General features: G+C 37.6%; 46 protein-coding genes, 1 pseudogene and 2 riboswitches. Of the genes and pseudogenes, 34 read left to right on the forward strand and 13 right to left on the reverse strand.

Annotation, left to right across the window (positions count from 1 at the left end; all coding sequences use genetic code 11):
• Positions 1 to 268 precede the first annotated feature (268 nt).
• Positions 269 to 1,492 carry an NAD(P)/FAD-dependent oxidoreductase gene (locus tag CHI06_RS11680; RefSeq protein ID WP_095248729.1) on the reverse strand — a complete coding sequence of 408 codons (1,224 nt, stop codon included), beginning with the start codon at positions 1,490 to 1,492 and terminating at the stop codon, positions 269 to 271.
• A gap of 294 nt (positions 1,493 to 1,786) precedes the next feature.
• Between CHI06_RS11680 and CHI06_RS11685 the strand changes: the two genes are divergently transcribed.
• Positions 1,787 to 2,371, forward strand: a complete 585-nt coding sequence (locus CHI06_RS11685; RefSeq protein WP_095248730.1) for a hypothetical protein — start codon at positions 1,787 to 1,789, stop codon at positions 2,369 to 2,371.
• Positions 2,372 to 2,550: 179 nt separating this feature from the next.
• Here the strand turns inward: CHI06_RS11685 and tatA are convergent, their stop codons facing one another.
• Both tatA and CHI06_RS11695 read right to left on the reverse strand, forming a co-directional pair.
• On the reverse strand, positions 2,551 to 2,766 hold the full coding sequence (tatA, locus tag CHI06_RS11690) for a twin-arginine translocase TatA/TatE family subunit (RefSeq protein ID WP_095248731.1): 216 nt from the start codon (positions 2,764 to 2,766) through the stop codon (positions 2,551 to 2,553).
• A 25-nt stretch (positions 2,767 to 2,791) separates the two neighbouring features.
• The gene (locus CHI06_RS11695) at positions 2,792 to 3,814 is read right to left on the reverse strand and encodes a M42 family metallopeptidase (protein WP_179292607.1); all 1,023 of its coding nucleotides are present in this window, start codon (positions 3,812 to 3,814) and stop codon (positions 2,792 to 2,794) included.
• A 237-nt stretch (positions 3,815 to 4,051) separates the two neighbouring features.
• Between CHI06_RS11695 and CHI06_RS11700 the strand changes: the two genes are divergently transcribed.
• Positions 4,052 to 4,363, forward strand: a complete 312-nt coding sequence (locus CHI06_RS11700; RefSeq protein ID WP_095248733.1) for a hypothetical protein — start codon at positions 4,052 to 4,054, stop codon at positions 4,361 to 4,363.
• A 35-nt stretch (positions 4,364 to 4,398) separates the two neighbouring features.
• Here CHI06_RS11700 and corA read toward each other — a convergent pair whose 3' ends face one another.
• Both corA and CHI06_RS11710 read right to left on the reverse strand, forming a co-directional pair.
• On the reverse strand, positions 4,399 to 5,349 hold the full coding sequence (gene corA / locus CHI06_RS11705) for a magnesium/cobalt transporter CorA (protein WP_095248734.1): 951 nt from the start codon (positions 5,347 to 5,349) through the stop codon (positions 4,399 to 4,401).
• A gap of 257 nt (positions 5,350 to 5,606) precedes the next feature.
• Complete coding sequence (locus CHI06_RS11710; protein ID WP_095248735.1) at positions 5,607 to 6,773, reverse strand: TIGR04053 family radical SAM/SPASM domain-containing protein; 1,167 nt, start codon at positions 6,771 to 6,773, stop codon at positions 5,607 to 5,609.
• Positions 6,774 to 7,145: 372 nt separating this feature from the next.
• On the opposite strand from CHI06_RS11710, the gene CHI06_RS11715 reads away from it, so the two are divergent.
• A complete protein-coding gene (locus tag CHI06_RS11715; protein WP_095248736.1) occupies positions 7,146 to 7,928 on the forward strand; it encodes a C40 family peptidase in 783 nt (260 codons plus the stop codon).
• A 131-nt stretch (positions 7,929 to 8,059) separates the two neighbouring features.
• The gene (locus CHI06_RS11720) at positions 8,060 to 8,689 is read left to right on the forward strand and encodes a TVP38/TMEM64 family protein (protein ID WP_095248737.1); all 630 of its coding nucleotides are present in this window, start codon (positions 8,060 to 8,062) and stop codon (positions 8,687 to 8,689) included.
• On the opposite strand, the gene CHI06_RS11725 is transcribed toward CHI06_RS11720, so the two are convergent.
• Complete coding sequence (locus tag CHI06_RS11725; protein ID WP_095248738.1) at positions 8,686 to 9,033, reverse strand: hypothetical protein; 348 nt, start codon at positions 9,031 to 9,033, stop codon at positions 8,686 to 8,688. The genes CHI06_RS11720 and CHI06_RS11725 overlap by 4 nt on opposite strands.
• Positions 9,034 to 9,150: 117 nt before the next feature.
• Between CHI06_RS11725 and CHI06_RS11730 the strand changes: the two genes are divergently transcribed.
• The 4 genes from CHI06_RS11730 to trhA all read left to right on the forward strand — a co-directional run bounded on the left by CHI06_RS11730 (position 9,151) and on the right by trhA (position 11,274).
• Positions 9,151 to 9,594, forward strand: coding sequence for a GNAT family N-acetyltransferase (locus tag CHI06_RS11730; protein ID WP_095248739.1), 444 nt, complete (start codon positions 9,151 to 9,153; stop codon positions 9,592 to 9,594).
• Between the two features lie 67 nt (positions 9,595 to 9,661).
• Complete coding sequence (locus CHI06_RS11735) at positions 9,662 to 10,267, forward strand: LysE/ArgO family amino acid transporter (protein ID WP_095248740.1); 606 nt, start codon at positions 9,662 to 9,664, stop codon at positions 10,265 to 10,267.
• A gap of 162 nt (positions 10,268 to 10,429) precedes the next feature.
• Positions 10,430 to 10,606: a hypothetical protein gene (locus CHI06_RS11740; protein WP_179292605.1), complete on the forward strand. Its 177-nt coding sequence runs from the start codon at positions 10,430 to 10,432 to the stop codon at positions 10,604 to 10,606.
• Positions 10,607 to 10,626: 20 nt separating this feature from the next.
• Entirely contained in the window at positions 10,627 to 11,274 is a 648-nt protein-coding gene (trhA, locus tag CHI06_RS11745; protein WP_095248742.1) for a PAQR family membrane homeostasis protein TrhA, read from the forward strand.
• A 598-nt stretch (positions 11,275 to 11,872) separates the two neighbouring features.
• Here the strand turns inward: trhA and CHI06_RS11750 are convergent.
• Positions 11,873 to 13,942, reverse strand: a complete 2,070-nt coding sequence (locus CHI06_RS11750; RefSeq protein WP_095248743.1) for a peptidoglycan D,D-transpeptidase FtsI family protein — start codon at positions 13,940 to 13,942, stop codon at positions 11,873 to 11,875.
• 466 nt (positions 13,943 to 14,408) lie between these two features.
• On the opposite strand from CHI06_RS11750, the gene CHI06_RS11755 reads away from it, so the two are divergent.
• The 3 genes from CHI06_RS11755 (at position 14,409) to CHI06_RS11765 (ending at position 17,077) form a co-directional block, all read left to right on the forward strand.
• On the forward strand, positions 14,409 to 15,197 hold the full coding sequence (locus CHI06_RS11755) for a TerC family protein (protein WP_095248744.1): 789 nt from the start codon (positions 14,409 to 14,411) through the stop codon (positions 15,195 to 15,197).
• Between the two features lie 164 nt (positions 15,198 to 15,361).
• A complete protein-coding gene (locus tag CHI06_RS11760; RefSeq protein ID WP_095248745.1) occupies positions 15,362 to 16,681 on the forward strand; it encodes a hemolysin family protein in 1,320 nt (439 codons plus the stop codon).
• Positions 16,682 to 16,813: 132 nt separating this feature from the next.
• Positions 16,814 to 17,077 carry a hypothetical protein gene (locus CHI06_RS11765; RefSeq protein ID WP_095248746.1) on the forward strand — a complete coding sequence of 88 codons (264 nt, stop codon included), beginning with the start codon at positions 16,814 to 16,816 and terminating at the stop codon, positions 17,075 to 17,077.
• A 15-nt stretch (positions 17,078 to 17,092) separates the two neighbouring features.
• Here the strand turns inward: CHI06_RS11765 and qoxD are convergent, their stop codons facing one another.
• The 4 genes from qoxD to qoxA are packed head-to-tail and all read right to left on the reverse strand — an operon-like array spanning position 17,093 to position 20,875.
• Positions 17,093 to 17,374, reverse strand: coding sequence for a cytochrome aa3 quinol oxidase subunit IV (qoxD, locus tag CHI06_RS11770; RefSeq protein WP_095248747.1), 282 nt, complete (start codon positions 17,372 to 17,374; stop codon positions 17,093 to 17,095).
• Between the two features lies 1 nt (position 17,375).
• The gene (gene qoxC / locus CHI06_RS11775; protein WP_095248748.1) at positions 17,376 to 17,972 is read right to left on the reverse strand and encodes a cytochrome aa3 quinol oxidase subunit III; all 597 of its coding nucleotides are present in this window, start codon (positions 17,970 to 17,972) and stop codon (positions 17,376 to 17,378) included.
• Positions 17,973 to 17,975: 3 nt separating this feature from the next.
• On the reverse strand, positions 17,976 to 19,919 hold the full coding sequence (gene qoxB, locus CHI06_RS11780) for a cytochrome aa3 quinol oxidase subunit I (RefSeq protein ID WP_095248749.1): 1,944 nt from the start codon (positions 19,917 to 19,919) through the stop codon (positions 17,976 to 17,978).
• Between the two features lie 38 nt (positions 19,920 to 19,957).
• Complete coding sequence (qoxA, locus tag CHI06_RS11785; protein WP_095248750.1) at positions 19,958 to 20,875, reverse strand: cytochrome aa3 quinol oxidase subunit II; 918 nt, start codon at positions 20,873 to 20,875, stop codon at positions 19,958 to 19,960.
• Between the two features lie 309 nt (positions 20,876 to 21,184).
• On the opposite strand from qoxA, the gene CHI06_RS11790 reads away from it, so the two are divergent.
• From CHI06_RS11790 to CHI06_RS11805, 4 genes are all read left to right on the forward strand, one after another.
• On the forward strand, positions 21,185 to 21,490 hold the full coding sequence (locus tag CHI06_RS11790; protein ID WP_095248751.1) for a heme biosynthesis protein HemY: 306 nt from the start codon (positions 21,185 to 21,187) through the stop codon (positions 21,488 to 21,490).
• Between the two features lie 154 nt (positions 21,491 to 21,644).
• Entirely contained in the window at positions 21,645 to 23,360 is a 1,716-nt protein-coding gene (locus tag CHI06_RS11795) for an ABC transporter ATP-binding protein (RefSeq protein ID WP_095248752.1), read from the forward strand.
• A 100-nt stretch (positions 23,361 to 23,460) separates the two neighbouring features.
• The gene (locus CHI06_RS11800; protein WP_095248753.1) at positions 23,461 to 24,210 is read left to right on the forward strand and encodes a Cof-type HAD-IIB family hydrolase; all 750 of its coding nucleotides are present in this window, start codon (positions 23,461 to 23,463) and stop codon (positions 24,208 to 24,210) included.
• A gap of 192 nt (positions 24,211 to 24,402) precedes the next feature.
• A complete protein-coding gene (locus tag CHI06_RS11805; RefSeq protein ID WP_095248754.1) occupies positions 24,403 to 24,603 on the forward strand; it encodes a cold-shock protein in 201 nt (66 codons plus the stop codon).
• A 249-nt stretch (positions 24,604 to 24,852) separates the two neighbouring features.
• On the opposite strand, the gene CHI06_RS11810 is transcribed toward CHI06_RS11805, so the two are convergent.
• Both CHI06_RS11810 and CHI06_RS11815 read right to left on the reverse strand, forming a co-directional pair.
• Entirely contained in the window at positions 24,853 to 25,059 is a 207-nt protein-coding gene (locus tag CHI06_RS11810; protein ID WP_095248755.1) for a YwbE family protein, read from the reverse strand.
• The gene (locus CHI06_RS11815; protein WP_095248756.1) at positions 25,059 to 25,262 is read right to left on the reverse strand and encodes a hypothetical protein; all 204 of its coding nucleotides are present in this window, start codon (positions 25,260 to 25,262) and stop codon (positions 25,059 to 25,061) included. The genes CHI06_RS11810 and CHI06_RS11815 overlap by 1 nt, the downstream gene beginning before the upstream one ends.
• Positions 25,263 to 25,506: 244 nt before the next feature.
• Between CHI06_RS11815 and katA the strand changes: the two are divergent.
• The 19 genes and pseudogenes from katA (at position 25,507) to CHI06_RS11910 (ending at position 42,763) form a co-directional block, all read left to right on the forward strand.
• Positions 25,507 to 26,966: pseudogene (gene katA / locus CHI06_RS11820) on the forward strand (catalase KatA).
• Between the two features lie 146 nt (positions 26,967 to 27,112).
• Positions 27,113 to 27,961 carry an oxidoreductase gene (locus tag CHI06_RS11825; RefSeq protein WP_095248757.1) on the forward strand — a complete coding sequence of 283 codons (849 nt, stop codon included), beginning with the start codon at positions 27,113 to 27,115 and terminating at the stop codon, positions 27,959 to 27,961.
• Between the two features lie 104 nt (positions 27,962 to 28,065).
• Positions 28,066 to 28,536 carry a GyrI-like domain-containing protein gene (locus CHI06_RS11830; RefSeq protein WP_179292606.1) on the forward strand — a complete coding sequence of 157 codons (471 nt, stop codon included), beginning with the start codon at positions 28,066 to 28,068 and terminating at the stop codon, positions 28,534 to 28,536.
• Positions 28,537 to 28,627: 91 nt separating this feature from the next.
• A riboswitch (FMN riboswitch) is annotated at positions 28,628 to 28,772 on the forward strand.
• A gap of 176 nt (positions 28,773 to 28,948) precedes the next feature.
• The gene (ribE, locus tag CHI06_RS11835; RefSeq protein WP_095248759.1) at positions 28,949 to 29,608 is read left to right on the forward strand and encodes a riboflavin synthase; all 660 of its coding nucleotides are present in this window, start codon (positions 28,949 to 28,951) and stop codon (positions 29,606 to 29,608) included.
• Between the two features lie 36 nt (positions 29,609 to 29,644).
• A complete protein-coding gene (ribB, locus tag CHI06_RS11840) occupies positions 29,645 to 30,772 on the forward strand; it encodes a 3,4-dihydroxy-2-butanone-4-phosphate synthase (protein ID WP_095248760.1) in 1,128 nt (375 codons plus the stop codon).
• A 29-nt stretch (positions 30,773 to 30,801) separates the two neighbouring features.
• On the forward strand, positions 30,802 to 31,269 hold the full coding sequence (gene ribH, locus CHI06_RS11845) for a 6,7-dimethyl-8-ribityllumazine synthase (protein ID WP_095248761.1): 468 nt from the start codon (positions 30,802 to 30,804) through the stop codon (positions 31,267 to 31,269).
• 72 nt (positions 31,270 to 31,341) lie between these two features.
• Positions 31,342 to 31,536: riboswitch (cobalamin riboswitch) on the forward strand.
• Positions 31,537 to 31,698: 162 nt separating this feature from the next.
• Complete coding sequence (locus CHI06_RS11850; RefSeq protein WP_095248762.1) at positions 31,699 to 32,664, forward strand: ABC transporter substrate-binding protein; 966 nt, start codon at positions 31,699 to 31,701, stop codon at positions 32,662 to 32,664.
• Positions 32,630 to 33,691: a FecCD family ABC transporter permease gene (locus CHI06_RS11855; protein ID WP_095248763.1), complete on the forward strand. Its 1,062-nt coding sequence runs from the start codon at positions 32,630 to 32,632 to the stop codon at positions 33,689 to 33,691. Before CHI06_RS11850 ends, CHI06_RS11855 begins: the two co-directional genes overlap by 35 nt.
• 3 nt (positions 33,692 to 33,694) lie before the next feature.
• Positions 33,695 to 35,161, forward strand: a complete 1,467-nt coding sequence (locus tag CHI06_RS11860; protein WP_095248764.1) for an adenosylcobinamide amidohydrolase — start codon at positions 33,695 to 33,697, stop codon at positions 35,159 to 35,161.
• Positions 35,158 to 36,141, forward strand: a complete 984-nt coding sequence (gene cbiB / locus CHI06_RS11865; RefSeq protein WP_095248765.1) for an adenosylcobinamide-phosphate synthase CbiB — start codon at positions 35,158 to 35,160, stop codon at positions 36,139 to 36,141. The genes CHI06_RS11860 and cbiB overlap by 4 nt, the downstream gene beginning before the upstream one ends.
• On the forward strand, positions 36,098 to 37,174 hold the full coding sequence (cobD, locus tag CHI06_RS11870; RefSeq protein ID WP_095248766.1) for a threonine-phosphate decarboxylase CobD: 1,077 nt from the start codon (positions 36,098 to 36,100) through the stop codon (positions 37,172 to 37,174). Before cbiB ends, cobD begins: the two co-directional genes overlap by 44 nt.
• Positions 37,156 to 37,728 carry a bifunctional adenosylcobinamide kinase/adenosylcobinamide-phosphate guanylyltransferase gene (locus tag CHI06_RS11875; RefSeq protein WP_095248767.1) on the forward strand — a complete coding sequence of 191 codons (573 nt, stop codon included), beginning with the start codon at positions 37,156 to 37,158 and terminating at the stop codon, positions 37,726 to 37,728. Before cobD ends, CHI06_RS11875 begins: the two co-directional genes overlap by 19 nt.
• Complete coding sequence (locus CHI06_RS11880; RefSeq protein ID WP_095248768.1) at positions 37,725 to 39,230, forward strand: cobyric acid synthase; 1,506 nt, start codon at positions 37,725 to 37,727, stop codon at positions 39,228 to 39,230. The genes CHI06_RS11875 and CHI06_RS11880 overlap by 4 nt, the downstream gene beginning before the upstream one ends.
• Complete coding sequence (cobS, locus tag CHI06_RS11885; protein ID WP_095248769.1) at positions 39,227 to 40,018, forward strand: adenosylcobinamide-GDP ribazoletransferase; 792 nt, start codon at positions 39,227 to 39,229, stop codon at positions 40,016 to 40,018. Before CHI06_RS11880 ends, cobS begins: the two co-directional genes overlap by 4 nt.
• Positions 39,988 to 40,587, forward strand: coding sequence for a histidine phosphatase family protein (locus CHI06_RS11890; RefSeq protein WP_257009256.1), 600 nt, complete (start codon positions 39,988 to 39,990; stop codon positions 40,585 to 40,587). Before cobS ends, CHI06_RS11890 begins: the two co-directional genes overlap by 31 nt.
• Positions 40,539 to 40,967 carry a bifunctional adenosylcobinamide kinase/adenosylcobinamide-phosphate guanylyltransferase gene (locus tag CHI06_RS11895; RefSeq protein ID WP_095248771.1) on the forward strand — a complete coding sequence of 143 codons (429 nt, stop codon included), beginning with the start codon at positions 40,539 to 40,541 and terminating at the stop codon, positions 40,965 to 40,967. The genes CHI06_RS11890 and CHI06_RS11895 overlap by 49 nt, the downstream gene beginning before the upstream one ends.
• A 17-nt stretch (positions 40,968 to 40,984) precedes the next feature.
• Positions 40,985 to 41,569, forward strand: coding sequence for a cob(I)yrinic acid a,c-diamide adenosyltransferase (locus CHI06_RS11900; RefSeq protein ID WP_095248772.1), 585 nt, complete (start codon positions 40,985 to 40,987; stop codon positions 41,567 to 41,569).
• Complete coding sequence (locus CHI06_RS11905; protein ID WP_095248773.1) at positions 41,559 to 42,053, forward strand: ECF transporter S component; 495 nt, start codon at positions 41,559 to 41,561, stop codon at positions 42,051 to 42,053. Before CHI06_RS11900 ends, CHI06_RS11905 begins: the two co-directional genes overlap by 11 nt.
• Positions 42,050 to 42,763 carry an ATP-binding protein gene (locus tag CHI06_RS11910; protein WP_095248774.1) on the forward strand — a complete coding sequence of 238 codons (714 nt, stop codon included), beginning with the start codon at positions 42,050 to 42,052 and terminating at the stop codon, positions 42,761 to 42,763. The genes CHI06_RS11905 and CHI06_RS11910 overlap by 4 nt, the downstream gene beginning before the upstream one ends.
• The last annotated feature ends 140 nt before the right edge of the window (positions 42,764 to 42,903 follow it).

Raw genomic sequence — 42,903 nt, forward strand, 5'->3', positions numbered from 1 at the left:
TTGATTTTAGAACTATGTTGATTTGTGCGGAAGGCGCGAGACTCCTGCAGGAGGCTTCCCGAACCGCCTGGAGCACAAATCAACAGCCTAATTTAACACAGCCTTTTTATTTCTTCTTTTTTTTAAATACAAATATTCTTGAATGAAAAAACCACCATTAAAAGGTGGTTTTGCTGCCTTAATTGGGGGATTAAGGCAATGATTCAACAAGGGATATTCTATTCAATGGAAAGAAGGGGAGGGATTCCTTTTCCATAGGATTAACCAATTACTGATTAGCTGTCATTTTTACTGGTTCTTTACTTACTCCAAAGTGCTGTTTAATAATAAGGGAAGGGCCGCCAAGGTTTAATAAATAGCGAGCTTCAATTACCTGTTTCATGAAAGCACCAAATAATCCAGATAATCTAAAGTTTCCAACTTTTCCTACTGCACCAAAGGTTCCGATTGATGCAACAGATCCCTTGTGATGATATTCAAAAGCTGTCAAGTTACCTCCTCTTAACGTTGCAACAATATTTTTCGCACATACATCAGCTTCTTGGAGGGCAACCTGTGCTGTTGGAGGGAGAGCATTTTTTTCATCCTTCATGAATAAAGAACAGTCACCAATACTAAAGATGTTTTTTCTATCATTAACTCGAAGGAATGAATCTACTGGGAGTTTGCCTTTTTCAATAGGTAAGCCGCAGTTTTGTACAATGGGGTTGCCCTTAACCCCACAAGACCAAATTAATGTACGAGTTGGAATCTCGATATTATTTTCAAGTACAACCTTCTCAGGTGTACATTCTAAGATTTTGGTTGATATATACATTTTAATATTAAACTTTTCTAGCACCTCAGTTGTATATTGGATGGATTCCTTAGGGAAAAACGGAATAACAGATGCCGCAGCCTCTACTGCAACAATTTTTACATCCTCAAAAGGAACATCATATTTTTTACAAAGTTTAGGAAGTCCTTCTGCTAATTCACCTAACATTTCTATTCCTGTAAATCCGCCGCCAGCTACAACAAAGGTGAGGCGAGATGGATCTTTGTCTTCTTTATAAAGAGATAATTGTCTAATGATTTGATTATAAATGGCTTTTGTACTTCTAAAGCTGCGGATGGCAAAAGTATGTTCCTTAATACCAGGAATTCCGAATGTTTCAATATCAAAACCTAAAGCAATTAATAGGTAATCATATTCTACAATATCGCCACCCTCAAGGTGTACCTCTTGTTTTGTTATATCTACTGCTGTAACATTGCCCTTTTTAAAATTTGTTTTTTCAGGATTAATCAATTCTGGAATCTCCATTGCAATTTGACGATCAGCAGCAGTACCTGCTCCAGTTTTATGGAGTTGAGTTGTGATGTAGTGGTATCCATGTTTATTGATTAAAGTAACGTCTGCTTCCCCAGACTTTAATAACTTTTCTAGCTTTTTACTAGTGATGATTCCTCCGTAACCTGCTCCTAGTATCACTATTTTTGGTTTGCTCATTTTTAATGCATCTCCCTATCAATAAATAAGTTTATCTACGATAATAATGTGAAACTTTTCACAATAACTTTTAAAAAAAATATAGAGCGATTTGCTCTTTAATATTGTGAAGCATTTCACATTTTTTCTATATTCATAGAATACGATATCTCTTATGAAGAAACAAGTAGTATTTACTATTAAAATTTGTCGAATTGGTAAATTTTTTTCGAATTACAGGGAATGATAAATTCGTGCCAATTTAAAAACTGGTTAAATATTTAACGAATATAGTAAGAAAGAAGGAGAATTGCGATGAAAAAAAGAATGTTGATTATTTTGCTAGGTTTAATACTAGCGATGCCAGGCTTTGCAATAGCGAATGTGCAAACGCCAGGTGGAAGTGAAAAACCAGCAGTACCAGGCTCTCAGGAAAAAGATGGAGAGAAGGAGACAGAAGAATGTGATTGTGAAAAACAGGAGCATAATCACAAAGACTGGCAGGCAAAAATGGCGGAGCGTGAACAAAAACTGCTAGGATGGGTGGATCAATTTACCCCTGATAAAAAAGCAGAATGGACAAAGGTATTAGCTGAGAAAAAGGAATTAAGAAACAAGTGGCTAAGTCCTGAAAATTCCAAGAAACGTGAAGAGTGGAAGCAAGAAAAAATGGCGGGGATTCAAGAATTAAAGAAACAGCTAGATGAAGGAAAAATAACCAAAGAAGAATTTGTTCAAAAAGCTCACGGCGGGAAAGCAATGGGTCATTGGAAAACCTTCCATGACCTAAAGACTGCAGTTGAGGCGAAAAATGATAAGCGGGCAGCAGTATTATTAAATCAACTTCTCGAACAGTCGAAGCAACATAACGATAAAATAAAGACCATGTTAGCAGAATAGAATTGTGGAGTTGATCACTTGGCAAGAAATAGATTTTTATTGACAACAGCTGCATTGGGAGCAGCATATCTACTGAGAAATGATAAAGCACGGAAGAAAATATTAAACCAACTTCAAAACTTTGCGGATAAATCGCGAAGGTAAAAAATGCAAGCTGCGATAATGCAGCTTGCATTTCTTTATTTCTTTAATTCAATCTTTTCCTTCTGTGCCTCTTTTAAATCATCCTTAAACTCTTCCTTAATGTCGTTCGTAATTCCATCTGTCGCACGCTTGAATTCACGAAGGGATTTACCAAATGCACGGCCAATTTCAGGCAGTTTATTCGGTCCAAAGACAATTAATGCAAGCACTAGAATTAAGATTAATCCTGGTACACCAATGTTTGAAAACATAACGAAACCTCCAAATTTAAAAATCTTAAATGACTAATTTAGATTGAACGTAATGATATAAAAGCTTAGCAGTATGTTCTATGGATGATTCGTGTGTCCGTTCAAAAGCATGGGAGGAATCAATTCCAGGACCTATTAACCCGTGTACGATGTCGTGCCCAGCGCGAATGGCTGCTGAGGCATCGGAGCCATAGAAAGGGTAGATATCGAGTTTGTATTCGATACTATTTTCTTCTGCCAGCCGTACCAAATTCTTGCGAAGTGCATAATGGTATGGTCCGCTTGCGTCCTTCACACAAATAGATACTGTGTATTCATCGGTTGATTGGCCATCCCCCATCGCGCCCATATCAACGGCTAAATACTCAACAGTTTCAGGAGGAATGTTTGAATTTCCCCCATAACCAATTTCCTCATTGTTCGAAATTAAGAAATGGGTCGTGTAAGGTAATTGAATGTTCTCATTTTTTAATTGCTTCATTAATTGAAGTAATATGGCAACACTTGCTTTATCATCTAAATGTCGAGATTTAATAAAGCCACTTGGAGTCACCTCTACCCGTGGGTCAAAGGATACGAAATCACCAACCTCAATTCCAAGCGCTCTAATTTCATCTGCATTATGTACTTTTTCATCCAGTCTAATTTCCATGTTGTCTTGGTTACGTTCCGCTTTTCCAGCGTCTTTGTAAACATGGACAGAGGTTTGGTGCATAAGGATTGTCCCCGTATATTTCTTACCGCTGCTTGTTTCTATTTGGCAGTATTCACCTTCAATTGAGTTAAATTTAAATCCGCCAATCAAGTCAATCTTTAGTCTGCCGTTTGATTTAATTTCCTTAACCATGGCGCCAAGAGTATCAACGTGAGCAGTAAGCATACGATGCTGGCTAGTATCTTTTCCAGTTATTGTTGCGATAAGGCCGCCTTTTCGGTTTCTTTTTGTTTCAATGTTTAAATCTGCAAGGTATTTTTCAACGTAGGAAATGACTTCATTGGTATTTCCTGATGGACTAGGGATTGATACTAAATCCACCAATAATTTCATTGTTTCCTCTGTGTTCTTGTTTGTCAAAGCTTCATCCCCCTTTTAGTAACACTCATACCTATTATAACATTTTATAGAAAAATCATTTAAAATCAAATTCCGTCAACTTTTTTAGTGTGCTTGCATAGTGTAGGAAGTGTGGATTTTTCATTAAGAAGGATTAAAGGTTCTATAATATGGAAATAAAAGGAAATAATTAAAATTATCAAATAATTAAAGGGCTTATGGGGGAGAAAAATGACCAGATTTGAACTATATCACCAAAAATCAAGGCAAATTTCCTGGAAGGGACCAATTTATATCTTACTCACTTTTATCATAGTAACAGCGAGCTTCTTCGTATTTCGATATTACTATCTTAGCACTATAAAAATTGAATCACCTGATGAGAATCTAGGTTCCCAAGTAGTCATCCACCTGCCAGACGGAAAAGTGGTATTTACCTATGAAAATTATATTTTTGAAAACGATGGAAGGACATACTATAAGGGTGAGCGGAACACGATCGATTTAACAGGGGGGACGGTTACCTACGAAAATTGGGAATAACAAAAAAAGACTAAGCGGACTAGTCTTTTTTTTCATTATTTGAACCATCCCTTCTTTTTAAACCAAAGTGACATTCCTAATACTACTAAAAACATTAATAATAAAGTGGAAAAATATCCATATTTCCATGTTAATTCAGGCATGTAGTGAAAGTTCATCCCATATATACCCGCGATAAAGGTAAGAGGCATAAATAGGGTAGTAATAACCGTAAGAACCTTCATCACATGATTAGTTTGATGTGAATTTAAAGAAATATAGCTGTCTCGGATGTCAGACGCTAATTCTCGATTTGCTTCAACCATTTCAGTTAGTTTTAAAAGATGGTCATGAATGTCAGAGAAATATTCAATTTTTATCTGCATCCCTGACATCCTTTGAGAGTTTATGATTCGATAAACTAAATCTCTCATTGGGGTAATAGTATGTCGCAACGATAGAAGATCATGTCTTGTATCAAACAAAACTTCTAATAATGCTTCCATGGATCTACCTTTAGAATTTTCATCTATTTCATTTAAGGTATCTTCCACTTGATAGACAAGTGGAAAGTAATTGTCCACCATTTTGTCTAAGACATGGTATAACACTTGAGACGGATTCCATTTTCTAGCTTTTGTTGAAAGAGATAGTCTGTCCCATACCTCAGCAATCTCAGGAGATGGGTGGTGATGAAAGGTAACGATATATTGTTCTGTAAGGAAAAAATTAATTTCTTCTTTTGTTAAGGTGAGTGGATTTAAAGCTTGTGTAACAAAAAAAGTATTTTCCTCATAGTAATCTAGCTTAGGTCGCTGCAGTGTATAGATACAATCCTCGATTGCCAAAGGGTGGAAATGAAGGGGATCATTTAATACCTCAATTTCGCTTTGAGTAGGCTGCTGAAAATCAATCCAATACCATAAATAATCTCCCTGGATTAACTCTGTTGGCTGAAGGTCGTGAATGAATTGATAATTTTGATTAACTGCAATGGTTCTAATCATCTTAAACACCTTATTTCATTTTCTGTTATTTAGAATTCTCCATTACATAATCATAACGATATATCGCGCTTTTTACAAAAATAAATGATATTTATTTGCGGAATAAAAATCCAAACTTTTAATCAAGATGGGAACCTAGCAGCGTTTATATACATGAATAAAAAGTATGGTAAATGTAGATGTTAAGATTTCAGACACAGGATTAATGGAATAAAAATAGGCATTCCAATTGGAATGCCTATTATTTATTAAACGGTCTATTCAGATTTTTTTCTCATTGTTTGAGGGATATAAACACAGAAAGGTTCGCTTTCCATATAGTCTCCTGTTACCGCATAGGTTCTTGAACGGGATCCGCCACAAATTTTGTTGTATTCACATACACCGCATTTGCCCTTATAGTTGTCTGGCTTTCTTAGGTCCTTAAAAACTTTAGATTCACGGTAAATTTCTGCTAGCGGGGTATCACGGATATTACCTCCAACGATAGGCAGCAATCCGCTTGGCATTACATCCCCAATGTGGTTAACGAAGGCAAAGCCATTTCCGTCATTTACACCCTTTGGTGCACGTTTTAAGCCATCGTGCATCGAAGCGAAATCAGTAGTGATTGAGTCTTCGTAGCGAATTTCACCTTTTTCAATAACGTGGTCACGTGCTTTTTCTTGTAATACAACACGACGGTAATGCTGTGCTGCAGTTGTTTTAATGTCATAAGGAGCTGTTTTACTGAGCTGGTACAACCAACGGAATACCTTTTCATGCTCGGCTGGAGAAATACATGCATCCATTTGACCGCGTCCTGTCGGAACCAGTAAGAAGATGTACCACATGACGGCGCCAAGCTCTTCAACTAGCTTAGACATTTCTTCAAGATGGTCATAATTGTAACGAGAGATAACTGTATTGATTTGCAGAGGCATTCCTAATTCGTTTAAGTACTTGATTTTTTCAATCGTCAAATCGAAGGAACCTGGCACACCACGGAATTTGTCGTGAATCTCTGCTGTCGGTGCGTCAAGACTTAAGCCCCAGCGTGAAAGACCAACCTCCTTTGCACGTTGCATTTTTTCCTTAGTAACATTCGGAGTTGCGCTAGGAGTCATTGAAACCCTCATGCCTTTCTTAACTGCATAATCTGCAAGTTCAAAAAGGTCTTCTCGCATCATACAATCTCCGCCTGAGAATACAAGCATTGGATTGTCCATTTCATAAATTTGATCAATTAAATTTATTCCTTCTTCATGCGTTAATTCACGAGGATCTGGAGTTAGCTGGGCATCAGCGCGGCAGTGAACACATTTCAGTTGGCATGCGCGTGTGACTTCCCAAATGACAATAAACGGGTTAACGTCATAATCAATTTTTTTCATTCCATGTGGATGTCCCATTGCATGTGGATGTCCTTTACTTAGTCCTTGCATACATATCACCAAAATTCATAATATTTTTAAACCAAATAAAAACCATAAAAATTGTTTCTATAGGTTTATTATAAATTTGTCCTTTCGTTGTGCATGAAATGATTGTTACAATATTTCATAAGGTTTGTTACAAATTTCCTACAATCCTTTTTCAAAAAAATACCAAACTCCTAATTTTGATTGTGTATTTAATAGATAAAGTGATCTTAAATCCTTAATGGATAAGGGTTGGAAGTATTTCTAAGGTTTGTTACTAGAGGGCTTTCATTACCACGTTAGGGAAATCCTTCCTGATTACCCAAATGTTTAGGATATAAACAAATAGGCTTTCTCCTTTATGATGTATTTACTACGTTTTGAAGGAGACTTACAATGAAAAAACATTTATTGACAGTCGCGGCAGCTGCCGGCATATTGTTTACTACTTTTGGTGGATCTGTTAGTGCGCATGAGAATGTCTATACAGTTAAATCAGGAGACACGCTTTGGAGAATCTCGCAAAATAATAATCTATCAGTTGCGAATTTAAAAGTATGGAATAAACTGACCAGCGACAGCCTCTATGTGAACCAAAAACTATCATTATTGGCACCTCACACACATGAAACTCAATCTGTTTCCACTTACACTGTACAAAAAGGGGATACATTATGGGGAATTTCCACACGTCATAAGCTAACAGTTGCACAGCTAAAATCTCTTAATAACATGACCTCCGATACCATTTATGTTGGACAAGTCCTTAAAGTTTCTGGTACGGCTGAAACTCCGGCGCCGTCTCAAATTTCTACTGTTTCAAAAGCGCAAATGGTGATAACAGAAGCCAAGAAATATATCGGAACACCTTACCTATGGGGGGGAAATACTCCAGCTGGTTTTGACTGCAGCGGCTTCTCAAAATACGTTTTTGAAAAAGTAGGAATCTCTCTTCCAAGAACAGCAGCAACACAGTTTTCTGGTCTTAAGACGGTTAGCAGCCCAAGCCCGGGTGACCTTGTTTTCTTTTCAACCTATGCACCTGGTCCTAGTCATTTAGGAATTTACATTGGTGATAACAAATTCATTCATGCCGGTACATCTACAGGTGTAACGATTACCGATATGAATAATCCATATTGGAAACCTAGATATCTAGGGGCAAGAACAGCATTTTAATAGAACGAAAACAACCTTTATCAAACGATAAAGGTCTTTTTTGTTCAAAAAATCTGATAATTTATTGTTTATGAAAGGGGAATTTACCTTTATACTTAACTATGAAGAGTAAATTAAATTAGGAGAAATTGATGTTTAAAAGAATCCTCAGCATATCATTATTATTTATAGTCATTGCCATTGGCTTTTTGCAAAAAGATGAATTACTTACATTAATAAAGTCAGGCGGAATCTATTCAATTTTCATCAGCATGCTTTTTGTTGCGATATGCGTCTTTTTTCCTGTTATTCCTTTTCCAGTCCTAGCTGGTGTTATTGGAGGTGTATTTGGAACGACTCAAGGAGTAATCGTCTCCTTGACGGGAGCGATGGCTGGAACAATGGGTTTCTTCTTTTTAAGCAGGTACGGTTTCCGGGATTATGCACAATCTAAGTTAATGAAATATCCGAAAGTCCAGGAATACGAGGATTTTCTTAATCGAAATTCATTTGTGGCAATATTAACCTGCCGACTGATTCCAATCATCCCAGCGCCTGTTATCAACATCATTTGTGGTTTAAGTAACGTGAATTGGCTGATATTTTTTACCGCTTCCACGATAGGGAAGATACCAAACATCTTGATTTTATCATTTGCGGGTGCTTCTTTTAACAGTAACAAGCTGTTTTCTTTTGGACTATATGGCGGCTATATTCTCATTCTAATCCTAATTAATTTTGTGATCATGTATCGTAAAATGGCAAAGGAATCTGTGGACTAAACAACGTATTTTACTGGAAGATCTTTTTCTTCTATTGTAATGACTTCTTTAAAGAAGCTTTTTAGAATAAACCATCGAGCTGGGTATGTCTTCATAAAATCTTCCATTACTAAAGGAGAGTATTGGATTAAACAATCAAGATAGTTTCTATGCTTTTTTAGATCATGTAATAGGGCATGTGGAATGGTGTAGTAGTCATAAATTTGATACGGATTTAATTTTACCACTTCGATTTTATGTTGTTGAATGTATGGTAATATAGATTGTTCTTGAAGTTTAAAGCTTTCTTCCTTCGAAAGCCCATTTAAACTTATCCGATCATTAATAAAGTAGATTCCTTTCATACCATGACACCTCTTTCTACTAGTGTTTTGGTATTGTTATTGACAGCTGAGGAAGGAAGTATACTTCAGTAATAACAAGATAGTAGTTTATTCCTAATTTATGGAAGGTGATGGAACATGGCTAGTTGGGAAAAGGATGGATTTCTTCTTAGTACAGATAAGCAATATCTTGATACCGATGTAATTCACCATTTTTTGAGTGTTGATTCATACTGGGCGAAAGGTATCACGATGGAAAAAGTAAAGAAATCGATAGAGAAATCCTCGATTTGCTTTGGAATGTATGAGGGAGATCCTGCAAAAGGGAAAGCGAAGCAAATTGGTTTTGTCCGAGCGGTAACAGATTTTGTAAGATTCGCTTGGATAATGGATGTATTTGTCCTCCATGAATATAGAGGAAGAGGCTTATCGAAATGGATGATGGAAACGATGGTAGAGCAATCCGAACTAAAAGATGTTCGGAAAATGATGTTATGTACCTATGACGCACATGGTTTATATGAACAATACGGTTTTGAAACACTAGATGACCCTGAAATCTTTATGCAAAGAAAAATATAGTATATCGGTAAACAGGCTGTCTGCTAATTAGTAGACAGCCAGTATTATTATGTTTGGGAGAGACAAAATGATAAGTGCTGCAATTCATGGATTTATTTTAGCCTTTGGGCTGATTTTACCTTTAGGTGTACAAAATGTTTTTGTATTTAATCAGGGGGCCACACAGCCAAAATGGACAAACGCGTTACCGGTGGTTTTAACAGCTGCACTTTGTGATACACTCTTAATTTCGTTGGCTGTTTTAGGAATTTCCGCTGTTGTGTTAGAAATCAGCTTTTTAAAATTTGCGTTGAGTGTGATTGGGATTGCTTTTTTACTATATATGGGCTATGTAACATGGAAAAGTAAACCTAGTACCGAGGGGAATAGTGTTCAATTATTTTCAAGCCGGAAACAAATTACATTTGCCGCGTCTGTTTCATTGTTAAATCCACATGCCATAATGGATACCGTTGGTGTAATCGGAACAAGTTCATTAGCGTACACAGGAATAGAAAAGGCAGTCTTTACTATTGTCTGTATTTTCGTTTCTTGGTTATGGTTTTTTGGATTATCCATCGTTGGTAGATGGGTAGGAAAATTTGATTTAACGGGCAATTTCATTAACACATTGAACAAAATATCTGCTGTAATCATGTGGGGAACCGCGTTATACCTAGTGTTTGCGTTGTAAAAAAATTACCCGGCAAATTGCCGGGTATGGGTAAAAAATCTATAAAATAAAAGGGGGGAGGATCGGTTCGGTGTTACTGAACCTAAAATAATCTTAACGGAAAAATATGAACAAACTATGAATGAATAATTAATAGATTGGTAAATCTGTGGAGGAGACATAATGAAAGATTTCCATTGCTGTGCCACCTGCAGGCATTTTAAAGCTGAAAGAAAATCAGATTCAATGATTTATTACTGCAGTCGTTTAGGATTTGAAACCAAAACGAATTATAAATTTAACTGCTGGAGTCCCAAAAAGAGCATAATAGATTTAATTGAGAAATTGAAGAAAAGATAAAAAAGGAGTTTTTGGAAGCAATGGCAAACACACATGTATTTTCACGGAAAGAGGAAGTTGCCAATTCGATTACGCACGGAATTGGTGCCATGCTTAGTATTGCTGCTTTGGTCATATTGATTGTCTTTTCCACACTGTACGGAACGACATGGCACGTTGTTAGCTTTACGATTTACGGAGCCTCCATGTTCATTTTGTATATGTCATCAACATTGGTACATAGTTTTCCTGAAGGTAAAGCGAAAGACTTATTTGAAATCTTTGATCATTCCTCTATTTACTTATTTATCGCAGGAACCTATACACCATTCTTGCTCGTTGCCATTAGAGGACCTTTAGGCTGGACTTTATTCGGAATAGTATGGGGACTGGCGATTGCTGGTATGATTTTTAAATGTTTTTTTACAAAAAAATATTTATTTACCTCGACAATTCTCTATGTGGTTATGGGCTGGATGATGGTTTTTGCATGGAAACCCTTAGCCGCAAAGCTTCCTTCTGAAGGGATGACCTATTTAATGATTGGCGGTCTCCTCTACACATTTGGGGCGATTTTTTATGTATGGCGCGGATTTCGATACCATCACGCAATCTGGCATTTATTTGTCATCGCTGGTACGGTGCTCCACTTTTTCTGCATATTGTTTTTTGTGTTACCGATAAAATAATGATTAGAAAAAGGCGACTGATATGAATGAGCTCTATAGTGACCGAACTTAATAAAAGGTAAGGGAAATGGTCACTATATGAGATATCTGTTGAGGGATGAGGTTAAACATCCGATTTGATAAATAGACGGAAAAATTCCGCTTATTTAGTAAATAGCTTCGAAATTCGCTTCAATAGACGGAGAGAATCCGCCTATTGACTCGAAAAATGTTAAAATGGGGCATATTGCTTTGAATAACCGGAAAACCTCCCCTTATATACCCCGAAACGAGCTCCATTATGGATTTAACCGGAAAATCTCCGCTTATTATACTTTCGTTGGTTACTCACCCGATTAAAGACAAGACATCTTATTTAAAATGGAGTGAGTTTTATCTCAAAAATCCAAGAAAACCTCATTTTGATGCATTACGGTGAGCCGTATCACAAGAAAGTGAGGTTATATTATTTTTGTATTCCTAATAAAGAAACTCGCCAATTAGGCGAGTTTTACATTTTTATAAATAATAACGATTCCAATACGACTGTCATTTCGGCACGTATTCTAAGAAAAGCACCTCAAAACGGAACCATTTTTAAAAAGAAGCCTTTTTCTAATTAATTGTTCTTCATGGAAAAGTAGGTATCCATCACTCTTCGCCCGATGAGAAAGTTTGCTCCATTATCTGTGGTTCCTTGGTAGGCCCAAGGGACAATCACAGCCATTGCCACTTCAGGATTGGTGCTAGGTGCATATGTAACTAAGCTTAAATTCATCACCGGAGGCGGCTCCTTACCGAAATTCGCGCGTAATGGTCCATCGTAAAATGCCTCCGCCGTACCAGTTTTCCCTGCAGGAGAGTAGGGGACGCCAGTAAAACGTTTATATGCTGTTCCTCCTGGTTCCTGGAATACTTTTTTAAAGCCTAATTGGACCCGGTCCATCCATGCAGGTTCAGCATCGATCGTATTCAGGACAGTTGGTTTAATTTCTTGGAAAACAGGACCAATTTCGTCTGTATTATTATCGATAGGCTCACGTATTTCCTTTACAATATGCGGTTTCATCCTTTTTCCTCCATTTGCAATGGTTGAAATATATTGTGCTAACTGCATAGGGGAATACGTATCATATTGTCCAATAACTAAGTCCATTATATGACCAGGGAGTCGGCTTGGCCCCTTTAGTCCACTAGATTCATTAGGCAGATCAATACCTGTTCTAGAACCAAGTCCAAAGCTTGCAAAAGAATTTCGGATGATTTCAACCGTATTTGGAGCAAGGCTTAAAGGCTGCTCAAATTGGTAATTTCCTTTACCAATTCTAATGGCAGTATGGAACATATAAACGTTTGACGATAACTTTAACGCATCGACATCATTCAGTGTACCTAAATAGGAATAGGACTTTTTCAGTGGAGTGTCCTTGATTTTAATTCCTGTGTCATTAATACGAGTTCCTGGTTTAATAACACCTGTTTTAAAACCTGTTAAAACCGTAGCACCCTTCACGGCAGAACCTACGTTATAGGTAGTCGTAATGGTACCTAATGCGTCGTCCAGCATTTCTAATTGTCCGGTCTCAGGATTCTTAACGATTCTTTTTCCTGCCATTGTTAAAACCGCTCCATTATTCGGATCCATTAACACGACATAGGCGCGATCCAAAAGTGCGGTATTTTGACTATTTTTCAATCCCCAAAGCTCTTCTTCTATAATTTTTTCCACAGCTATTTGTAAATCCATATCAACGGTAAGGACGAGGTCCTTGCCTCTTTTCCCATCAGAAACCACTTGGGTTTCAATAACATTACCCTGCTTATCTGTAATCGTTTTAACCTTTGATTTGTGTCCGTGGAGTACATCTTCGTATTGCAGTTCAAGCTGGCTTTTTCCAACTCTGTCATTACGGTTGTACCCTAGTGATAAAAAATGATCTAGTCGATCTGCAGGCAAACCTTCCTCGGTTTTCGTTACGTTCCCTAGGATTGATTTTATTGTTTGATCAAAGGCATAGGACCTATCCCAGTCAGTGGTCGTGTCAACTCCTGGGAGGGATTGTAAATTTTCACTCACAATCGCAAATTCCTCAGGTGTGACATCTTCATTTTTGACAATTTGCCGGGTAAATTTATAACCGCTCGAAAATTCAAGATAAATGGCCCAGACTTCTAGTTCTTCTGGTGTTAACGTACTTATTTCTTCCTTGGTGATTCGTTCAATCTTAAATTTATATAAATCATTATCCTTTAATTTTTTTGCTTTAAATAAATCTAATTCTTTTTTTGTGATTTTTGCATCCGCTTTTTCCTGATTTTCATGGATCCAAAGATCCTTTTTTTCCCGTTGCGTCATCTTATCGTAATTCTTAACAATTAATTTGGCCAATTTATCTGCCGTATCCAGCATCTCTTTCTGGCTGGCTCCCATATTTGTGTATGTAATCGCGCGTTTTGGAACATTGTCAACGATGACTCGGTAATTACTATCAAACATTTTTCCACGGGGGACAGGGTTGTTTATTGTAATATCTTCTTTTCTCTCCAATTCACGTTTGAAATTTTCCCCGTATACGATTTGAACAAATCCCAGGCGCAAAATTAGGATGGAAAATAACAAAAATACACTGAAAAATAGCAGATTGAGGCGGATTGGAAAATGAGATTTCTTCTTTTTCTTTTTCTCCAAATTTTTTCACATCCTTATACCTTTTGGTTAGTATGTCCTCATAAGAGAATTGGTAATTATTTATATTTTACGTTTACATTTGAAGAATTGTAAAGGATTTCCTATCAGGAATATCAGTTCTGGAGTTTATGGCAAATAGCTAACTTTTGGTATTGACGATTTGTAGGATTTATCATATAGTAAAAGTAATAAAATATTTCCTTTTAAAGGGGAGTAGCTGGACAATAAAGTCGTCATTCCGAGAAAGTAATTTCTCCGGCTTTATTGGCAACGTGATGTTGTTAGCAAGACCTTTACTGCACAAACGGTAAAGGTCTTTTTGTATTTTTATGGCCTTTACCGGGGGAAAAGCGTGTTTCGCTTTTTCCTAGGGTAAAGGCTATTGGCCTTTACCTAGGGTAATGGCTTTTTTATTGCAGCAAAGGGATATTTTAGAAAAAAACTTACTTATTAGGAGGACTTATTGATGGACTTTTCTCTTTTGCTGGAATATGGATGGGTATTGTTGGTGTTAGTGGCGCTGGAAGGATTATTAGCAGCAGACAATGCCTTAGTACTTGCAATCATGGTTAAAAATCTACCTGAAGAAGATAGAAAGAAAGCATTATTTTATGGATTAACTGGTGCGTTTGTGTTCCGATTTGTTTCATTATTTGTTATTTCTTTCCTTGTAGATGTATGGCAGGTTCAAGCTATTGGAGCCCTTTATCTGTTATTTATGGCGATTAATCATATTGTCCGAAAAGTAGCTGTAAATGGAAAATCAGAAAATAAACAGAAAGAGAAGCCAGCTAAGCAAAGTGGATTTTGGATGACTGTTTTTAAGGTGGAATTAGCGGATATTGCCTTTGCAGTCGATTCCATCTTAGCTGCAGTAGCACTTGCAGTTGTGCTGCCAGAAACTCCGCTTCCTAATATTGGGGGTCTTGATGGAGGAAAGTTCTTAGTTATTTTTGCTGGTGGGATTATTGGTCTAGTGATTATGCGTTTTGCCGCTAATCAATTTGTTAAGCTGTTAGAAAGAAGACCTGGATTAGAAATTGCAGCATTCGGTATTGTTGGCTGGGTAGGTGTAAAGCTTGCCGTTTATACACTTTCACATCCATCGCTTGCCGTATTAAGTGAAGAATTTGCCCATTCAACTGAATGGAAACTAACGTTTTACGCCGTGTTAGTGGGAATTGCTGCAGCGGGTTGGTTCTTATCAAAGGATCAAGTTGTAGAAAAGGCGAAATTAAATACAAACGCCTCATAATTTACCATCAATATAGGAAAACTTATAATACTGAGATTTGAAAGGAATCTGCATTCAATCGATTGCAGCTTTCTTTCAGTAAAAAGAGCTGATTATGGGTATGAATAAACGTATACATACATTTATTATGGAGGTGTAAGCCTTACACCATGTAAGGTCAGCGATTGACAATCATAAATCTTCTATTAATTGCATTACTAATCGCGTTAACTGGATTTTTTGTAGCGACAGAATTTGCTATCGTAAAGGTAAGAGGATCCAGAATTGAACAATTAATTGCAGAAGGCAGAAAAGGGGCAGAAGCAGCCAAGCATGTGACTACCCACTTGGATGAATATTTATCAGCCTGCCAGCTTGGTATAACCGTTACTGCTTTAGGTCTGGGCTGGCTGGGAGAACCCACGGTTGAGAGCTTATTGTTTCCATTATTTAAGAGGTTGGAGTTAAATGAGGCAGTATCCCATATTTTATCGTTTGGTTTGGCATTTGCTTCTGTAACGTTCTTACACGTGGTTATTGGAGAGTTAGCTCCTAAAACAGTAGCTATCCAAAGAGCAGAAGAAATTACTCTTGCGACATCAAAACCTTTAATTTGGTTTTATAAAATTATGTACCCATTCATTTGGGTATTAAATAATTCCGCTCGAGTACTGGTTGGCTGGTTTGGATTCAAATCGGTCTCTGAAAATGAATTGGGACTTTCAGAGGAAGAACTGCGTATACTACTTTCGGAAAGCTATGAAAGTGGAGAAATTAACAAAAGCGAACTGGAGTACGTGAACAATATTTTTGAGTTTGATGAAAGAATTGCAAAAGAGATCATGGTACCAAGGACAGAAATGGTGACCTTGAATATGAATGACAGTGTTGAAACGGTTAGGGAAGTCATAAAGAGAGAGAAATATACACGCTACCCTGTTGTAGTTGATGGGGATAAGGATAATATATTAGGACTTATAAATATAAAAGAAATTTTAACAGAAGAGATTAAAAAAGAAGAAATCCTGAAGGATACTACCTTACAACCTATGTTAAAACCAGTTATTCGCGTCATTGAATCGATTCCCATTCATGACTTGCTTGTGAAAATGCAAAAAGAACGATCCCATATGGCCATTCTGCTTGATGAATATGGCGGGACTTCTGGATTGGTAACCGTTGAGGATATTTTAGAGGAAATTGTCGGTGAAATCCGTGATGAATACGATACAGATGAAGTTGCTGAAATTAGGAAACTAGGTCCTGATCATTATTGTTTCAATGCAAAAGTATTGGTTAATGAAGTGAATGATCTTCTAGGGACCAATTTATCAGATGATGAAATGGATACGATAGGCGGCTGGTTTCTAACACGGAATTTTGATGCTAAAAAGGGTGACGAGATTGAAGAGGATGATGTCATCTTCACCGTTAAAGAAATTGAAGGACATCATATTTTATTAATAGAAGCGAAGAAGGTTTTTAAAGCAGAAGAAAAAATCTAAACAAGCAATTCCGCCAAATCGGGGAATTGCTTGTTTTGTTATGTCAAGAATAATGAGGTGATTTTTCAAAAAAAGTTTGACAATTTTGTGAACACGGTCGATAATTAATATAAAGAAGGGGGATACGTTGTTATGAAAAGTAGAGAGAAATTCCTTAATGCTGTAACGTATGTCGGCCTAACGGTTCTAACTATTGGAATTTTAGCTTTTATTGCTGGGGTATTTGTAACCGGTTACAGTATTTTGGTTCCAATTGGAATTGGAACATCAGTAGGTGCGGTATTTATTTTTCTGATTGGCGTGTTTTTAGTCGTAACAGATGAGATGTTAGAAAGATCATATATAGGGACGAAAGTAGTTCCAATTAAATCAAAAAAAGGAGCACCTATTCAATAGGTACTCCTTTTTCAATTACATATCCCAAACCATCGCAAGTAATGTTCCAAACACTGTTACTAGTGCTATAATCAAACCGTAAAATACATTTGTGTAAATTGCACCTTTATCCTTTGTCTCCCCAGCATGCATAAAAACAACTAATTGAAGTCCTGCTTGAATGAATGCTGTAACAAGAAGGATTGTCATTCCAGCCGTAAATGACATGTCTAAGAAATATACCGCAAGTGCTACGGTTGTAAGGAGTAAAGAGAATACAAAACCAAGTACTTGTTTCATCGGAAATAATTGGCTCATATTACATCATTCCTTTCAAATAGATGAAGCTGAAGATGAAAATCCAAACTACATCTAGGAAATGCCAATAAAGCGAGAAGATAAATGCTTTATTGGTTGTTTGTGGCGTTAATCCACGTTTTTTTATCTGTAGAATAATAAACAATCCCCAGAAAAATCCAAGTGTAACGTGTGCTCCATGTGTTCCGAGTGTTGTTAACAAGGCAGATGTAAATGCACTGGTTTGAATTCCAGCACCTTCATGTACATAGGTAACAAATTCAAAAATTTCCACTCCTAAAAAGGCAAGTCCGAGAAGGAGTGTGATGGAGAAGAAGGTAATCATCGCTTTTTGTTTGCCGATACGCATCGCATGAATCCCAAGTCCAACAGTAAAACTACTAGTTAAGAGTAGGATTGTTTCAAAAAGAACGGGAGTAATTTGGAAAATCTCTGCTCCAGTTGGTCCGCTTCCTGTCCTATTCTCTAAAGTGAAATAGGTGGCGAAAAGGGTAGCGAAAAGCATAATTTCGGCACCAAGAAAGATCCAAAATCCTAAGATTTTTAAACTGTTTTCTTCGGTACTATATTCTAATGGAAGCGAGTTATCTATTTTCATCTTTTATGCACCTCGCAAGTTTGTTTCTGTTTCTTCAATTTCTTTAACAGAGATATAACGGCCATGGTCTTGTTCAAATGACCTAAGAGCCATACATCCGAAAATTCCTAGAGTAGTAACGATGACAGGAATCCACAAACTGAAAATAAAGGAGAATCCCCAAACAAAGAAGATACAGCTCATAATGAATGGGATACCGCTATTATTTGGCATATGAATTTTCTCGTATTCACCTTTAAATAGGACATGACCATTTTTCTTTGCATCCCATAATGCCTCATTGGAACGTACATCTGGTAAAATAGCAAAATTATATTCTGGCACTGGTGTATGTGTCGACCATTCTAGTGTACGCGCATCCCAAGGATCATTACTGATATCTCTTGATTCATAACGAATACTATAGTAGATATTGTAAACAATTAACACAAAACTAATAGCCATTATCGCAGTACCAACAAACGAAACCATATTCATTGGTCCAAATCCAGCAGATTCAGAATATGTGTACATCCTGCGTGCCTGGCCATCTAAACCTGAAATATACATCGGCATGAATGCCAAGATAAAGCCAATAGACATTAACCAAGCCGTCCATTTTCCAATTCTTTCATTTAACATGAAACCAAACATCTTTGGCCAATAATAATGCAGTCCTGCAAGCATTGCATAGACGACACCAGGAATTATAACATTGTGGAAATGCGCCACTAAAAACATCGTATTATGATATTGATAGTCTGCTGCAGACATTGCAAGCATTACTCCGGTTACACCGCCAAGTGTAAAAAGCGGAATGAAAAGCATGCTATAAAGCATTGGTGTGGTAAAAACTATTTTTCCTTTTCTCAGCGTGAGCAGCCAGTTAAAGATCTTAACTCCTGTCGGAACGGCAATCGCCATGGTTGTTATCGAGAAGATACTGTTTGTTAAGGCACCTTGCCCCATGGTAAAGAAATGATGTGCCCATACTAAGAAGGATAGAAGGGAGATAATAACCATCGACCCAACCATAGATGTATAGCCGTATAGGTTACGACGTGCAAAGGTTGAGATTATCTCACTATAAATACCGAAAGCTGGCAGGATTAAGATATATACTTCAGGGTGACCCCAAACCCAGAATATGTTGGCCCAAAGCATATCCATACCGCCATTATCCATGGTAAAGAAATTAGTTCCAAATTGACGATCAAGCGTTCCCATAGCAAGTAACACAGCTAAAACTGGGAATGCGAAAACGATGATAACGTTCGCGATTAAAGCAGACCAAGTAAACATTGGCATTTTCATTAATGTCATACCAGGTGCTCTCATTTTAAGAATCGTAGTGATAAAGTTAATACCTGTCATTAATGTACCAATACCTGCAATTTGAATCGCAATCATATAATAATTGGTACCGACAGATTCACTAAATTCGTTGCCTGCAAGCGGGAAGTAAGAAGTCCAGCCAGCATCAGGTGAGCCTCCAACAACGAATGAAATGTTAAAAAGCATTGCACCCATAAAAAATAACCAGAAGCTTAATGCATTCAAACGTGGAAATGCAACATCACGTGCTCCAATTTGTAGTGGAACAACAAAGTTCATAAAGAACATGATGAAGGGCATTGCCATAAAGAGAATCATAACAATCCCATGTGTGGTGAAAATCTCGTTATAATGCTGTGCATCAAGCAGAGTGTTTTCTGGAACTGCCAGCTGGGCACGCATCATGATGGCATCAACTCCGCCACGGAAAAGCATCAACAGGGCAGATAATAAATACATAATACCAATTCGTTTGTGGTCAACAGTTGTTAACCATTCACGCCATAGGTAGCCCCATTTTTTAAAATAAGTTAATCCAGCAATAACGGCAATGAGTGTTAGGCCAATTGCAGCCATCGAAGCATAAATCGCAATACTTGGATGTGGAACGGCAAATCGATTAAAGAAATCCATTTATAATATCTCCTTTCAAGGGAAGATTACTTTTTATATTAATGACCCGCACTTTCATGGCCATCATGGGAATCTGTGTGAGCTTCAGTTTCAGGTGTTTCTGTTGATTCTTCGGAATGTTTATGACCTGTTGGCGGCGGCGAAAATTCTAGGTGAGTTCCAGTGTATGTTTGCTGCCCAAGATGACCAGGTTCTAATAATTCCTCGAATTTTTTCTCCGTAATAGGTTTTGCAGTTTCTTTAACTTCTTTTACCCAATCGTCAAATTCATCTTGAGACATGGCTGTCACATTGAAGGTGTTTTCAGCAAATCCTTTACCCGAGAAGTTAGCGTTTCGTCCCATGAATTCACCAGGGACATCTGCAGCTAAGTGTAAGGTGGTAACCATGTCAGCCATTGCGTACTTTTGTCCGCCTAACTGTGGAATCCAAAAACTTGTAATCGGACCGTGAGAATAAAGTTTAAATTCAAGTGCTCGGTCCTTTGGTATATATAAGTAATTTACTGTTTCAATTCCTTCTTCTGGATAACTAAAGTGCCATTTCCAGTTAGAGGATGAAGCATAAACCACTAATGGCTTTGTATCTTCATATCCTTTCGGTTTTGCCTCAACAATGTAGTTACTTTGAACGGATATATAAGATAGAAAAGCAACAATTAATACTGGAATACCTACCATAATGACCTCAACCCAAAGGTTTCCTTCAATATGGGGTGGTTCATAATCTGCTCTTTGTTTAGAAGCTCGATATTTTACTAGCATGTAGACTAATAATGCAAAAACGACAAAGACAATCACAGACATGAGTCCTATTGATAATAGGATGTCGCTTGCTTGCCTTTCTGCTTGAGGTCCTTTAGGATCCAGGACTAGTAATGGCTCACATCCAGATAATACGGTGATAATTGTAAAAAACACTGAAAATAAAGCCGATTTAATACCTTTTTTGTGCATTTTTATTAACTCCTCTCATTGATAATCATTGTGGTTATTCGTGAATTCATTCACAAACTAAGTTGGAGGTTTATCTAAAATAATTACTACCTAATAATGAATATGTAATTAGTGTCATTATCCCGTACCACAATATTAACAACATTGGTGTGATGTTTATATACGTTTTTTGAAGAATTTGTGACAAATTTGTTAAGGTTTTTAATTCCAATAAAAAATGGCTTAGAAGTTAAACTAATAAAATAATTGTCTATTTTTGCATATTAATGGGATAATGTATATGAATACATAGGAATAGGAGAGACACTTATGAAAGTCAAAATCAATCGCCATGCAGCGAAAGCATTGAAGAAAATGTTGGAAGGGCCAGAAGCAGAAGGGAAATTGTTCCGTGTGTATGTAACCAATATGCATGGTGACCATGCCCATTATGATTTAATGCTTGATACCCCAACAGAGCATGATGAAGTGGTTAAAACAGATAAGGACGTTGATTTAATCCTCGATACTCGAGATGAATATCTAGATGGAGTTTGGATTCAAATGTTCCATGTTCCAAAAGAGGAATGGCTGATTACCAATCCATCAAAAGGCGATCATCATCACCATCATTAAATATAGAAACAATAAATGAATTCCACCTGACGTTATTCCAGGTGGAATTTTTGATTGTAATTTTCAAAATATTTTCATATAATCCAATTACTTACTAAAGGCTGTGTTTAAATTGGGCACCTTGAACACAGCCTAACTAAAAAGGAGATCTGCGATGATTCGACGTTTCTTTTCCTATTACAAACCGCATAAAAAGCTTTTTATTCTTGATTTTAGCAGCGCGGTTGTTGTTGCGGTTTTAGAATTAGCCTTTCCGCTAGCAGTATCATGGTTTATTGATGAATTGCTGCCGGGGGGAGATTGGCAAACCATTGTGACAGTTAGTATTGCGCTTTTGACTGTTTACGTACTTAGTACCTTCTTGCAGTTTGTTGTGAATTATTGGGGTCATAAGCTTGGGATTAATATTGAAACCGATATGAGGCAAGAACTCTTTGAGCACGTCCAAAAACAGTCTTTCCGCTTTTTTGACAATACAAAGACAGGACATATTATGAGTAGGATTACCAATGACCTTTTTGACCTCGGTGAACTTGCACACCATGGACCTGAAGATGTTTTCATTGCCGGGATGACGTTTATCGGTGCATTCTGGATTATGTTGACGATAAATGTGAAACTAGCACTTGTTGCAGTTTTGATTCTCCCTTTTTTAGCATTATTAGTGGTAGTTTGTAATTTAAAGATGAATAAAGCTTGGAGCCATATGTACACTAGCATTGCAGATGTAAATGCGCGAGTGGAAGATAGTGTATCAGGAAGCCGTGTGGTTCAATCATTTACAAATGAAGATTTTGAGATTGCAAGATTTCGAAAAAATAATCATAAATACCGAAATGCAAAACTAGTTGGATATCGCGTGATGTCTTTCAGTTTATCTGGTATTTATATGATGACAAGGTTAATTACCATTATTGTACTTGTTTATGGAGCATGGCTAAGCTTTACAGGGCAGCTTTCATATGGGGAGCTCGTCGGATTTGTCCTCTATGTAAATGTTCTCTTTAAACCAATTGATAAAATTAGTGCGATTATGGAATTGTATCCTAAAGGAATGGCTGGATTTAAACGTTTTATGGAAATTATCGACTCCGAGCCAGAGGTAAAAGATACGGATAGTGCCATTGAAATAGCTTCACTTAATGGTCATATTGTCTTTAAAGATGTTTCCTTTAGTTATGATCAGCAAAAATCAGTACTTGAAGGTATTAACCTAAACATCCATGCAGGTGAGACGATTGCGTTTGTTGGTCCATCAGGAGCAGGTAAAACCACGATTTGTTCTTTGATCCCTAGGTTTTATGATGTGAGCAATGGCAGTATTATGATTGATGGATTCGATATCCGTAATACAACAAAAAAATCACTCCGCTCTCAAATCGGAATTGTTCAACAAGATGTCTTTCTGTTTACGGGAACTATTCGAGAAAATATCGCCTATGGAAAGCGGAATGCTACAGATAAGGAAATAATAGAGGCTGCAAAACGTGCGCATCTTGAGAAATTTATTCAATCACTGCCTGATGGTTATGAAACAGAAATTGGTGAAAGGGGATTAAAGCTATCCGGCGGTCAAAAGCAAAGATTAGCGATTGCAAGGATGTTTTTGAAAAATCCACCTATATTAATTTTAGATGAGGCTACATCTGCACTCGATACTGAAACAGAAATGGTCATCCAAGAAGCTTTAAACGAACTTGCAAAAAACCGAACAACACTGATTATTGCTCATAGACTTGCAACCATTCGGAATGCTGACCGAATTATTGTCGTGACGGAAGAAGGAATTGCCGAGGAAGGCGGTCATGATGAGTTAATTGAACAAGGTGGTATTTTTGCAAATCTTCATCGTGTCCAATACCAGCAATAACTTTTTTTGGAAAATCTCTACGAAGTACGTGGGGATTTTTCCTATTTTGTGAGAAAATGGATAGTCTATTAAGGTAATGGTTTTAAAGGAGTGATTACTAATGGAAAATTATAAAAGTGATAATGAGATAAAATTAATTGCACTCGATATGGATGGTACACTGCTTAATGATGAACACGAAATTTCAGAGGCAAACCGACAGGCGATTTCGGTAGTACAGGAAAAAGGTATTCATGTAGTCCTCAGTACTGGCCGATCTCTAAGAAAATGCGAAAAACATGCGGATTCACTTGCGTTGACCTCTTATTTAGTAACCGTAAACGGAAGTGAAATTTGGGATGATAAAAGAGGTTTAGTGGAGAGAAATCTTTTGAAAACAGAGTCTATTCAATGGATGCTAGAGCTTACTGATAAGCATAAGATAAGATTTTGGGCGATAAACACAAATCGAAACTGGTTTGATGAAATGCCGGAAGATATTCATGCTGAGGAATGGTTGAAATTTGGTTTTAACATAAAAGATGAACCAACAAGGGATAAAATTCTTAAGGAGCTAGAAGCAAGAGGAGAGTTTGAATTAAGTAACTCGACTCCAACAAATATTGAAGTAAACCCAGTTGGGATTAATAAGGCAAAAGGACTGGCTTTAGTCTGTGATCGCCTTGGAATACATATGAAGAATGTTATGGCCGTAGGTGACAGTCTAAATGATTTAGCAATGATTGAAGAGGCTGGCTTAGGTATTGCAATGGGAAATGCTCAGGAAATGGTAAAACAAGCAGCATCTTGGGTCACCACAACCAATAATGAAGATGGTGTCGCTGTGGCAATCCGTAAATGGGTGCTTTAGTACTATCCTTTACGGACACATAAACATTATACTGAATAGAAATTTTTATTTTCATGAATTAAAATTGACTCTTTTGAGAAATACTTATAACCAAGAGAGATTGTTTAAAAACAATTCCTCTTGGTTATAATAATCTGGCAAGACTATATTGCAATTTCATGTAATTGTTACATGCTAGGAGGAGCTACAAAGATGGAAAATGGTAAAGTAAAATGGTTTAACGGTGAAAAAGGCTTTGGATTTATTGAGCGTGACGGAGGAGACGACGTATTCGTTCATTTCTCTGCAATTCAAGGCGAAGGCTACAAAACGTTAGATGAAGGTCAAGAAGTAACGTTTGAAATCGAAAATGGACAACGTGGTCCACAAGCGGTTAACGTTCGTAAAGCATAATTAACCTTCAAACTCAAAAACAGACTCCAATTGTGAGTCTGTTTTTTTATTGTGCTGATTTTTTATTATGTAATGAGAGCCAGAGAACGGCAAAAAGAAGAGAGAGAGAGGTCACACATAGAAGAGAGTCCTTTATAATAAAAAAACCTCTACAATAAGTAGAGGTTCAATATGTGATAAGTAAAATGGTTATTTATAGTATGGGGTTAATTTAGAAAATTCATACATAAGGGTAGTTCATTTTACCTATTAGGTAGACTTTGAATTCAATATTTCCTGCACTCTGCCAACCTGTCCATCCGTTAACCTAACTTTTATCCCATGGGGATGAGTGCTGGAATTTGTTAAAATATCCTTCACTACACCCCTCGTAAGTTTACCGGTTCTTTGATCAGCCTTAAGTACAATATTTACCTCGATACCGGCAGTGATGTCTTTTCTATTTTGTCCGTTCATTAAACACCCATTTTTCTACGAGTATTACTTACTTTTTTCGTTTGTTGACTTTTCATTTTCTGGCTATTTTGAAGACCGCCTTGGCTGTTATTCGCTGCTGCAGCTTTGTTCTTCTTATTGGCTAACTGCTGCTTCATAGCTTCCTGCAAACTCATTTTCTTTTTTGGTTCTTCATTTTGATTTGTTTGATTGTTTTCTGACATTAGAAAATCCTCCTGAAAAAATATGAACTAGATACTTACAGTATAAGCTATTTTTTCTTAAATTAACAATTTAATGAGAGAAAGAAACTCTGGTTTAATACACAGAATATTCTTTTCTTTATATTGTTTCGTAAGTTTGTTGATTAAATAAAAGCTATTTTATAATTATTATAATTTAGTATTAATTTTTATAAAATTTTAATTATAATGTAGTTGGTAATTAAATAGTTTACGTGGTGATTAAATGAGTACCGATAAAATACATTTAACAACAAGTTACGGAGCACCAGTTGGAGATAATCAAAATTCGATGACTGCGGGTTCTCGCGGACCAATATTAATCCAGGATGTGCATTTACTTGAAAAACTGGCACATTTTAACCGTGAGCGTGTACCTGAAAGGGTTGTTCATGCGAAAGGTGCTGGAGCCCATGGATATTTTGAAGTCACCAATGATATGTCAAAATACACAAAAGCAAAACTATTTAATGGGGTTAATAAGCGAACACCTATGTTCATTCGATTCTCAACTGTAGCTGGAGAATTAGGTTCAGCTGATACTGTACGTGATCCACGAGGCTTTGCTGTAAAGTTGTATACCGAGGAAGGTAATTACGATTTAGTAGGAAACAATACTCCGATTTTCTTTATCAGAGATGCTATTAAATTTCCTGACTTCATCCATACACAAAAAAGAGACCCGCGTACACATTTGAAGAATCCAAATGCGGTTTGGGATTTTTGGTCATTATCACCAGAATCATTACACCAAGTAACGTACTTAATGGGAGACCGTGGTATACCAGCAACCCTTCGTCATATGATTGGTTATGGAAGTCATACCTTTAAATGGGTAAATGCAGAAGGTGAAGCTGTTTGGTGAAATACCACTTTAAAACAGAGCAAGGCGTTAAAAATATGTCAAACGATGTAGCTGCTAAGCTTGCTGGTGAAAATCCAGATTATCATACAGAAGATTTATTTAATGCGATTGAAAAAGTCGACTTCCCTAAATGGAGGCTATATGTACAAATTATGCCTTTAGAAGACGCGAATACTTATCGCTTCGATCCATTTGATGTAACCAAAATTTGGTCACATAAGGATTACCCATTAATTGAAGTAGGTCAAATGCTGTTAAATCGTAATCCGGAAAACTATTTTACAGAAGTAGAGCAGGCAACCTTCTCACCTGGAACGCTGGTTCCTGGTATTGAGCCTTCTCCAGATAAGATGCTTCAGGGGCGTTTATTTGCTTATTCGGATGCACATCGCTATCGTGTGGGTGCAAATCACAATCTACTGCCTATTAACACTCCAAAGGTAGTAGTAAACAACTATCAACGTGATGGTCAAATGCGAACTGACCATAATGGGGGCGGTTCAGTATACTATGAACCTAACAGCTTTGGCGGTCCAACAGAAGCACCTCAAACGAAAACAACTGCATTCCCTGTTTCTGGTGTTGCTGAAAGTGTTGCCTATGACCACAGCGATCACTATACACAAGCTGGCGACCTTTACCGGTTAATGTCTGAGAACGAGCGGGCTCGTTTAATTGAAACGGTGGTAGGAGCAATGAAGCCTGTTGAGAGAGATGATATTAAACTTCGTCAGATTCAACATTTCTATAAAGCAGATGCAGAGTATGGAGAGCGAGTAGCCAAAGGAATAGGCTTGGCCATTCCTCAGGAAGTAAAATAAAATATCGAAATAACAAAAAGGCTGTTCATTTTGGACAGTCCTTTTGTTATTTTTAGATTAATTAATAAAATATCGCTAAATTTCGACACCTTTTTTAACACCCTCATATTAAAGTAGTGCATAAGAGAAAAGGGAGATAGACTTAAATGAATAACAAAACAGCTATTGTAACCGGTACCTCAAGCGGATTTGGATTAAGTACTTCTGTAGAGTTAGCACGAAAGGGATTTACTGTTATTGCTGCCATGAGAAACTGCAATAAAAGCAGTGAGCTTTTGCAGCGAGCAAGGAAGTATGGAGTTGAATCCAAAATCATCGTTCATGAATTGGATGTTACTAATGAAGGGTCAATCAAGGCCTTTCAAACATGGATAAATGAGGAGTTTAGAAGAGTAGACGTATTGATTAATAATGCTGGATATGCAGGCGCTGGGTTTGTGGAAGAAGTATCGATGGATGAATATCGACAACAATTTGAAACGAATGTATTCGGAGTTTTCGCCGTTACCAAGGCCATTTTGCCTTTAATGAGGATGCAAAAACAGGGGTGTATTATCAATATTAGCAGTATTAGCGGGAAAGTAGCTTTTCCTGGTCTTTCACCCTATGCTGCCTCAAAGCATGCCATCGAGGGCTGGAGTGAGAGTCTCCGCTTAGAAATGCAGACATTTGGTGTGAAGGTGGTATTGATTGAACCTGGTTCCTACAAAACCAATATCTGGTCAACAGGTAAACAGGTTGCAGAAGAATCATTAAAATCTCACTCTCCATATCAGGATTATATGCAAAGCATTGAAAAATATATTGCAGAAGGGGAAAACAGTTTTGGCGACCCCGAGGATGTGGCAAGAAAAATAGCTAAGATTGCAACAATGGGAAACCCTGATTTTAGGTACCCAATTGGCCGTGGAGTTAAAGCTACAATCTTATTGAAAAATTTTTTACCATGGGGACTTTGGGAAAAAATAATCCTAAGTAAATTGTTTATAAAATAGAGCAGCTTAGTTCTTATTATTCGATGTTGTCGTTTTTAGGAAGGAATTTTAGGAGTAAAGTGAGAATAGTAGATATATAAGCAACAAAAAGAGGAGTGATAGGATTGGAAATTCAAGTACTTGAAAAAGAAGAAATAAAGGTAATTGGAATTTCACGGAGTGGCACTTATTCTCAAATGTACAACATACCAGATTTATTTAATGAAATGAAAGAAAGGTTAGAGGAGGTACCTAATCAAACAAATGATGCAATCTTAATCGCGCCCTTTCATAGCAGAGAAACAGAATTCACCTATTATGTAACGACACCAGTCGAAAAGGTAGAAAATGTCCCTGATGGTATGGTCGGATTTACCATTCCCCGTAAGAATTATGTTTATTCTTCCTATAAAGGAAGTCTTGAAGAATTAGAAAATACATACAGGCAAATGTTAGTTTGGATGCAAGAGTATGGGTATGAGTTAGACAATCATGCCTTGAGCTTAAAAGTACTTAAAGAAAATGAATTTGATAGTGAAGGCAGCATGCATTTTGAACTTTATCTGCCTGTGAAAAGCTATAAGGATACCTATTAAAGACTGAATTTTTGGGAGAAGATTTTGTCTTCTCTTTCTTTTTTTTAGCATTTCTCATTATTATTATGTATACTAATAGTAATCATATTGAATATTCCTTCGGGGTCAGGTGCAAATCCTAACCGGCGGTGATGAAGCATAGCTTCTTAGTCCGTGACCCGGTTAACAATTGTTAAGCGGTGGATCTGGTGCAAATCCAGAGCCGACAGTTAAAGTCTGGATGGGAGAAGGGAAAAAATCCGGTTTAGCCAAGGGAGTAGTTTACCCTTTTTTAAGCTCTATTTTCTTATTGCCTTTTCCAAGGACCCTGAAGTGTTTTATCTCTTCAGGGTCCTTTTTTATTCTTTTATGAGTGTTAGGAAAGAAGTATTTTTTCAAGGATTTGCAAAAAATAGGTAAGGAGGTCAAAGCTATGTTTACCGGTATTATTGAAGAATTAGGAGTAGTAGTCAATATCCAGCGAAGCGGTGAATCATTTGTTCTAACAATTGATGCAAAAAAAATTCTTAAGGATGTTCATCTTGGAGACAGTATCTCGGTAAACGGAGTTTGCCTGACTGTCACCAGCTTTTCTGGCAATCAGTTTACAGTAGATGTTATGCCTGAGACCGTGAAAGCATCCAGTTTACAATCCCTGAAACGTGGGGCCAAAGTGAATCTCGAAAGAGCGATGGCAGCAGGAGGCAGGTTTGGAGGTCATTTTGTTTCAGGTCATATTGATGGAACTGGCGTAATTAAAAGTAAAAAACAAGTTGAAAATGCAATTTATTACGAAATTGAAGCCTCTCCTGAAATATTAAGGTATGTAATCGAAAGAGGTTCAATTGCCGTTGACGGGACAAGCTTGACTGTATTTGGAGTTACAAATGAAACATTTACTTTATCACTCATCCCCCATACATTATCTGAGAGTATTATTGGTCTTAAGGAATCAGGTGATATTGTCAATTTAGAATGCGATATGATTGGAAAGTATGTTGGACATTTTTTAACGAGCAGTCAAAATAATAGTAAAAATAAGAGTCCATCCGGTATTAGCGCGAGTTTTTTAGAAGAGAATGGTTTTCTATAGTTACATAAAAATCGTTTTAGAAAGGGGAGATTAGCATTGTTTGATAATATGGAAGAAGCATTGAATGATTTAAAAGAAGGCAAAGTCATCATTGTATGTGATGACGAGGATCGAGAAAATGAAGGTGATTTTATCTCCTTGGCTGAAAAAGCTACACCTGAGGTAATCAATCTAATGGCTACGCATGGAAGAGGATTAATCTGCGTTCCGATTGATGAAGAGTTAGCACAGAAATTAGAGCTTTTTCCAATGGTCGCAGTAAATACAGACGTACATGGTACGGCCTTTACCGTCAGTATTGACCATAAATATTCAACCACAGGAATTTCTGCCTTTGAGCGCTCCGCAACAGTATTAAGCATGCTTGACCCGGAATCAAAGCCTTCTGATTTCAAGCGGCCAGGTCATATTTTTCCTTTAGTGGCCAAAAAAGGCGGAGTTTTGAGGAGAACAGGTCACACTGAGGCGGCAGTAGATTTGGCAAGATTATGCGGGTCTATGCCTGCAGGAGTCATTTGTGAAATCATGAATGAAGATGGCACAATGGCACGTGTACCGGAGTTGCGGAAAATTGCCGATGAGCTTAATGTGAAGATGATCACCATTAAAGATTTAATTGAATACCGCAATAAAAAAGACAAGCTAGTTAAACGAGAAGTGGAAATAAATTTACCAACGGAATTTGGTGATTTTAAGGCCGCAGGGTATTCAAACGTTATTGATGGAAAAGAACATTTAGCATTAATAAAAGGTGAAATAAATTCTGAGAATCCTATCCTTGTTCGTGTGCATTCAGAGTGTTTAACAGGCGATGTTTTTGGGTCTTACCAATGTCAGTGCAGACCACAGTTACATGCAGCATTAACACAAATTGAACAGGAAGGAAATGGTGTGCTCCTATATATACGTCAGGGAGGCAGTGGTTTACTTGATAAATTGCGGGAGGATAGTCATAACACCTTCGAGGGAAATGAAAAGAATGGGGTTGGAGATGAGCTAAGGGAATTTGGCATTGGTGCCCAAATTTTAAAAGATTTAGGGATTAGAAAAATGAAGTTGTTAACCAATAACCCACGAAAAATCAAAGGCATTAAGGGATATGATCTTGAAATCGTTGAAACCGTTCCATTGCAAATGGAATTACACGAGGAAAAGGTAAAATAAAAAACTAAAAAATATATGGAGGTATTAACATGGGTAATTTTTATGAAGGTAATTTAGTAGGCTCAGGTTTAAAGATTGGAATTGTTGTGGGGCGTTTTAACGAATTTATTACCAGCAAATTGCTGAGCGGTGCACAGGATGCACTAAAAAGACATGGTGTTAGTGAATCAGATGTAGACATCGCTTGGGTGCCAGGAGCATTTGAAATTCCGCTTATTGCTCAAAAAATGGCAAAAAGTAAAAAGTATGATGCTGTTATTACATTAGGTACCGTTATTCGCGGTTCCACTCCACATTTTGACTATGTATGTAATGAAGTAGCCAAGGGCGTTTCAAAAATTAATCTCGATAGCGGCATCCCTGTTATTTTTGGAGTTTTAACAACAGATTCGATTGAACAAGCAATTGAGCGTGCAGGAACAAAGGCTGGAAATAAAGGATGGGATGTAGCGACTGGTGCCATTGAAATGGCTAATTTAATCCGAAATATGGAATAATAAGATCCTTTTTGAAGAAATTTGTGAAAAATGATACATTTGAATTTTTATTCGATATAATAGGTCTATCATAAAAATATTTAAAGAATAGGTGCTTAAATCTTTTTCTTAAAGATTTTTAGCTTAAAAGGGAAGTTTGGTTAAATGCCAACGCGGTCCCGCCACTGTAAATGGGAGCAATCTACAATATGTCACTGTCAAATTGATGGGAAGACGTAGGAAGCTATGACCATGAGCCAGGAAACCTGCCTAATTCTTGTGCCCCAAAAAACCTACGAGGATAGGGAGGTGTGGACGACTAGAATCATTTATTATAATGGAATCTAATCAACTAACATCTCTACGTTATCGTAGAGATGTTTTTTATTATTTGGCGGCAGTTATTTTATGATTTATATATTGACTCAAAGTCATTTAGGGGGAAGAAAAATGAAAAAATTATCATCATTATTACTTATTCTTTTGTTAACAATAGGTGCTTTAGCTGCATGTGGTGAACAGAAAGAACCTGTAAAGGATGAAGGAAACAGCAGTACTGAGCAAAAAGGAGAAGAAACAGCCTTTCCAGTAACCATTAAAGATGCATTAGATAATGAGGTTACAATTGAGGAAAAACCGGAAAAAATCGTTTCTGTGATTCCGAGTAATACAGAGATTGCTTTTGCACTAGGACTTGGTGACGAAGTTGTTGGAGTATCTAATTATGATAACTATCCTGAAGAAGTAGCATCAAAAGAGAAAATCGGCGATATGGAACTAAACATCGAAAAAATTATTTCTTTACAGCCCAATCTTGTATTGGCACATGAATCAACTGCTAATAATGGGAAAGAAGGACTCCAACAGCTTAGAGATGCTGGAATTGCCGTTTTAATCATTAATGATGCCCTTAATTTTGAACAAGTGTATGATACGATCAACATGATTGGAAAAGCAACTGGTGAAACAAAAGCCGCTGAAGAATTAGTTAAAGGTATGCAGGATAAATTAGCTGAAATAAAAGCCAAGGCGGGCGAAATAAAGGAAAAGAAAAAGGTGTTTGTTGAAGTGTCCCCTGCTCCGGAAGTGTTTACAACCGGAAAAAACACATTTATGGATGAAATGATCAGTTTGATTAATGCTGAAAATATTGCAAACGATCAAGAAGGATGGGTTAAAATGGATCAAGAATCAATCATTGATCGAAACCCGGATGTCATCATTACTACATATGGTTTTTATACTGAAAATGCTACAGAATTAGTGTTAGGTAGACAAGGCTGGGAAAATGTCAATGCGATTAAGAATAAGCAAGTTATCGATGTAGATTCTGACACTGTAACACGTTCAGGTCCAAGGATTGTTGAAGGAGTAGAGGAACTTGCAAAGGCTGTCTATCCGGAAGTTTTTAAATAATAAAGTATTAGCCTATTTGATAGCAGGGAGCTTCCTGCTCCTTTCAATTTTATTAGGTATTTCGATAGGAACCGTTTCGGTTCCTATCTTTACCATTATCCAAATCATAATGTCTAAGCTATTTGGCTTTATTTCACTAGATCAAATTGACCCCATGTTTTCTAGTATCGTTTTAAACATTCGTTTACCACGAGTTATATTGGCTGGTTTAGTAGGAGCATCTCTCGCCATTGCAGGAGCAGCCTTTCAAGGTCTATTAAGGAATCCATTAGCGGATCCCTATACGTTAGGCGTATCATCAGGTGCGTCCGTCGGGGCGGTACTCACTTTGTTTTTTAACCTATCAATCCCTATAATCGGAAGCTTTACGCTGCCATTACTCAGCATTTTGTTTTCATGGGTTACGATTTTTTTGGTACTGGCTTTCGCCCGAAAAATTGAACGCTCGATGAGAGTGGAAACGATTATCTTAACGGGAATCATCTTTAGTTCCTTTCTCGGTGCCATTATTTCACTCATGATTGCCTTAACTGGTGATGAGCTTAGGCAAATTATTGGCTGGCTCTTGGGAAGTGTATCGATGAGAGGCTGGGAATACATAAAAATTATTACACCTTTTTTTGTACTAGGATCAGTCATACTTATTTTTAATGCAAAAGAATTAAATGCCATGTCCTTCGGTGAAGAACGAGCCCACCATTTAGGGGTAAACGTTCAAAAGAGAAAATTGATGATCCTGACTGCAGGATCGATTTTGACAGGAGCTGCAGTTGCGGTTTCAGGAACGATTGGTTTTGTGGGGCTGGTGATTCCACATCTTTCTCGATTATTATGGGGTCCCGATCATAGGCACCTGCTTCCACTATCAATCATTACGGGAAGTGGATTTTTAATTGTAGCAGATTTAATCTCAAGAACAATTATTTCCCCAACTGAGCTGCCGATTGGAGTCATAACGGCTTTATTTGGTGCCCCGGTATTTGCGTTAATTCTGTTACAGAGAAAAAGAACGGAAAGAAGTGGATAAAGGATGCTTAGGGTTCAAGATGTTTCAGGCGGTTATTCAGATGAATCTGTACTCAAGGATATTTCCTTTGAAGTTCAAACAGGTGAGTTATTCGGGATATTGGGACCTAATGGAAGCGGCAAGACGACCTTGTTAAAAATGATTAGTGGAATCCTGCCGATTGCTAGAGGTGATATTTTTATTAAAGAGAAAAGGCTTCAGGAATATAATTCTAAACAACTTGCACAAATCGTAGCGGTTTTATCACAACATTCACAGCAATCCTTTTCCTATACCGTTAAAGAAACCGTTTCACTTGGCCGTTATGCCCATCAATCAGGCTGGTTTCAGACCTGGGGAGAAATGGATGAAAGTATCGTACAGCGTGTAATGAAGCAGACGGGTATCGCTTCCTTCCAAAATAAAAGTATTCAAGAGTTATCCGGTGGTGAAAAACAAAGGGTATTTCTGGCGCAAGCTCTTGCTCAAGAACCCGAAATTCTTCTTTTAGATGAACCAACGAACCACTTAGATTTATCTTATCAAAAGGAATTACTGGATTTATTAAAACACTGGACGACAGAAACGGGTTTGACAGTCCTTTCAATCTTTCATGATTTAAATCTTGCAGGCTTATATTGTGATCGATTGCTACTGCTTGAAAACGGAAGTATTAATATCAACCATATCCCGAATGAAGTGCTAAGGGAAGAAAGAATACGAGACGTCTATCATACTGAAATTAAGAAGCATCCCCATCCAAGAGTAGCAGCTCCTCAAATGGTGTTATTACCCAAAGAGAAGCAGGAAAAGAAAAAAATACAAATCGATGAAAGGATGCTGCGAAGGACCAATGAGTTTATCGAGTTAAAAGCACCTTCACATTTAAGGACGATGTCTTCTGGGGTTATTGGATCGGGAACAGGCTGGCATCATACATTTGTTAATCGACATGTTGATAAGGACTATAACTGCAGTGATCATCGCAAGGAAATGGCAGACTTTTTAAAAGAAAAGGGCTTTGAACCTTCTGAAACAGTAGGAATGATGACAGCAGTCATCCTTGAAGATGTTTCCTTTAAGCACATCGAAGGGACTGGTTTTTCTGTCTTTGTTCTCGTAACTGCGGGTGTTGGTAACGCCATAGACTGTTCCAAAAGTGAACAGCATACCTTTGATCAGGTGCCTGGCACCATCAATACCTGGATTTTCGTTAATGGTGAGTTAACGGAGGAAGCATTTATTCAATCTATTATGACTGCTACAGAAGCAAAGGCGAAAGCACTACATGATTTAAGCGTTATCGATGGAGTGACAGGCACCATTGCTACTGGTACTTCGACGGATAGTATTTTAATTGCTGCTACCCAGACTGGCGAGCTTTTGGAATATGCGGGTACCATTACTCCTTTAGGAAAACTCATTGGAAAAGCCGTATACGAGTGCACGGCTGAGGGTATTCGAAAATCTCAAAAAAGGAAATTCGTATGATTGCCTATCATTTGATTGCCATAACCATTGCATATTTCATTGATAAGCTAGTAGGAGATCCCCCTCATTGGCCACATCCTGTTAGATGGATAGGATCGTTGATTTCATTCTTCGAAAAACGCTTAAATCATGGAAAAAGTAAAAGATTAAAAGGGGTCGCAATGCTCCTTTTTGTTTTATTGATAGCATTCTTGATAGTAAAGGTATTTGTAGTAATTAGTTATAGGATTCATCCAATTGCTGGTATTATCGTTGAAAGTATTATTATTGCAACAACAATTGCCCAAAAAAGTTTAAAAGAAGCTTCGCTTGATGTCTATGGCCCCTTAGAAAAAGGGGACTTAGCAGCGGCAAGAATAAAACTATCTTACATTGTCGGAAGAGATACAGAAACATTAAATGAAGGTGAAATTGCACGCGGAGCAATCGAGACGGTGGCTGAAAATACGAGTGACGGGGTGACAGCACCGTTGTTTTGGGCCCTAATTGGGGGAGCGCCGCTGGCAATGGTTTATCGTGCAACGAATACCTGCGATTCGATGGTAGGATATGTGAATGATAGATATAAAGATTTCGGCTGGGCTTCTGCTAAATGGGATGATGTAATGAATTGGATTCCAAGCAGAGTTACCGGAATCCTTATGCTAATCGGGACAAAGCCTAACAAAATGGAGTATCGACGGGCGTGGATGATATTGTTCAGAGATGCCAAGAAGCATCCGAGTCCAAACAGCGGCTGGGGTGAAGCAGCGGTGGCTGCCATTTTAGGGATTCAGCTTGGCGGTATTAATTATTACAAAGGAATACTTTCAAATCGGGCAAAGATGGGGGAGCCTCTTCACCCCATTCAAGCAGGTCATATTTTATTAGCTAATAGAATCTTAGATAAAACAGTCTTTTTATTTTTGCTGTTTTTATGGATAGGAGGGATGATTCTTGAAATGGCCTTCACATGGATCAAATCCGCAGCACCTTTTTAAGTCAATGGGACTTGCGCTCCCCGAAAAGTATATAGATTTTAGTGCAAATATTAATCCTATAGGCCCGCCTCCCCTGCTAAAAGAGAAATGGAATGATTTTTATCAGGAAATTACCGTGTATCCTGACCCATTTGCCGAAAAACTTAAGAGCCGGATCGTAGAAAGTGAACAAATTTCTGATGATACCATCTTAATTGGAAATGGCGGAGCGGAACTCATTACCCTTGTGGCAAGGTTCCTTCAAGGAAAAAAGGTAATAGTGGTGGAACCAACTTTTTCTGAATATGAAAAGGCTTGTCGGGCTAATCATTGTGAGATTCAGTATCATCAATTAAAAGAGCCAAATTTTGTGCTAAGTATGGATGAGCTACGCCCAAGTTTACCGAGTGCAGATGCTTTATTCTTATGTAATCCAAATAATCCAACTGGTATTCAATATTCTGTATCAAGGGTACTTTCAATTATTGAGGAATGTGAAAAACAAAAATGCTTCGTGATTTTAGATGAAGCTTTCTATGATTTTTTAATAGATTATCACTCCTTTATCCCTTACATAAATAGGTTCTCGAATTTAATCATCATCCGTTCAATGACAAAAATGTTTGCAATTCCTGGACTCCGGTTAGGATATTTGGCTGCAACCCCAGATATTATTGTTAAACTTAGCACATTGCAGCCACATTGGAGTATCAATACCATTGCCTTATTGGCGGGAGAACTTTGCCTGCAAAATAAAGATTTTATTAATAAGACTCGAAGTTATATAAGGGAAGAACGGGAGCGGTTATTTACTTTTTTTAATAAGAATAATTTTGAGATTACTCCTTCCCAAGTTAATTTTTATTTGTTACGAGATCCCTTTCTCAAGGATCAGTTTAGCTTATTTGAATTTCTTTTACACCAAGGGATTATTCCTCGCCATACGTTTAATTTTCCAGGGTTGGAAGGAAATTGGCTTCGCTTTGCGATAAAAAGTAAGGAAGAAAATAGTAAATTAATGGAGGTGTTGCTGGAATGGCGGCAGCTTCATTAATCTTTATTTCTGGCGGGGTTAGGAGCGGGAAAAGCAGCTTTGCAGAAAAAATAGCACTAGAGCTCGCAAAGGAAAATGGTGGTCAATTAAAATATTTGGCAACAGGTGTGGCTTCCGACCAAGAAATGAAGGAACGAATTGCAAAGCACCAGAGTGACCGAGAGATAGGAAAGTTCCGATGGAGAACGATTGAACAGTCACTAAATATCGGGGAGATTGCTCAATTATTTAACGATGAAGATATTATTCTTCTTGATTGTGTTACGACCCTCTTAAATAATGAACTGTTTTTTGCAAACCACAAATGGGATGAGTCTTTTTTGACAAAGGTAATGGAAACGATCATAACAGGGATAAATGACATACGTGACAGAGCAAAAGTTTTAATTGTTGTTAGTAATGAAGTTTTCCATGAGTCAATGGTCGAAAATGAACTGGTATTTTCATATGGACGAATTCTTGGGAAGATTCATCAGCAATTGGTGAAGACCGCTGATCAAGCATTTTTAGTTGAAGCGGGAATAGCGATCAACATGAAGGGAGTTAGGATATGAAAGGAGTTATGATTCAAGGAACCGCATCCGATGTTGGGAAAAGCCTCATTGTGACCGCGCTCTGCCGGATGTTTGCCAATGATGGAGTAAAAGTAGTTCCCTTCAAATCTCAAAATATGTCCAACAACTCGTATGTGACAAAAGACGGAAAAGAGATTGGCAGGGCACAAGGGATCCAGGCGGAAGCCGCGAAAATTGAGGCAACAGTATGGATGAATCCGATATTATTAAAGCCCCGCTCGAATCAGGATTCTGAGATTGTGTATTTAGGTAAGTCGTTGAAAACTCTTTCTGGAAGAGGGTATCGGGATAATTTTTACGAAAAGGGTCTTGCTGTAATTAAGAAGTCTCTTGAACACCTAGTGAGCGAATACGAACTAGTGGTAATAGAAGGAGCAGGAAGCCCGGTTGAAATCAATCTCAAGGATCGAGAGCTTGTAAATATGAAGGTGGCCGAGCTGGCGGATGTTCCTGTAATACTGGTAGCGGATATTGACAGAGGCGGAGTTTTTGCGAGTATTGTTGGCACTCTTGAGCTTCTGGAACCAGAGGAAAGGCAGAGAGTTGCTGGCGTTATCATTAATAAATTCCGCGGAGATATCAGCTTATTTGAAGATGGCATTCACTGGTTGGAAAAGAAAACCGGTATTCCCGTTTTAGGTGTTCTGCCATATGTAGAGAATCATATGATCGATGGAGAAGATTCCTTGTCATTAAACAATCAATTTTCCAGCAGGAAAAAGGGGAATTTGGATGTTGCTGTAATCCATCTTCCGTTTGTTTCGAACTATAGTGATCTGGAACCATTTGTATATGAAGAGGATGTGTCGATTCGCTGGGTCAATCATGCTTCTGAATTTGGAAATCCCGACGCAGTAATTATTCCAGGGACAAAGAGTACAATCAATGATTTGAATACTCTAATAGATAAACAATTAGATATTTTGATTCAAAAACATATAGAAAATGGCGGTTATGTTATAGGTATTTGTGGCGGATATCAAATTCTTGGTGAAGAGATCATCGATGAAACTGGTTCGGATACAGGAATACGGAACAGCATGGTGAAAGGATTGGGATGTATTCCAGGAAGAACCATTTTTTATGATGAAAAAGAAACGGTAAGAGCTACAGGAGTTTACCACGAAAATACAGGATTGATCCCAAAAGGAAAGCTAGAAGGGTTTGAAATTCATTTAGGAAAAACGGTTTTACATCAGCAGCGGTGTTCATTTTTGGCACTTGATAACGGAAAAGAAGAAGGTTTTTACGGCAAGAATGGACAAATTATTGGCACGTATCTTCATCATCTTTTTCATAATGACGAATGGAGAAATCATTGGTTAAACATGATTCGAAAAAGCAAAGGCTTGCACTGTAAAGAAACCATTTATATAAGTGATTACAAAGATAAAAGATATGATGAAATTGCAGACCAAATGAAAGCACATTTAAATTTTGAGAAACTAATTAACATCATCAATAAGTGGTCTTCGAAATGAGAAAATTTCTAAAGGGTTTCTTAATCGACCTGCAATTTTTTACTGCTATTCCAGTACGTTTTGAATTACCGATAGATAAGCCTCATCTAAAAAGTGCCGTTCAAGCATTCCCTTTATTAGGACTGCTTCAAGGGGGCATATATGCTTCGCTATATTTTCTATTGCTAGAATATACGCCTTTTTCCAACCTTGCTATCGCGTTCTTGCTTTGGTTAATGACGATTCTTTTAACAGGAGGAATCCACTTGGATGGCTGGATGGATGCAAGCGATGCTTATTTTTCATACGGCGATCAGCCGAAAAGGCTCGAGATTATGAAGGACCCAAGAACTGGTGCATTTGGTGTAATCTCGGTTATTGTATTGCTGAGCAGTCGGTTTCTCTTTATTTATGAGATTACCGGAAATGTTCAAATAGTATCATACATGATGATTGCTGCCATCCCGTTTTTGAGTAAAAGTGTCATGGGTGTCCTGCTGTTGACCGTGAAGTCTGCTAAAAATGAAGGATTAGGTGCTTTATTCCAAAGAGCCGCAACCAAAAAGGTATTATGGATATATCCAATTTATATTACTATCTTTCTTGCTCTCATGACATTGGTTGATCATGGATTCTTTCTTGTTTTCGCATTGACCGTGATAGCCTGTGCTAGTTTACTATTATGTCGTAGAAAAGCTGTAAGCTGGTTCGGTGGAATTACGGGTGATGTTTTAGGTGCTGCCGTTGAAGGGACTGAATTATTTCTATGGATGACAATGTGGTTATTGCATTATTTCGCCATGGCCTAACAGAGGAGAATAAACGGAAAGCCTATTTAGGATGGAACGATTCTCCTTTATGTACAGAGTCTGCGAATCTGAGCACGAGCAGCAGGTACGATCTCTATTTTTCGAGTGATTTGCAAAGATGTATAACGACAGCAAGTCTCCTTTTTCCAAATAACAATTTGAATCTGTTACCACATTTACGAGAAATGAATTTTGGTCTATGGGAAGGAAACACCTATCAAGACTTAAAAAAACTCCCTCATTATCAACGATGGCTTTCGGATCCTGTATCTTATTGTCCGCCAGGGGGAGAATCATTTCAGGAATTCACGCATAGGGTTCAAAATGGATGGGACAAGATGACGGAAGAAATTATTTCTAGAAAAGTTGGAACATGTGCCATTATTACGCATGGTGGGGTTATTAGATATTTATTATCTGAATTTGCACCTAAACCTAGTGACTTTTGGTCGTGGCAGGTACCACATCACCATGGATTTGAACTTGTTTTTAAAAGAGAAGCATTAAGGAGGGGTATTCGTTGCACTTTATTACAGGAGGTTCATTTAACGGCAAAAGAGCATGGGTGAAGAAAACATACGGATTAACTGGAGCCTGGATCTCAGCCTATCAGGACGCTCCTCTGACAGAAGACTTTAACCATATTAATAGTGATTTACTAGTTTTAGAAGGAATCGAAATTTGGATAAAAGAGTTAACCAAAACATATGATTCATACAGAAGCAGGGAAATTTGGATTCAAATCATAACCAATTGGCTTTTCTGGGAAAAAGCAGAGCCCGAGCGAAAACTAGTGGTAATTGGGACGGATATCACAAAAGGAATTGTCCCGATAGAGGGAGTAAATAGATTATGGCGTGATGTCACAGGATGGGTCTACCAAGATTTTTCTGCAATGGCGGATAAAGTGGATGTCATTTGGTATGGATTAAATCAAACAATCAAATAAACGGGGGATGAGAAGCAATGAAACTTTATACAAGAACGGGCGATAAAGGAAAAACTAGTATTATTGGAGGAAGAGTAGACAAGGATGATATTCGAGTGGAAGCTTACGGAACAGTAGATGAAGTAAATTGTTTTGTAGGGCAGGTTATGACTGAACTAGATGAGGTAACTTTTAAGGATGTCTTAGCAGATCTTGAGAAAATTCAGCATGAATTATTTGATTGTGGCGGGGATCTTGCCAATATTTCCGATAAAGTTGAGTTTAAGCTGGAGAAAGAGACCATTGACTATTTAGAGCAGAAAATCGATGAATACATTCAAGAAGCTCCGGAGCTCGAAAGATTTATTTTGCCTGGTGGAACAAAGCCGTCGGCTTCAATTCATATTGCCAGAACGGTGACAAGAAGAGCAGAGAGATTAGTTGTATCCTTAATGAAAAACGACGAGAAAACACCTGAATTAGCATTAAAATATTTAAATCGTCTTTCAGACTATTTCTTTGCCTTAGCAAGAGTGGTAAATTATCGACTCAACGTAAAAGACGTAGAATATGTTCGAAGTGCAAAAGTATTCAGGGATGGGAAACGTAAAGATGAAAAGTAGAATGCTCATATTGCTGGCATTGTTTTCAGCTTTATCTGCAGTTGGGGCTGCAATTAAAATTCCGGCAATCGTAGGCAGTGTAGCTTTTGATGTATTTCCAGCTTTACTGGCTGCTGCCTTGTTAGGGGGTGGAGCAGGTGCCATTGTTGGTGCGTTAGGGCATTTGTTATCTGCCTTAATCGCAGGTTTTCCATTAGGACCGATGCATGTATTGATTACAATCGAAATGGCCCTTCTTGTCTTTATTTTTGGTGTTCTTTATAAAAAGAATAAAAAAGGCACTGCTAGTATACTATTTATCCTTATGAATGCATTTGCTGCACCATTGCCGTTTATATTTATCATGAATAAAGCATTTTATGTTGCATTAGTTCCTTCATTATTAATTGGATCAATCATCAATACAGTCATCGCTTTAGTGGCAATTCCACGACTCAAAGCTTTAGTTAAACAAGATTTGATTGAAAAAGATGTGAAAATATGAGGGATACCATTACCATTCCGTTAAATAGTAAAGAGTCGATAATTATGGCAAGTGATAATAGCGGTAGCATTGGAATGAAAGCAGAGGATCATGTACAGGTTTCATACGAAACGGTTGCATATTACTCATTTAGAGTAGCAGCAATGGAATGCATCGCATCAGGAGGAGAGCCGTTTTCAGTGGTTCTTCATAATTTTTGTGGAGATGATTCATGGAGTGAACTCGTAAATGGAGTTCAAAAAGGATTGGCAGAATTGAACCTAGGGAATATACCTATCACTGGCAGTACAGAGAGTAATTTTCAACTAAAACAATCTGCGGTTGGTTTAGTAGTACTAGGTAAGAAGCCTTTTGATAAAATAACAGAGAAGATTTTTTCAAATGATCTTAAATTTGCCGTAATCGGTAAGCCTCTTGTTGGGAATGAAGTGATTGAACATGCACACGAGATTGTACCTTTATCGACTTTCCGGAAAGTCTCTAACCTCCAAGATATTATGGTTTGGCCCGTCGGTTCAAAAGGAATCTTAGCAGAGTTCAATCAGATGTTTCCTTCAAACGAATTTACAAAGGAAATGCTTGGAGCGGATCTTGATGTATTAAAATCATCTGGACCAGCAACCTGCTTTATTATTGCCTTTGAACAAAATCAAGAAGAGGCTATAAAAAAAATAGCAGCAGCGTTTTACCATTCCATAACTGTTAATTGAACTACCCCTCCTTAACACCCTTACGGGTTGTTTGAAGAAGGGGATTCCTAAGAACACCAGTGTATCCACCAGTTATGGATTAGGCGATCCCCACAGTACCTGCGGTTAGAAGTCTTAATGCTTCATTTTTAAGATTGATT

Origin of the sequence: Bacillus sp. 7884-1 (assembly GCF_002272245.1) — a bacterium.
Classification (GTDB): Bacteria; Bacillota; Bacilli; order Bacillales; family Cytobacillaceae; genus Neobacillus.

Bases quoted from the DNA above. Each gene is read 5' to 3' on its own strand.
- CHI06_RS11680 (WP_095248729.1), bottom strand. From the start codon at position 1,492: ATGAGCAAACCAAAAATAGTGATACTAGGAGCAGGTTACGGAGGAATC.
- CHI06_RS11685 (WP_095248730.1), top strand. From the start codon at position 1,787: ATGAAAAAAAGAATGTTGATTATTTTGCTAGGTTTAATACTAGCGATG.
- tatA (WP_095248731.1), bottom strand. From the start codon at position 2,766: ATGTTTTCAAACATTGGTGTACCAGGATTAATCTTAATTCTAGTGCTT.
- CHI06_RS11695 (WP_179292607.1), bottom strand. From the start codon at position 3,814: ATGAAATTATTGGTGGATTTAGTATCAATCCCTAGTCCATCAGGAAAT.
- CHI06_RS11700 (WP_095248733.1), top strand. From the start codon at position 4,052: ATGACCAGATTTGAACTATATCACCAAAAATCAAGGCAAATTTCCTGG.
- corA (WP_095248734.1), bottom strand. From the start codon at position 5,349: ATGATTAGAACCATTGCAGTTAATCAAAATTATCAATTCATTCACGAC.
- CHI06_RS11710 (WP_095248735.1), bottom strand. From the start codon at position 6,773: ATGCAAGGACTAAGTAAAGGACATCCACATGCAATGGGACATCCACAT.
- CHI06_RS11715 (WP_095248736.1), top strand. From the start codon at position 7,146: ATGAAAAAACATTTATTGACAGTCGCGGCAGCTGCCGGCATATTGTTT.
- CHI06_RS11720 (WP_095248737.1), top strand. From the start codon at position 8,060: ATGTTTAAAAGAATCCTCAGCATATCATTATTATTTATAGTCATTGCC.
- CHI06_RS11725 (WP_095248738.1), bottom strand. From the start codon at position 9,033: ATGAAAGGAATCTACTTTATTAATGATCGGATAAGTTTAAATGGGCTT.
- CHI06_RS11730 (WP_095248739.1), top strand. From the start codon at position 9,151: ATGGCTAGTTGGGAAAAGGATGGATTTCTTCTTAGTACAGATAAGCAA.
- CHI06_RS11735 (WP_095248740.1), top strand. From the start codon at position 9,662: ATGATAAGTGCTGCAATTCATGGATTTATTTTAGCCTTTGGGCTGATT.
- CHI06_RS11740 (WP_179292605.1), top strand. From the start codon at position 10,430: ATGAAAGATTTCCATTGCTGTGCCACCTGCAGGCATTTTAAAGCTGAA.
- trhA (WP_095248742.1), top strand. From the start codon at position 10,627: ATGGCAAACACACATGTATTTTCACGGAAAGAGGAAGTTGCCAATTCG.
- CHI06_RS11755 (WP_095248744.1), top strand. From the start codon at position 14,409: ATGGACTTTTCTCTTTTGCTGGAATATGGATGGGTATTGTTGGTGTTA.
- CHI06_RS11765 (WP_095248746.1), top strand. From the start codon at position 16,814: ATGAAAAGTAGAGAGAAATTCCTTAATGCTGTAACGTATGTCGGCCTA.
- qoxD (WP_095248747.1), bottom strand. From the start codon at position 17,374: ATGAGCCAATTATTTCCGATGAAACAAGTACTTGGTTTTGTATTCTCT.
- qoxC (WP_095248748.1), bottom strand. From the start codon at position 17,972: ATGAAAATAGATAACTCGCTTCCATTAGAATATAGTACCGAAGAAAAC.
- qoxB (WP_095248749.1), bottom strand. From the start codon at position 19,919: ATGGATTTCTTTAATCGATTTGCCGTTCCACATCCAAGTATTGCGATT.
- qoxA (WP_095248750.1), bottom strand. From the start codon at position 20,875: ATGCACAAAAAAGGTATTAAATCGGCTTTATTTTCAGTGTTTTTTACA.
- CHI06_RS11790 (WP_095248751.1), top strand. From the start codon at position 21,185: ATGAAAGTCAAAATCAATCGCCATGCAGCGAAAGCATTGAAGAAAATG.
- CHI06_RS11795 (WP_095248752.1), top strand. From the start codon at position 21,645: ATGATTCGACGTTTCTTTTCCTATTACAAACCGCATAAAAAGCTTTTT.
- CHI06_RS11800 (WP_095248753.1), top strand. From the start codon at position 23,461: ATGGAAAATTATAAAAGTGATAATGAGATAAAATTAATTGCACTCGAT.
- CHI06_RS11805 (WP_095248754.1), top strand. From the start codon at position 24,403: ATGGAAAATGGTAAAGTAAAATGGTTTAACGGTGAAAAAGGCTTTGGA.
- CHI06_RS11810 (WP_095248755.1), bottom strand. From the start codon at position 25,059: ATGAACGGACAAAATAGAAAAGACATCACTGCCGGTATCGAGGTAAAT.
- CHI06_RS11815 (WP_095248756.1), bottom strand. From the start codon at position 25,262: ATGTCAGAAAACAATCAAACAAATCAAAATGAAGAACCAAAAAAGAAA.
- CHI06_RS11825 (WP_095248757.1), top strand. From the start codon at position 27,113: ATGAATAACAAAACAGCTATTGTAACCGGTACCTCAAGCGGATTTGGA.
- ribE (WP_095248759.1), top strand. From the start codon at position 28,949: ATGTTTACCGGTATTATTGAAGAATTAGGAGTAGTAGTCAATATCCAG.
- ribH (WP_095248761.1), top strand. From the start codon at position 30,802: ATGGGTAATTTTTATGAAGGTAATTTAGTAGGCTCAGGTTTAAAGATT.
- CHI06_RS11850 (WP_095248762.1), top strand. From the start codon at position 31,699: ATGAAAAAATTATCATCATTATTACTTATTCTTTTGTTAACAATAGGT.
- CHI06_RS11860 (WP_095248764.1), top strand. From the start codon at position 33,695: ATGCTTAGGGTTCAAGATGTTTCAGGCGGTTATTCAGATGAATCTGTA.
- cbiB (WP_095248765.1), top strand. From the start codon at position 35,158: ATGATTGCCTATCATTTGATTGCCATAACCATTGCATATTTCATTGAT.
- CHI06_RS11875 (WP_095248767.1), top strand. From the start codon at position 37,156: ATGGCGGCAGCTTCATTAATCTTTATTTCTGGCGGGGTTAGGAGCGGG.
- CHI06_RS11880 (WP_095248768.1), top strand. From the start codon at position 37,725: ATGAAAGGAGTTATGATTCAAGGAACCGCATCCGATGTTGGGAAAAGC.
- cobS (WP_095248769.1), top strand. From the start codon at position 39,227: ATGAGAAAATTTCTAAAGGGTTTCTTAATCGACCTGCAATTTTTTACT.
- CHI06_RS11900 (WP_095248772.1), top strand. From the start codon at position 40,985: ATGAAACTTTATACAAGAACGGGCGATAAAGGAAAAACTAGTATTATT.
- CHI06_RS11905 (WP_095248773.1), top strand. From the start codon at position 41,559: ATGAAAAGTAGAATGCTCATATTGCTGGCATTGTTTTCAGCTTTATCT.
- CHI06_RS11910 (WP_095248774.1), top strand. From the start codon at position 42,050: ATGAGGGATACCATTACCATTCCGTTAAATAGTAAAGAGTCGATAATT.